We start from the raw sequence: 56,599 nt of genomic DNA, 5'->3' as shown, positions 1-56,599 counted from the left end.
CTTTGCTAAAAGTTTAGAAAAAGAAAATAAGACGGTCATCAAACAACTGATGAAAGATCCTGAATATCAAGGAATGCTTCAAGATGTTTTAAAGGATCCGGCTATGGAAAAAGAAGTACTGACTGTTTTAAAGAGTAAAGAATATCGCACTTATTTACAAAAGATTATGACCGAAACGTTTGATAGCCCTCTTTATCAATCTAAAATTCAAGACATTCTTTTGAAAGCCGCTGAAGAAACACAAGGTGGACAAAAACAAAGCAGCGACGATGGTGGTTCTTCTTCCTCTGGATCTGATTCAGGCGGAGAACAGCAACAGCAGTGATTAAATACGCATCTCATATGAGGTGCGTATTTAATTATGTCATTTATTTTTATTAAAAAACCTAAATAACTTCTTTATATTTTTTAATACTTAGTATTTTTATTGGAATTGTAAACTTTAATTCTTAGCTTTATGGTAAAATATTAGAAATTAACACAATCGTTTTATAGCAAAAGGAGGGAATTCGATGGAATTTCGCGTTATTAAAACGTTTCAAACCATTGTTCGTTTAGGAAGCTTTCAATTAGCCGCTGAATATTTAAAGTACTCTCAGCCTACCATTACACTGCACATTCAAAAGTTAGAATCCGAACTAGGATTTAAGCTTTTAGAACGAGGAAAAAGCATAAAACTTACTGAAGCAGGTAAAATCTTTTACGAGCGGGCAAATATTTTACTAAAGGAATATGAATATCTAAATAACACCTTAAAGGATTATTCAACAGGCGAAGCTGGCACTATCCGTATAGGTGCTGCAGAGCCTACAGCAAGCAGTCGACTGCCTTCCATTCTCTCATTATTTAAAAAAAGATATCCCAACACAGAAATTAGCTTACTCGTTGCAGACGAAAAGCATCTTCATCAACATATACGCAATCAAGAAATTGATTTCGCGATTGGCACTGTCTCAGAATCGTTCAGAGATATAGAATTTGAGGCATTACTAACGGAAAAACTTGTGCTGCTACTACCATTCAATCATGCTCTAACAAAAAGAAAAACAATCTTTGCAAAAGATTTAATACACGAAACGCTGATTACAGCTGGGCAATCTTCCGTTCAAAAGAAAATTGAGCAGCTAATCTTTGAACGAACGGGCCAACTGCCTGCTAAAGTCCAGTTAGGCACTATTAGCACACTTCAGCATTTTGTAAAAGAAAACTTAGGAGTAGCCGTTGTTCCACAAATAAGCGCAACTCTTCCGCCAGATCAAGTGGTGGTTAAAACGATTCATGACTTGCATGAGGGGCCTGCAATCGGCATTTTAAAGCACCAGTCTCACACCGTAAGTACAGCCGGAAAAACATTTTTAGCTCTCTTAAAACAAAACCTAGCATTTGATTTAAAAAAGGCGCAAATTGAACTCTCTGTATAATAGCAAAAAGCACGCGCTGTTCGAGCGCGTGCTTTTTGTTATTTTCCTGTTGCTGCTTTTTCATTTTCGCAAATAAATGCAATCTTGCTTGCAATCTCTCCATATATTTTACCTAAACGATGCGATTCATCGTAAATGGAAGGTGCAAAATCTTCTTCATTCCAGTCAGGCTGACTTAACGGAAGCTGTCCTAACAGCTCTGTTTGAAGTTCCTCAGCGAGTTTTGGACCTCCGCCTTTACCAAATACATACTCTTTTTCCCCTGTTAGCTGGCTTTCAAAGTAGGCCATATTTTCTACAACTCCGATTACCTCATGATCGGTTTTCAAAGCCATAGCACCCGCTCTAGCTGCAACAAATGCCGCTGTAGGATGTGGTGTTGTAATAATTACTTCTTTACAAGCAGGAAGCATGGAGTGAACGTCTAATGCGACATCACCTGTTCCGGGAGGTAAGTCTAGTAAAAGATAATCTAATTCTCCCCATTCAACTTCTGTAAAAAAGCTCGTCAACATTTTTCCAAGCATAGGTCCTCGCCAGATAACAGGTGAATTATCTTCTACAAAGAAGCCCATGGAAATAACTTTTACTCCGAAACGGTCAACTGGAATAATCTTTTCACCTTCTACTACAGGACGCTGTGTGATTCCCATCATATCTGGGACGCTGAATCCATAAATGTCAGCATCAATTAAACCAACTTTCTTTCCTAAACGAGCTAGAGAAACGGCCAAATTAACAGAGACTGTTGATTTACCAACGCCTCCTTTACCGCTGGCAATAGCAATAAATTCAGGTGCATTCGGACTAGTTAGTAAGTTGCCAGTATTCGGTTGCTCAGCGCGGTACTGCTGAAGTTCTTCAGGCGTAAACTCAACAAATCGCAGTCCAACCGACTGTACACCTGCTTTTTTTAATTCTTCTACAATCGTGCCTTGAAGGCTCAGCTGTTCACTAGTACCTGTTTTTGCAACAGCAATCTTCAGGCTTATATGCTGTTTTTCAGCTTTAATTGTTATTTCTTTAATCGCATCTGTTTCTGATAGTTTTTTATTTAAAAATGGATCTGTAATTTCCCCTACTACTTCTTTTACTTGCTTTTCCGTTAGCATACTCCCACCACCATGTTAAAATCTATTTATTTATACTATCAAGTATATCATACATATTAGATTTTTCTGAATAGAAGGATGCTATGCTTTTTATTTGGGCTTTTCTCCAGTAAAATACCGGCTGACTCCTTCATAAATGGATTCAGCTAACTTTTTTTGATAGCGTTTCGATTGAAGCATTTTACGTTCTGTAGGATTTGATAAGAATCCTACTTCAACCAAAGCACCTGGTGGCTTAGAATGCTTAAGAAGGTAAAGAGTTTGAATAGCTTTTGCTTCACGGGTCGTATTATCCAGATTATTTCTTAGCTCTTGTTGAATGAGTTTAGCCACTTGCTCGTTTTCTTTTAGGGACCCGTAATAGAAAGTTTGAGCCCCTCTCCATGCAGAGGATGGAATAGCATTCAAGTGAATACTTAAGTACAAATCAGCATTGGATTTATTAATCATTGTTAAGCGATTTTTTAAGTCTTCTACTTTTCTGCGACTGTATCCTCTTGTGTCTTTGGCCGCTAGGTCTTCGTCTTTTTCTCTCGTCATTATAACAAGTGCCCCTTGCTCTTGCAGATAGTCCCGAAGCATTAACGAAATTTTAAGAGTTATTTCTTTTTCAAGCACTTCATCCTCTCCTACGGCTCCTCCATCAACACCGCCATGTCCAGGATCTAGTACAATAACTTTCCCGCTAAGAGGAAGTGAAAGCGAACCGGATGATGTTCTATGATCTATCTGATATTGTACAATGACATAAAGAACGAGAAGCGCTATAATTGTGCTCATTATTTTTACTTTAGACATTTTATCCCTTCCCTTCTTGCCTCACCTATTTATTTCTATATGGGACAAGAACGGGAATTATGAGTACTTTTTAATGCAAACGTAACCGACGTCTTTTTTCTGCGGTTCGATAACCTTCTTTCCACCAGTCTTGCACATATCCTTGACACAAATAATACAGACCATCTTGATAAAGATCTGTTACAGACATGCTGACGGCTCCGTACAATGTATCAATTAAAAGAGACTCTTCTTGCTTACCGTGCTTCTGAAAATCTTCGTAGCCTTTACCACGTTTACTCACCCGGGCACCTAATAAAAATGATTCGATGGCAATATCAAGACAGTACTCCTCCACATGTTCGTCTCCTAGCATATTCCACTGAAACATGGGATGAAAATAACGGCGCAGCCTCTCTTGAAGCAAATCAAACGACAGCTCCCTTAGGACTTTGCGTTCATATTTCATTTCTTTTTCATAACGTTTTTCTTTTAAATATGTAACCTCGTTCACGATAACGCCTCCCTTTTTTACATATTGTCTGCACAAGCCTTCGTCTCATACGCAAACAACAAATAAAAAAAGCCTTGGTCCAAAGACCAAGGCTTGAAACGTAATATAAAATTAACGTTTTGAGAATTGTGGTGCACGACGAGCGCCTTTAAGACCGTATTTTTTACGTTCTTTCGCACGAGCGTCACGAGTTAATAGACCAGCACGTTTTAATGTTCCACGGTATTCAGGGTCTGCTTCTAATAAAGCACGAGAGATTCCGTGACGAATAGCGCCAGCTTGACCTGCATAACCTCCACCATTAACGTTTACAAATACGTCATAGTTACCTACAGTTTCAGTTAAAGCAAGTGGTTGTTTTACTACTTCACGTAGTGCAGCAAATGGAATGTATTCTTCGATTTCACGACCGTTGATTGTTACGCGACCGTTACCTGGTACTAAACGTACACGAGCAACAGAGCTTTTACGACGACCAGTTCCGTAATATTGTACCTGTGCCAAGATAATAACCTCCTCTTATTAATTATCCGCGAAGTTCGTAAACTTCTGGTTTTTGTGCTTCATGTGGATGTGTTTCACCAGCATACACATGTAATTTTTTGAACATTTGACGGCCTAGGCTACCTTTTGGAAGCATGCCTTTGATTCCTAATTCAAGCATTTTCTCAGAGTAGTTAGTACGCATTTCTAATGCTGTACGTTGTTTCAAACCACCTGGGTGCATGCTGTGACGGTAATAAATTTTATCAGTTAATTTTTTACCTGTTAGTTCGATTTTTGACGCATTGATAAGGATCACGTGATCACCAGTATCAACATGTGGTGTAAAAGTTGGTTTATGTTTACCGCGTAAGATTGATGCTACTTCACTTGCTAAACGACCTAAAGTTTTACCTTCAGCATCGACAACATACCATTTACGCTCTACTTCGTTTGCTTTCGCCATGAAAGTTGTACGCATGAGTTTCCCTCCTAATTTTCATCATCAATTATAAAATTATTTCAACCTTCTATTTCAACACGATTAATTTCCGGGGCTAACCGTGGGGTTAAAATACATACCATATGATATATTATATCTTTAAGCTACTAATGTCAAGAAAATGTTACACCAGGTTTAGTTGTCATAGAAAACGCGCCATAAATATAGCCCTTGCGAAGGCGCAGTTTTCCCTGCACGAGGACGTGATTTGCTTTCTAGAATATCTTTTATAGCATCTGGTTCAATACGGCCTTGTCCTACTTCTAAAAGCGTTCCAACAAGAATACGAACCATATTATACAGAAAGCCACTTCCAACGAATCTAAACATAAGCTGACTATTCTCTTCATACATATCAATCTTGTAAATCGTACGAATCTTATCTTCCACTTCTGTCCTCGCTGAACAAAAGCTTGTGAAGTCGTGTGTACCGAGTAAATATGTGATGGCTTTTTTCATTTTTGAGTAGTCTAATGGATAAGGGTAATGGTATGCATAAGAACGAGTGAAAGGATTTCGATCTTCGCCGCGCAAAATATGATAGCGGTACTCTTTTGAAGTAACGTCATACCGGGCGTGAAAATGTGCATCAACTTCACATACATTCTTCATTACAATATCATCTGGTAGCATTGAATTCAATGCTTTTTTCCACTTATCACATGGAATATTTAGGTTTGTATCAAAATGAATGACTTGCCCCTGTGCATGAACATTTGTGTCCGTTCGTCCAGAGGCGTAAATCGGCACTTTTTTGTTATGCATTTTCTCTAAAACGGCTTCAATCTCCAGTTGAACAGTTCGCTTATTGGGCTGAACTTGATAACCTGAAAAGTTTGTGCCGTCGTATGCAACTATACATTTTAAACGTTTCATCTTTTCACCAAACAATCTTTACGTTCTAATCAACACTAAAACAACTGCTACTGCCAGCAGAAGTAAAAGCATAATTGTATCTATGCTTCCCCATTTCAATTGACGATACTTTGTACGCCCTTCTCCGCCTTTATAACCCCTTGCCTCCATGGCAATAGCCAGCTCTTCAGCACGCTTAAATGAACCTATAAATAGAGGAACAAGCAAAGGAACCACAGCTTTCAAACGATCCGCAATGGGGCCGCTGCTAAAGTCCACTCCTCGTGCTGTCTGCGCTTTAATAATTTTATCTGTCTCTTCCATCAATGTAGGAATAAAGCGAAGAGAAATGGACATCATTAAAGCTAATTCGTGTACAGGAAGCTTGAGCTTTTTAAATGGATTCAGCAAGCTTTCCATTCCATCTGTTACTTCAATAGGCGTAGTCGTTAAAGTTAGCATCGTCGTAATTAAAATTAAGAACAAGAAGCGCAAGGAAATTAAAACACCTTGAATAAGGCCGCCTTTATAGACAGAAAACCATCCCCATTCAAACAAAAGAGGACCTTCCTTTGTCATAAAAATGTGCAAAAGAAACGTGATGATAATAATAAACATAACGGGCTTTAACCCTCTTAAAATAAACGAAACGGGCACTTTACTCATGGCCACTATCATAAGGGTATACACACCTAAAAAAGCATAGCCGATAGGGTTATTTGCTAAAAACACAATTAATACATACGCAAATACAAGAAGCAGCTTGGCTCGGGGATCCATTCGATGGACAACAGAATGACCCGGCACATACTTACCAATAATGATTGAGTTCATCATAATCGTTCACCTTGCTGCATAAGGTGCTGCACTTTCTCTACCACTTCAGAAAAGGTAATAACCGTATCCGATGCTTCAAGCTGAAATTTCTCTTGCAGCTTCAGCATAAAGCGAAGCGATTCTGGAACATCCAATCCATATTCTTTTAGCTGCGTATGCTGACCAAATACTTCTCTAGGTGACCCTTTCATCGCAATCGTTCCCTTATTCATCACAATTAGCTCATCCGCGTACATAGCTGCATCTTCCATGCTGTGAGTCACGAGAATCGTCGTCAAGCCTTTTTCTTTATGAAGATGATAAATCATATTCATAATTTCTTGACGCCCTCTAGGGTCCAATCCAGCAGTTGGTTCATCTAAAATTAGCACACTAGGATTCATCGCTAGAATACCTGCTATCGCTACACGACGCATTTGTCCACCACTCAAATCAAAAGGAGATCTGGTGAGAATGTCTTCTGGCAACCCTACTAACTTGATAAGCTCTCTTGCTTTTTGCTTTGCTTCTTCTTCCGAAACGCCATAATTCATTGGCCCAAAAGCTATATCTTTTTCCACCGTTTCTTCAAAAAGCTGATGTTCTGGAAATTGAAACACCACGCCTACTTGCTGACGAATAGCTTTTAAATTCTTTTCTTTTCGATTGGCTTTAATGGTGCGCTCACCGATTTGAATTTCACCAGCAGTTGGCTTCAATAAGGCGTTCAGATGCTGTATGATTGTTGATTTCCCAGAACCAGTATGGCCAATAACAGCCAAAAATGTACCTGATTGAATGTTTAAATTTAAGTCATGTAGAGCAATTCGTTCAAATGGTGTATTAACTTGATAACGATGCTCTACTTCTTTGAATATAATGTCCATAGTTCGTCCACCAAGTCCTCATCTGTTAAATGAATTTTTGATAAAGGAATTCCTACGGAAGCAAAACGATGGCTTAGTTTAACGGAAAACGGCAAGTCTAGTCCAATATCCGTTAACTTGGAACCTAATGCAAATACTTCGCGTGGAGTACCTGTTGCATAGATCTTCCCTTTGTTCATCACAACGACTCTGTCAGCCATTGCTACTTCATCTAAATCGTGAGTAATTGAAATAACCGTCAGTTGTTTTTCTTCTTTTAATTTTCTAACAGTTTCAAGTACTTCAGTTCGCCCAATAGGATCTAACATAGATGTTGCTTCATCTAGAATGATGACAGATGGCTGTACGGCAATTATACCCGCAATGGCCACACGCTGTTTTTGTCCACCTGATAGCTGATGAGGCTCTTGATCCAGAAAAGCACTCATATTGACCATGTCGATTGCTTCAGGTATACGTTTTTCCATAATCTCAAATGGAATCCCGTTGTTTTCAAGTCCAAACGCAATATCGTCTTGAACGGTTGAGCCAACAAATTGATTATCTGGATTTTGAAACACCATTCCAATCTGCTTGCGCACATCCCATATTGTTTCTTCAGATAAAAGCGTATCGCCCACTCGAACCGTTCCTTTTTCAGGTAGCAAAAGGCCGTTTAGAATTCGTGCCAGCGTCGACTTACCAGATCCATTATGTCCAGCTATCGCTAACCATTCACCTTTATAAGCAGAGAGAGAAAGGTGATCTAATGTTAGGTCTGCTTCAGGATCGTATCGAAAGCATAAATCTTTTACCTCTAAAGACATTTCTTTCAACGCTATCTTCCTCTCAGCTTTTTCTATTGCAGCATTGCCTACATTGATTTTTTACGCTATTTACCCGGTTTTAGGTATAAAAAAAGGGCAACGACTAGTTACACACTGTCTCGCCCTTTTCTATCTGTATTAAAAATATTAAACTAATTCAATGATAACCATTGGAGCACCGTCACCACGGCGAGGTCCAACTTTTAAGATACGAGTGTAACCGCCTTGGCGATCTTCGTAGCGAGTAGCGATATCGCTGAATAGTTTTTGTAAAGCGCTTTGACCAGCTTCTTCGTTAGCTACTTCATTACGGATGTAAGATGCAGCTTGACGACGAGCGTGTAGATCTCCACGTTTACCTAAAGTAATCATTTTTTCAACAGTTGAACGTAATTCTTTTGCACGAGCTTCAGTTGTCTCAATGCGTTCACTGATGATTAAATCAGTTGTTAAATCACGAAGAAGCGCCTTGCGTTGTGCGCTTGTACGACCTAATTTACGGTAAGACATGTGAGGTCCCCTCCTTTGTTAAGTAGTTAAACAGGTAGATATAATCAGTCGTCCTTACGTAGACCCAAACCTAATTCTTCAAGTTTAGCTTTAACTTCTTCTAAAGATTTACGGCCTAAGTTACGAACTTTCATCATATCTTCTTCTGTTTTATTAGCAAGCTCTTGTACAGTATTGATGCCTGCTCGTTTTAAGCAGTTGTAAGAACGAACAGATAAATCCAGTTCCTCGATCGTCATCTCTAGAACTTTTTCTTTCTGGTCTTCTTCTTTTTCTACCATGATCTCTGCTTTTTGAGCTTCATCTGTTAAGTTAACGAAGATATTTAAGTGTTCAGTTAGAATCTTTGCACCTAAAGCAACAGCTTTTTCTGGCTCGATGCTACCGTCAGTCCAAACATCCAACGTTAACTTATCGTAATTTGTCATTTGACCAACACGAGTATTCTCTACATAATACGATACGCGAGTAACAGGCGTATAGATTGAATCAATTGGAAGTACACCAATTGGTTGGTCTTCACGCTTGTTAGCATCGGCAGGATTATAACCTCGACCTGTGCGAGCAGTAAGTCTCATACGGAAATGAGCATCTGACTCAAGTGTTGCAATATGAAGATCCGGATTTAGAACTTCGATATCGCTGTCTGCTTGAATGTCAGCAGCCGTTACTGTACCAGGACCTTTAACATCGATCTCAAGTGTTTTCTCTTCATCAGAGTAAATCTTTAACGCTAACTTTTTAACGTTTAAAATGATGTTTGTTACATCTTCAACAACTCCAGGAACTGTTGAAAATTCATGTAATACACCTTCAATTTGAATAGATGTTACAGCTGCACCAGGGAGTGAGGATAATAGGATACGACGTAAGGAGTTACCCAAAGTAGTACCATATCCACGCTCAAGTGGTTCGACGACGAATTTACCGTACTTTCTATCATCGCTGATTTCTACCGTTTCGATTTTTGGCTTTTCAATCTCTATCAATATAAACCCTCCTTCAAAACGTCGAAACCTCGGCTAGACGGCTGATTTCTCAAATGCCTAACCGAAATTCCCTATTAGACAGTTCCCGAATGTGCACAACAAATGGAAAACATTTCGTTGCATGAATAAATTCTACACCATCATCATTATAGACAACGAAATAGAATCTATACATATTAATTATACACGACGACGTTTTGGTGGGCGGCATCCGTTGTGAGGTACAGGAGTAACATCTCTAATAGCTGTTACTTCTAAACCTGCAGCTTGAAGAGCACGGATAGCTGCTTCACGACCAGCACCAGGGCCTTTAACTGTAACTTCAAGAGTTTTCATTCCGTTATCCATAGAAACTTTTGCAGCAGCTTCAGCAGCCATTTGCGCAGCAAATGGAGTAGATTTACGAGAACCTCTGAAGCCAAGTGCGCCTGCACTAGACCAAGCAATCGCATTACCGTGAACATCTGTAATTGTTACAATAGTGTTGTTAAACGTTGAGCGAATATGAGCTACACCAGCTTCAATATTCTTTTTCACGCGACGTTTACGTGTATTAGTTTTACGTGCCATCTGTTAATGACCTCCCTTACTAATTATTTCTTCTTGTTCGCTACAGTACGGCGTGGGCCTTTACGTGTACGAGCATTGTTTTTACTGTTTTGACCACGAACTGGTAAACTACGACGGTGGCGGATACCACGGTATGAACCAATCTCAATTAAACGTTTGATGTTTAAAGAAACTTCACGACGAAGATCGCCTTCTACTTTATAGCTATCTAAAATATCACGAATTTTACCTAATTCTTCTTCTGTTAAGTCACGAACGCGAGTATCTTCAGAAACTCCAGCTTCAGCTAGAACTTTTTCAGCAGTTGGACGACCAATACCGAAAATGTATGTTAATGAAATTACTACACGCTTGTCACGAGGAATATCAACACCAGCAATACGTGCCATATGAATAGTGCACCTCCTTATTGATTAACCTTGTTTTTGTTTATGCTTAGGGTTTTCACAAATTACCATTACTTTACCTTTTCTACGGATAACTTTACATTTTTCGCAGATTGGTTTAACTGATGGTCTGACTTTCATGTTTCATACCTCCTTGATAGTACGGAGTGCATAGGTTTTATTTGAAACGGTACGTAATTCTACCGCGAGTTAAATCGTATGGTGACAATTCTACAGTTACTTTATCACCAGGTAAGATTCGAATGAAATGCATGCGAATTTTTCCTGATACGTGAGCAAGTACTGTATGACCATTTTCTAATTCTACCTTGAACATAGCGTTAGGTAAAGTCTCAGCAACTGTACCTTCAACTTCAATTACATCGTCTTTTGCCATTAAAGTGCTCTCCTTTCTTTGAAACAGTAACAAGCTATCATTAAACGACTTAAAAAGAACCTGTTCTGAACATCCGGAGATCGTAATCATTAAATTCAAGATGATTGACGCTAATATACATCTTTACCATTTTAACAGCAATTCAGACGAAAAACGATCATCGTGAATTTAGATAATTACTGTTTACTGTCCAGTGCATCTAGCGAGGAATGGATAGAGATAACATCCTTTAACATTACAATGCTGTCAGAATTTCATATCCCGTCTCAGTAATTGCAATAGTATGTTCGAAGTGCGCACACATTTTACCATCTACTGTGACAACTGTCCAGTTATCAGGTAATGTCTTTACATATCGCATACCAGCATTCACCATTGGCTCAACTGCCAATACCATGCCTGGACGTAGACGCGGTCCTTTATTCGGTGGACCATAATGAGGTACTTGCGGATCTTCATGTAAGTCTTTGCCGACCCCATGGCCAACATATTCTCTTACAATCGAAAAGTTACGTGATTCTGCGTACTGTTGAATAGCATGTGAAATATTCGACAAACGCTCGCCCGGCTTAGCTTCTGCTAATCCCTTGTAGAGAGATTGCTCAGTCACATCAAGCAGCTCTTGATTTTCTAATGAAATCTTTCCTACTCCATATGTCCAAGCTGAATCACCGTGATAGCCACCGAATTTAGCTCCGATGTCTAAACTGATGATATCCCCTTCATTAAGCTTGCGTTCACCCGGAATACCATGAACTAATTCTTCATTCACAGAAGCACATACACTGCCGCGAAAACCATTATACCCTTTAAAAGACGGAATTGCATCATGTTGACGAATAAAATTTTCAGCAATTGCATCCAATTCTATAGTCGTAATACCTGGAGCGATATGCTTTTTTAACTCTTGATGAGTTAAAGCCACGATTCGTCCAGCTTCACGCATGACCTCAATTTCCTCTGGTGTCTTGCAAATGATCATTGCTTAACCCCAGCAAGTAATTGACGAACATCCTCAAACACAATGTTAATATCTTGATTACCATTAATATTGCGTAGATAACCTTTTTCTTGATAGAAATCAAGGAGAGGTTGAGATTGTTTAACATTAACTGAAAGTCTAGTTGAAACCGTCTCAGCATTGTCATCTGCACGTTGATAAAGCTCTCCGCCACATTTGTCACAAACTCCTTCTTTCGCAGGAGGATTGAATACTAAGTGGTAAGTAGCTCCGCAATCTTTACAAATGCGGCGTCCAGTAAGACGCTCCATTAAAATGCTTTGATCTACATCAATATTAATCACATAATCAATTTGCTTGTTTAGTTCTTTTGTAATTGTTTCAAGAGCTTCTGCTTGGGCTACTGTTCTCGGGAAGCCATCAAGTAAAAAGCCGTTTTCACAATCTTGTTTGTTTAAACGCTCGCGCACAATTCCAATTGTTACTTCATCAGGAACAAGGTTACCTTGGTCCATAAATGATTTAGCTTTTAAACCTAGTTGCGTTCCTTCTTTAATTGCAGCTCGGAACATATCTCCTGTTGAGATATGAGGGATATCGTAATGCTCAACGATTTTTTCTGCTTGAGTACCTTTCCCAGCACCAGGAAGGCCCATTAACACTAAATTCATTTCTTGCTTCCCCCTCAGTATCTTATCCGTTTAATGGGAAAGCAGCTTGCTTCCCACTAAACAGCTTTACTTAATAAATCCCTTATAATGGCGTTTCACTAATTGACTCTCAAGCTGTTTCATTGTCTCAAGAGCTACACCGACAACAATTAACAAACTAGTACCGCCGATCTGAGCAGATGATGGTAAGTTTGCAATTTTGATGAACAGAACCGGCAACACAGCAATTAACGCAAGGAATATCGAACCGATTAATGTCAGACGATATAACACTTTCGTTAAATAAGCTTGTGTGCTTTTACCAGGACGGATGCCTGGGATGTAGCCACCTTGCTTTTTCAAGTTCTCTGCTACTTGTTCAGGGTTAACTTGAACAAATGTATAGAAGTAACAAAAAGCAATGATTAACGCTACATACACTATCATACCAATTGGCTTAGTATAGTCAAATGTATTCTGAATCCACGTCGTTACATCATTTGGACCGAAAAATGATGCAATTGTTGGTGGTGTGATAATAAATGAAACTGCAAAGATAACAGGAATAACCCCAGCAGCATTTACTTTTAACGGTAAATGAGTGGATTGACCTCCAACAGGATTACGACCAGCTGAACCCTTTGCATATTGAATAGGAATTTTTCGTAGCGCTTGTTGGAAATAAATAACCCCAACAATAATAGCTAAAACTGCAATCGCAATTAAAACTACCGTTACGATACGAATGAATAATTGATCCCCAACGTCTTCAAATTGCTGTGCATAAATTTGATTTAATGTTGTCGGAATACCAGCTGCAATCCCAGCAAAGATAATGATAGAAATACCATTACCTACGCCTTTTGCAGTAATCTGCTCTCCTAACCACATTAAGAAGGCAGTACCTGCCGTTAACACTGTAGCAATTAGAAGATACGTAGAAATTCCTGGATTAGCGATCAATTGTCCGCCCGAAATATTGTTGAATCCTATAGACATACCTAAAGCCTGGATAAATCCAAGCACAATTGTTCCATAACGAGTTACTTGAGCTAATTTACGGCGCCCAACATCTCCCTGCTTTGACCATTCTGTAAACTTAGGTACAACATCCATCTGCAATAATTGGACGATGATGGATGCTGTAATATAAGGCATAATGCCCATAGCAAGAATGGAGAAGTTTTTTAACGCGCCGCCGCCAAATGTATTCAGAACTCCGAATACATTTAACCCATCTTGCAATTTCAGTACATCCGTATTAACACTAGGTACAGGAATAAATGTACCAATTCGGAAGACAATTAACATTAACAAAGTGAAAAAGATTTTTTGTCTTATTTCACGCACGCGCATTAAATTGGAGATTGTTTGAAACATTAGATCACCTCAACTGTACCGCCAGCAGCTTCGATAGCTTCTTTAGCAGTTGAAGAGAATTTAGCAGCTTTAACAGTTAGCTTAGAGTTTAATGTACCGTTTCCTAGTACTTTAACGCCAGCTTTTGCTTTGCTTACTAAACCAGTTTCGATTAATAATTCTGGTGTTACTTCAGTTCCATCTTCAAAACGGTTAAGAGCTTCTAAATTAACGATCGCGTATTCTTTGCGATTGATATTAGTGAACCCACGTTTTGGAAGACGACGGAATAAAGGAGTTTGACCACCTTCGAAGCCAGGTCTTACGCCACCGCCAGAGCGAGCGTTTTGCCCTTTGTGACCTTTACCTGAAGTCTTTCCGTTACCTGAACCAGTACCACGACCTACACGGTTACGTACTTTACGTGAACCTTCAGCTGGTTTCAATTCATGAAGTTTCATTCCGGAGCACCTCCTTAGAGTGACAATTTATACTTATTGCTCTTTTACTGTAACAAGGTGAGCTACTTTGTTAATCATTCCGCGAATTGCAGGATTATCGTCTTGAACGACAGTTTGATTTAACTTACGTAGGCCAAGTGTACGAACAGTTACACGTTGATCTTCTGGACGACCAATTACGCTACGAGTAAGGGTAATTGCTAGTTTGTTTGCCATTCCATATCCCTCCCTTATCCTAACAGTTCTTCTACAGTCTTGCCACGTAGTTTTGCAACATCTTCAGCACGTTTTAGGTTAGCTAAACCGTTAAGAGTTGCACGTACCATGTTGATTGGAGTGTTTGAACCTAAAGATTTAGATAGAATATCACTTACTCCACCCAATTCTAGTACCGCACGAACTGGGCCACCAGCGATAACTCCTGTACCTTCAGAAGCAGGTTTTAAGAAAATTTGACCTGCACCAAATTGTCCAAGGATTTCGTGTGGAATAGTTGTACCAACCATAGGTACAGTAATTAAGTTTTTCTTCGCATCTTCAATTGCTTTACGGATTGCATCTGGTACCTCTTGTGCTTTACCAGTACCGAATCCAACGTGACCGTTTTTGTCACCAACTACAACTAATGCAGCGAAGCGGAAACGACGTCCACCTTTCACAACTTTAGCTACGCGGTTAACGGTAACAACACGTTCTTCAAGCTCTAATTTATTTGGATCAATACGACGCATGATTTTCCCTCCTTTTACAATTAGAATTGTAATCCAGCTTCACGAGCAGCGTCAGCTAATGCTTTAACACGGCCATGATATAAATAACCGCCACGGTCGAATACTACTTCGTTTACACCTTTTTCTACTGCGCGTTTAGCGACTAATTCGCCAACTTTGATAGCAGCTTCAGTGTTACCAGTGCTTTCTAAAGTCAGGTCTTTATCTAACGTTGAAGCACTTGCGATTGTTACTGAATTTAAATCGTCGATAACTTGTGCGTAAATATGTTGATTAGAACGGAACACGTTTAAACGCGGACGAGTTGCAGTTCCAGATAACTTCGCACGAACACGAGCATGTCTTTTTTTACGAACTTTGTTTTTATCAAGCTTCGTGATCATTTCGGGCACTCCTTTCTTTTACCTAACCGGCATTACTTCTTAGCAGTTTTACCTTCTTTACGACGTACATATTCGCCTTCGTAACGAATACCTTTACCTTTGTAAGGCTCTGGTGGACGAACGTCACGAATATTTGCAGCTAATGCACCTACGCGTTCTTTATCAATACCTTTAATAACGATCTTAGTTTGAGAAGGAACTTCGATTTCGATTCCTGTTTCAGGAGTAATCTCAACTGGGTGAGAGTATCCAACGCTCAATACTAATTTGCTACCAGATTTTTGTGCACGGTAACCTACACCGACTAATTCTAAACCACGTTCGAATCCTTTAGTAACACCTTCAACCATGTTACCTAAAAGGCTACGAGTAGTTCCGTGAAGAGCGCGGTGCTCTTTATTGTCACTAGGACGATTAACAACTAATACGTTGTCTTCAACTTTAATTTCGATTTCAGGGTGGAATGTACGAGTTAATTCACCCTTTGGTCCTTTTACAGTTACAGTGTTGCTCTCGTTCGTAACTGTAACACCTGCTGGAAGTTCTAAAGGCTTTTTACCAACACGTGACATAGTTACACCTCCATTCACATTTAAAACTTATTACCAAACGTACGCTAATACTTCTCCACCAGCTTGCTTTTGACGAGCTTCTTTGTCAGTTAAAACACCTTGAGAAGTAGAAACGATTGCGATACCTAAACCGTTAAGTACACGTGGTACTTCGTTATTTTTTGCATAAACACGTAGACCAGGTTTACTGATACGTTTTAAGCCTGTAATTACACGTTCGTTATTTGAACCGTATTTTAAGAAGATACGGATAATACCTTGTTTGTTGTCTTCGATGTATTCTACATCACGTACGAAACCCTCACGCTTAAGGATTTCTGCAATTTGCTTCTTAATGTTAGAAGCAGGAACTTCAATTTTCTCATGACGAACCATGTTCGCATTGCGGATACGAGTTAGTAAATCTGCAATAGGATCAGTCATTACCATATTAATTTACCTCCTTCCCAAACTTGGGTTTTACCAACTAGCTTTTTTAACACCAGGAATTTGACCTTTATAAGCAAGCTCACGGAAACAAATACGGCAAAGCTTGAATTTACGTAGTACTGAGTGTGGACGTCCACAACGTTCGCAACGTGTATACTCTTGTACTTGGAATTTTTGCTGGCGTTTTTGCTTCGCAATCATTGATTTTTTAGCCACATTTTCGCCTCCTCTGCTTAACGTTGGCAGTTATTACTTCTGGAATGGCATACCGAACTGAGTTAAAAGCTCACGAGCTTCTTCATCAGTGTTTGCTGTTGTAACAATAACGATATCCATACCACGAACTTTAGTTACTTTATCATAATCGATCTCTGGGAAGATCAATTGTTCTTTAACACCTAACGTGTAGTTTCCACGACCATCAAATGCTTTTTTAGATACACCACGGAAATCACGCACACGTGGAAGTGATACTGATACTAGTTTATCGAAGAATTCGTACATACGCTCGCCGCGTAAAGTAACTTTCGCACCGATTGGCATACCTTCACGAAGACGGAAACCAGCGATAGATTTTTTCGCACGAGTTACAACAGGTTTTTGACCAGTGATTTCAGCTAGTTCTTCAACAGCATTATCTAAAGCTTTTGAGTTAGAAACAGCATCACCGATACCCATGTTGATTACGATCTTGTCGATTTTTGGCACTTGCATTACAGATTCATAATTAAACTTGCTAACTAGAGCAGGAGTAATCTCTTTTGTAAATTTCTCTTTAAGACGGTTCATGTGAACTAAACCTCCCTTCACATTTCATTAATTATTTATCTAAAGTTTCACCAGATTTTTTTGCTACACGTACCTTTTTGCCATCGATAACTTGGTACCCAACACGAGTTGGCTCACCAGATTTAGGATCCAACGGCATTACGTTTGATACGTGGATAGGTGCCTCTTGGCTAACGATTCCACCTTGTGGATTTACTTGAGAAGGTTTAGAGTGTTTTTTCACAACGTTCACACCTTCAACAAGTACACGGTCTTTCTTTGGGAAAGCTGCAAGTACTTCACCTTGCTTACCTTTGTCTTTACCAGAGATAACCACTACTTTGTCGCCCTTTTTAACATGCATCCTATTCGCACCTCCTTAAAAGGCATTTTGTATTTGTTCTATATATCAATTAGATAACTTCTGGAGCTAATGATACGATCTTCATGAAGTTATTATCACGTAATTCACGAGCAACTGGTCCGAAGATACGAGTACCACGTGGTCCTTTGTCGTCACGGATGATTACGCAAGCATTTTCGTCGAAACGGATGTAAGAACCGTCAGTACGGCGAACACCACTTTTTGTACGTACAACAACAGCTTTAACAACGTCACCTTTTTTAACAACGCCTCCTGGTGTTGCTTGTTTCACCGTACAAACGATAACATCACCAATGTTTGCTGTCTTGCGACCTGAACCACCAAGTACTTTAATAGTAAGTACCTCACGTGCACCAGAGTTGTCTGCAACTTTTAAACGAGATTCTTGTTGAATCATGTACGAAACCTCCCTTCGGATGAATCATTCTTATCCGATCTATCTTAACTATTAGATGATAACAGCTTTTTCTACAACTTCTACTAGACGGAAACGTTTAGTAGCTGATAACGGACGAGTTTCCATGATCTTCACGATATCGCCTAGTTGAGCTGTATTGTTTTCATCGTGAGCTTTGAATTTCTTTGAGTATTTTACACGCTTGCCATAAAGCGAATGCTTTTTGTAAGTTTCAACAAGAACAGTAACAGTCTTATCCATTTTGTCAGAAACTACGCGGCCAGTGTAAACTTTACGTTGGTTGCGTTCACTCATTCTGAAAGCCTCCTCTCAGACTTAATTATTTATTAGCAGCAATCTCTCTTTCACGAACTACAGTTTTCATACGAGCGATCGATTTGCGCACTTCGCGAATACGAGTAGTATTCTCTAATTGTCCAGTCGCTAATTGGAAACGAAGGTTAAACAACTCTTCTTTTAAAGCCTTAACTTTTTGTTCAATTTCAGCAGTGGTAAGGTCACGAATTTCATTAGCTTTCATTAGAATCACCACCAATTTCTTCACGTTTTACAAACTTACATTTTATAGGTAGCTTGTGTGCAGCTAAACGTAAAGCTTCACGTGCAACCTCTTCAGATACACCTGAAATTTCAAACATTACTTTTCCAGGTTTAACAACTGCTACCCAACCTTCAGGAGCACCTTTACCAGAACCCATTCGGACTTCTAGAGGCTTAGCAGTATAAGGTTTAGAAGGGAAAATTTTAATCCATACTTTACCGCCACGTTTCATGTAACGAGTCATTGCGATACGAGCAGCTTCGATTTGACGGTTTGTAATCCAAGAAGCTTCAGTAGCTTGTAAACCGAATTCACCGAAATGTACTTCCGTACCACCTTTAGCGCGTCCACGCATTTTTCCGCGGTGTTCGCGACGATATTTAACGCGTTTTGGTAATAACATAATTATTTTCCTCCTTCCTCAGTTTTCTTTTTAGTAGGAAGAACCTCTCCACGATAGATCCATACTTTCACACCAAGTTTACCATAAGTAGTATCTGCTTCAGCGTGAGCATAGTCAATATCAGCGCGAAGTGTATGAAGTGGAACTGTACCTTCACTGTAATATTCAGAACGAGCAATATCAGCGCCGCCTAAACGACCAGATACCATTGTTTTGATACCTTGTGCGCCAGCACGCATGCTACGTTGGATAGCTTGCTTTTGAGCACGACGGAATGATACACGGTTCTCAAGTTGGCGAGCGATGTTTTCAGCTACTAGTTTAGCATCTAAATCTGCTCGTTTAATTTCAAGGATGTTAATGTGTACACGCTTGCCTGTTAATTGGTTAAGAGCTTTACGAAGTGATTCTACTTCAGTACCACCTTTACCAATTACCATACCAGGTTTTGCAGTGTGGATCGTTACGTTTAAGCGGTTAGCAGCGCGTTCGATTTCAACTTTAGAAACAGCTGCATCGTTTAAACGTTTAGCGATATATTCACGTACTTTTAAGTCTTCATGTAATAAGTCAGCGTAGTCTTTGCCAGCGAACCATCTTGATTCCCAATCACGGATGACACCGACGCGAAGACCGACCGGATTTACCTTTTGACCCATGAATTATCCCTCCTTCTTTTCTGATACCACGATTGTGATGTGGCTTGTGCGCTTGTTAATTTGGCTTGCACGTCCCATAGCGCGTGGACGGAAACGTTTTAAAGTTGGACCTTCGTTAACAAAAGCGTCAGTAATAACTAAATTGTTAGCGTCCATTTCATAATTGTGTTCTGCATTGGCAATAGCAGATTTTAATACTTTCTCAACGACTGGAGAAGCAGCCTTTGGCGTGTGAAGTAGCACTGCTAGCGCTTCACCCACTTGCTTACCTCGAATTAAATCTACAACTAAACGAACTTTACGAGGAGCAATACGTACTGTTCTCGCGACAGCTTTAGCTTGCATTTAAAAGCCTCCTCTCATATTAGCGTCTTGTTTTCTTATCATCACTTGCGTGACCTTTGTAAGTACGAGATGGTGCGAATTCACCAAGTTTGTGACCTACCATGTCTTCAGTAACATAAACTGGTACATGTTTACGACCGTCATATACAGCAATTGTATGACCAATGAACTGAGGGAAGATAGTTGAACGACGAGACCAAGTTTTTACTACTTGCTTGCTGTCAGTTTCGTTTAACTTCTCAATTTTGTTGATTAAATGGTCATCTACAAAAGGTCCTTTCTTTAAGCTGCGACCCATAAATGAACCTCCCTTCGTGATTGTCCTACGGTTCGTTTGAACCGTAGCTCAATCCCGTTATTTTTTACGACGACGAACGATAAATTTATCGGATTTGTTTTTCTTCTTACGAGTTTTGTAACCAAGTGTTGGTTTACCCCATGGACTCATTGGAGACTTACGTCCGATTGGAGCACGTCCTTCACCACCACCGTGTGGGTGATCGTTAGGGTTCATTACAGAACCACGTACAGTTGGACGGATACCTAACCAACGAGAACGACCGGCTTTACCGATGTTGATTAACTCGTGTTGTTCGTTACCAACTTGACCTACAGTTGCACGACAAGTTGCAAGAATCATGCGTACTTCACCAGAAGTTAAACGTACTAATACGTATTTACCTTCTTTACCAAGTACTTGAGCAGATGTACCTGCAGAACGAACTAATTGTCCACCTTTACCAGGTTTCAATTCGATGTTGTGTACTACTGTACCAACAGGAATGTTAGCTAAAGGAAGCGCGTTACCTACTTTAATGTCAGCTTCAGGACCTGACATAACTTCTAAACCTACTTTTAGGTTTTTAGGAGCAAGGATGTAACGTTTTTCACCATCAGCATAATGAATTAATGCGATGTTAGCTGAACGGTTTGGATCATATTCGATTGTAGCAACGCGTCCAGGTATTCCATCTTTATCGCGTTTAAAATCGATGATACGGTATTGACGCTTGTGCCCACCACCTTGGTGACGAACAGTCAATTTACCTTGGTTGTTACGACCACCTTTTCTCTTGACAGGTGCAAGTAACGATTTTTCTGGTTTGTCAGTAGTAATTTCAGCGAAATCAGAAACTGACATGCCACGACGACCATTTGAGGTTGGTTTATACTTTTTAATCGCCATCTCAATTTCCCTCCTTCTCTAGTAATCTTAAGCTTCGAAGAATTCGATTTCGTTGCTCTCTTGAGTTAGTGTTACTACCGCTTTACGACGACGGTTAGTAAGACCACTGTAGCGACCTACACGCTTGAATTTACCTTTGTAGTTCATGATGTTTACTTTTTCAACTTTTACGTCAAAGATTTTTTCGATAGCATCTTTAACCTCAGTTTTATTAGCTCTTACATCAACATCAAACGTATATTTTTTCTCAGCCATTAAGTCTGTTGAACGTTCTGTAATTACGGGGCGCTTAATAATATCACGAGGATCTTTCATTATGCAAGCACCTCCTCTACTTTTTCAACTGCGTCTTTAGTGATTACAAGCTTATCATGGTTCATAACGTCTAATACGCTTAAACCATTAGCTGCAACAACTGTTACACCAGGAATATTACGTGCTGAAAGTGCAACGTTTTCGTTAAGATCAGCAGTTACTACTAATGCTTTGCGTTCTACTGTTAGGTTTTTAAGAACTGCTACCATTTCTTTTGTTTTTGGAGCATCAAAAGAAAGAGCTTCAAGAACAACGATGCTGTTATCTTGAACTTTAGTTGATAATGCAGACTTAATTGCTAAACGACGAACTTTTTTAGGTAATTTGTAGCTATAGCTTCTTGGAACTGGACCAAATACTACGCCACCACCACGCCATTGTGGAGAACGGATAGATCCTTGACGAGCACGACCAGTACCTTTTTGACGCCATGGCTTACGGCCACCGCCTCTTACTTCAGAACGATTTTTAACTTTAGAAGTACCTTGACGTTGAGATGCGCGTTGCATTACGATCGCGTCGAAAAGTACTTTGTTGTTTGGTTCGATACCGAAAACGGCATCTTGAAGTTCGATTTCTCCAACGTTTTCACCGTTTTGGTTAAACAATGCTACTTTTGGCATTGGTTATTCCTCCTTTCTCGAAGAATTATTATTTAGATTTAACTGCAGATTTAACAGTAACTAGAGATTTTCTAGCTCCTGGCACGTTACCTTTTACTAATAAAAGATTGCGTTCTGCGTCAACTTTAACGATTGATAAGTTTTGCACAGTGATGCGCTCTCCACCCATGCGTCCTGGTAATAATTTACCTTTGAATACGCGGTTTGGAGCTACAGGACCCATTGAACCTGGGCGACGGTGGTAGCGAGAACCATGAGACATAGGTCCGCGAGATTGTCCGTGGCGTTTAATAGCACCTTGGAAACCTTTACCTTTTGAGATTCCTGTTACATCAATTACATCGCCTTCTGCGAAAATATCAACCTTGACTTCTTGACCAACTTCATATGCTGAAGCGTCCACACCGCGTAACTCACGGATGAAGCGCTTAGGAGCAGTATTAGCTTTAGTAGCATGTCCTTTTGCAGGTTTGTTAGATAGTTTTTCACGGATATCTTCGAAACCTAATTGGATTGCTTCGTAACCGTCTGTCTCAGCGTTTTTAACTTGAAGAACTACGTTAGCAGAAGCTTCAATTACTGTTACTGGGATCAAGTCACCATTTTCAGCAAATACTTGAGTCATACCGATCTTTCTTCCTAAGATTCCTTTGGCCATTAGTCACACCTCCTAAGTATCTTTTCATTCTTTATTTTAAATTAAAGTTTAATTTCGATATCTACACCAGATGGTAAGTCTAAACGCATTAATGAATCAACAGTTTGTGGTGTTGGATTCACGATATCAATTAAGCGTTTATGCGTGCGCATTTCGAACTGCTCACGAGAATCTTTATATTTGTGTACTGCACGTAGAATTGTATAAATTGATTTTTCAGTCGGTAATGGAATCGGACCAGATACAGCCGCACCAGAACGTTTTGCAGTTTCTACGATTTTCTCAGCAGATTGATCAAGAATTCTGTGATCATATGCTTTTAAACGAATGCGAATTTTTTCTTTTGCCATTATTTTCCCTCCTTTTTCGCCTATTTTACAATAGACATTCTCCGCGGAAATTTCCCCACACTCGCCATGGCAAAGCGGCCGGGTGTGTCGGCAACCTTCCGCATCATCGCAGTCAAAGACCAACATTTTTATTATACTAAAAATGGGTTCATATTGCAACAATAAAGTTAAAAAACTTTTTTTATGTGTCGCACACTTTTTTCATTATATATAAAAGGAGATCATTTTGCAAGTGTAATAGTAAAAACTATCTTTACCTTTTATCACCAAATAAAAAAAGGAGTAGGTTACCCTACTCCCTTTACTGAAACGAGAAATTACTCGCTGATTTTAGCTACAACGCCAGCGCCTACTGTACGTCCACCTTCACGGATTGAGAATTTAGTACCTTCTTCAATCGCGATTGGAGCGATAAGTTCAACAGTCATTTCGATGTTGTCGCCAGGCATTACCATTTCTACGCCTTCAGGTAAGTTACAAATACCAGTTACATCAGTTGTACGGAAGTAGAACTGTGGACGGTAGTTTGTGAAGAATGGAGTGTGACGTCCACCTTCGTCTTTAGAAAGAACGTATACTTCAGCAGTAAATTTAGTGTGTGGAGTGATTGAGCCTGGTTTAGCTAATACTTGTCCACGTTGGATTTCTTCACGTGCTACACCACGAAGTAAAGCACCGATGTTGTCGCCAGCTTCAGCATAGTCAAGAAGCTTACGGAACATTTCTACACCTGTTACAGTAGTAGATTTTGGCTCTTCAGTTAAACCGATGATGTCGATAACGTCACCAACTTTAACTTGTCCACGCTCTACACGACCTGTAGCAACTGTACCACGACCAGTGATTGAGAATACGTCCTCAACTGGCATCATGAATGGTTTTTCAGTGTCACGTTCTGGAGTTGGGATGTACTCATCAACAGCGTCCATAAGCTCGATGATTTTAGCTTCCCAATCAGCTTCGCCTTCAAGAGCTTTAAGAGCAGAACCTTTGATTACTGGTACATCGTCACCAGGGAAGTCGTATTCAGAAAGAAGGTCACGTACTTCCATTTCTACTAATTCAAGTAGCTCTTCGTCGTCTACCATGTCACATTTGTTTAAGAATACAACTAGGTAAGGTACACCTACTTGACGAGAAAGAAGGATGTGCTCACGAGTTTGTGGCATTGGACCATCAGCAGCAGATACTACTAAGATACCGCCATCCATTTGAGCAGCACCAGTGATCATGTTTTTAACATAGTCAGCATGTCCTGGGCAGTCAACGTGTGCATAGTGACGAGTGTCAGTTTCGTACTCAACGTGTGCAGTTGAGATTGTGATTCCACGCTCGCGCTCTTCTGGAGCAGCGTCGATCATGTCGTAAGCCATTGCTGCACCTTTACCACTTTTCTTAGCAAGAACAGTAGTGATAGCAGCTGTTAAAGTTGTTTTACCATGGTCAACGTGACCAATTGTACCGATATTGGCATGTGTTTTTGAACGGTCGAATTTTTCCTTAGCCATTCGAAAATCCTCCTTAAAATTCATGTAGTTTATGTTTTATGAGGCCGTGAAAGGGAATGAGCTCCACTTTCACAGCGTACATAAGTAGTTATACTTCAATAAAGAGTGAAAATCAATTATTCACCTTTATTTTTTTTAATAATTTCTTCTGAAATTGATTTAGGAACTTCTTCGTAGTGATCGAAGTGCATAGAATATGTTCCGCGACCTTGAGTGTTTGAACGTAATGCAGTTGCATAACCAAACATTTCAGAAAGTGGAACGAATGCACGTACAACTTGAGCGTTACCGCGTGCTTCCATACCTTCTACACGTCCACGACGAGACGTAATGTCACCCATGATATCTCCTAAGTATTCGTCAGGGATAACAACTTCAACCTTCATCATTGGTTCAAGGATAGCTGGGCTACATTTTGATACTGCGTTTTTAAGAGCCATAGAAGCGGCAATTTTAAACGCCATCTCACTTGAGTCAACGTCATGGTAAGATCCATCAACTAAAGCAGCTTTGATATCGATTAATGGATAACCAGCAACAACACCGTTTTGTAATGCATCTTCAAGACCAGCTTGAACTGCAGGGATGTATTCACGTGGAACTACACCACCAACGATTTTGTTCTCAAATTCAAAGCCTTTTCCTTCTTCGTTAGGTTCGAACTCAATCCAAACGTGACCGAATTGTCCACGACCACCAGATTGACGAGCGAATTTACCTTCAACTTTCGCACCAGCGCGGAAAGTTTCACGGTAAGCTACTTGAGGAGCACCAACGTTTGCTTCTACTTTGAATTCGCGACGCATACGGTCAACGATGATATCAAGGTGAAGCTCACCCATACCAGAGATGATGATTTGACCAGTCTCTGTATTAGTTTCCGCACGGAAAGTTGGATCTTCTTCTTGTAACTTTTGAAGAGCTGTAGTCATTTTATCTTGGTCAGCTTTTGATTTTGGCTCAACAGATAAAGAGATAACTGGCTCTGGGAATTCCATAGACTCAAGAATTACAAGACTCTTTTCGTCACATAGAGTATCACCAGTAGAAGTATCTTTTAATCCTACAGCTGCCGCGATATCTCCAGCGTATACTTCAGAAATCTCTTCACGAGAGTTAGCATGCATTTGTAGGATACGACCTACACGCTCACGCTTACCTTTTGTAGAGTTTTTGATGTATGAACCAGAGCTTAGTACACCAGAGTACACACGGAAGAATGTTAATTTACCAACATAAGGGTCCGTCATAACTTTGAACGCTAATGCTGAGAAAGGAGCGTTGTCGCTAGACTCACGCGTAACTTCTTCTTCTGTGTCAGGTACGATACCTTGGATTGCTGGTACATCTACTGGAGATGGTAGGTAGTCAATTACTGCATCTAGCATTAATTGTACACCTTTGTTTTTGAATGCTGAACCACAGATAACTGGGTAGAATTCAACGTCACAAGTACCTTTACGGATACCAGCTTTTAGTTCTTCAACTGTAAGCTCGCCTTCGTCTAAGTACTTCATCATTAATTCTTCGTCAAGTTCTGCAACAGCTTCTACTAAGCTTGCACGGTATTCTTCAGCTTGCTCTTTGTATTCCTCAGGAATTTCACGAGACTCTGAACGAGTACCTAAGTCATCTTCGTAGAAGTATGCTTTCATTTCCACTAGGTCAATGATTGCTTCGAACTCATCTTCAGCACCAATTGGCAACTGAATTGGGTGAGCATTTGCACCTAAACGATCGTGGATCGTTTTTACAGAGTACAAGAAGTCAGCACCAATTTTGTCCATTTTGTTAACGAATACGACACGGGGAACACCGTACGTAGTCGCTTGACGCCATACTGTTTCTGTTTGAGGCTCAACACCAGATTGAGCATCAAGAACTGCCACAGCGCCATCAAGTACACGTAATGAACGCTCAACTTCAACAGTGAAGTCTACGTGTCCAGGAGTATCAATGATGTTAACGCGGTGACCTTTCCAAGAAGCAGTTGTCGCAGCAGACGTGATAGTGATACCACGTTCTTGCTCTTGCTCCATCCAGTCCATTTGTGAAGCTCCTTCATGAGTTTCACCAATTTTATGGATACGGCCAGTATAATAAAGAACACGCTCAGTTGTTGTTGTTTTACCAGCATCAATGTGAGCCATGATCCCAATATTACGAGTGTTTTCTAAGGAGAACTCTCTTGCCATCTTAGGTATTTCTCCTTCCATATTATAATTTGTTTTTTAAAAAGTTTCGTTAAAAGATTACCAACGGTAATGAGCAAATGCTTTGTTAGCTTCTGCCATTTTGTGAGTATCTTCACGTTTCTTAACTGCAGCACCAGTGTTGTTAGCTGCATCAAGGATTTCGTTAGCTAAACGCTCTTCCATCGTTTTTTCTCCACGAAGACGAGCATAGTTTACTAACCAACGAAGACCTAAAGTAGTACGACGCTCTGGACGTACTTCTACAGGAACTTGGTAGTTAGAACCCCCTACACGGCGTGCTCTAACTTCTAGTACAGGCATGATGTTTTTAAGAGCTTGGTCGAATACTTCCATAGCTTCTTTACCACTGCGCTCTTGTACTAAATCGAATGCTCTATAAAGAATAGCTTGTGACTTACCGCGCTTTCCATCAAGCATCATTTTGTTGATTAAGCGAGATACAAGCTTAGAATTGTAAATCGGATCTGGTAATACGTCTCTTTTTGCAACAGGTCCCTTACGTGGCATTCTACTTCCTCCTTTCACTTTTAAAAGTTTATCTATTAATTGTTAAGCTATTATTTTTTAGCTGCTTTTGGTCGCTTAGTACCATATTTAGAACGACCTTGCATACGGCCATCCACACCAGCAGTATCAAGTGCACCACGTACGATATGGTAACGTACCCCTGGTAAATCTTTTACACGTCCACCGCGGATAAGTACCACGCTGTGTTCTTGTAAGTTGTGACCAATACCTGGGATATAAGCTGTTACCTCGATACCGTTTGTTAAACGTACACGAGCATATTTACGAAGAGCCGAGTTCGGTTTCTTCGGTGTCATAGTACCCACACGTGTACATACACCACGTTTTTGTGGAGAAGATTGGTTAGTTTGAGCTTTTTTGAAGCTGTTGTAACCTCTGTTTAAAGCAGGTGAGTCAGATTTTTTACCTTTACTCACACGACCATTACGGATTAATTGGTTAATAGTAGGCATTTAAATTTTCCTCCTTTCGCCTTTTGTAAGACCACACATCCAGGTGGTTCATTTTTTAGCAAAAAACAAAGTCTTTGAAACTAAAAGTTCAAAAACGTGTTAACTAATAATTGCAACAGTTGCAGCGTTAACTTCTATCCTACAAGCTTGACCAAGCTTTCGCATAGAAGGGACATACGTATACGGAACGTTTTCTTGCTGTGCCGTTTTTGCCACAATGGATGTGACATAAAAATCAGCGTCTTCAGCAATGATGACTTCCTTTACTGTACCTTTTTTTAATGCTTTCACCGTCTGCTTTGTTCCTACAATAATATGATCAGCCTGTAATACTTTTTCATAAGACATTATCATATCCTCCAAAGTAACAGGTAGTTTATAGGAGCACCTTTGATATAGTATCATTCCCTAGAATGGATGTCAACTAACGTTTTGTAGTTTTTTAAAAAAACATCCATTCTAGAGTAATGATTTTATAATTAGTCGATTGTTACCGTTTCTTCAGCTTGGTTTTTGATCGGTTCAGCATTACGATATCTCGTCATACCTGTACCAGCCGGAACTAGCTTACCAATGATAACATTCTCTTTAAGTCCAAGCAACTCATCACGTTTTCCTTTGATTGCAGCATCCGTAAGAACACGCGTTGTTTCTTGGAATGATGCAGCAGATAAGAAGGAATCAGTTTCAAGAGATGCTTTTGTAATACCAAGTAATACAGGACGACCCGTCGCTGGACGATTGCCTTCAAGTAATACTTTTTCATTTGCATCAGTGAATTGGTGAATATCAAGTAATGAACCTGGTAATACATCTGTATCTCCTGAATCCATTACGCGCACTTTACGAAGCATTTGGCGAACCATTACCTCTACGTGTTTATCTCCAATTTCTACCCCTTGCATACGGTATACTTTTTGCACCTCACGAAGCAAGTACTCTTGTACAGCCGTGATGTCTTTTACTTTTAGTAATTCTTTAGGATCAATTGAACCTTCTGTTAATTCTTGACCACGTGCAATGCGCTGTCCTTCAATAACTTTCAGACGTGCACTGTACGGAGCTGTGTAAGAACGAGTTTCAATCTCTCCTTGAACAGTAATTTCATGTTGACGATCGCGTCCTTCAGAAATGCCGGCAATTGTACCTTCAATTTCAGAAATAACGGCTTGACCTTTAGGGTTACGCGCTTCGAAGATCTCTTGGATACGCGGTAAACCTTGAGTGATATCGTCTCCAGCAACCCCACCTGTATGGAATGTACGCATCGTTAACTGTGTACCTGGCTCACCGATAGATTGAGCAGCGATGATACCAACTGCTTCACCCACTTCAACTTCTGAACCAGTTGCAAGGTTACGACCATAACATTTTTTACATACACCGTGGCGAGTGTTACAAGTGAATGCAGAACGAATCCATACTTCTTCAACACCAGCATCCACAATTGTTTCAGCTAGGTCTTCTGTAATCAGTTCGTTTTCTTTCACTAACACTTCGTTTGTTCCTGGGTGAAGTAGTGTTTTTCTTGCATAACGTCCAATTAGACGCTCATCAAGTTTCTCAATTTCTTCTGTTCCTTCTTTGATTGCAACAGCCAGAATACCGCGGTCTGTACCACAGTCGTCATCACGTACGATAACGTCTTGTGCCACGTCAACCAGACGACGAGTAAGGTAACCTGAGTCAGCTGTTTTAAGAGCCGTATCGGCAAGACCTTTACGTGCACCATGGGTAGAGATAAAGTACTCTAATACCGTTAAACCTTCACGGAAACTAGATTTGATTGGTAACTCAATGATACGACCAGACGGGTTGGCCATTAGTCCACGCATACCTGCAAGCTGAGTGAAGTTAGATGCGTTACCACGGGCACCAGAGTCACTCATCATGAAGATTGGGTTGCGTTTGTCTAATGACGCCATTAATTTACCTTGGATAACGTCTTTCGCGCTACTCCATACAGAGATAACACGCTCATAACGCTCATCTTCAGTAATTAAACCACGACGGAATTGTTTTAGTACGTTATCTACTTTAGCTTGCGCTTCTGTTAAGATAACTTCTTTTTCTCCTAAAACCACGATATCAGCTACACCAACTGTAATACCAGCTTTAGTAGAATATTTGAAACCTAGGTCTTTCATACGGTCAAGCATTTTAGAAGTCTCAGTAATTTTGAAACGTTTAAATACTTCAGCGATAATATTACCTAAGATTTTTTTCTTAAACGGTGCGATAGCCGGTTGATTCTTGATGAATTCCTTCACATCTGCACCTTTTTCAACAAAGTACTTCTCAGGAGTTTTCACTTCTAAGTTTTCTCTTGTTGGTTCGTTAATGTATGGGAACGATTTTGGTAAAATTTCGTTGAAAACTAATTTACCAACCGTTGTAACAAGCAACTGTTGATTTTGTGCTTCTGTAAACGTTTCGTTGTTTAAAGAACCTGCATACACACCTACACGTGTATGAAGATGCACATAACCGTTTTGGTACGCTAATAGTGCTTCATTTGTATCCTTGAACACCATACCTTCTCCAACTGCCTCTTCACGCTCAAGCGTTAAGTAGTAGTTACCTAATACCATATCCTGTGAAGGTGTAACAACTGGTTTACCATCTTTAGGGTTCAAGATATTTTGAGCAGCAAGCATTAAGATACGTGCTTCTGCTTGTGCTTCTGCAGATAATGGAACGTGAACCGCCATTTGGTCACCGTCAAAGTCAGCGTTATATGCTGTACATACAAGCGGGTGAAGACGGATAGCGCGACCTTCTACAAGCGTAGGTTCAAATGCTTGAATACCTAGTCTGTGTAGCGTTGGTGCACGGTTTAAAAGAACTGGATGCTCTTTAATAACCGATTCTAATACGTCCCATACTTCAGGTTGCACGCGTTCAATTTTACGTTTTGCACTCTTGATGTTATGAGCTAAACCGCGCTCAACAAGCTCTTTCATTACGAAAGGTTTGAAAAGCTCTAACGCCATTTCTTTTGGAAGACCACATTGATACATCTTTAAGTTCGGACCTACAACGATTACCGAACGGCCAGAGTAGTCAACACGTTTACCTAATAAGTTTTGACGGAAGCGACCTTGCTTACCTTTTAACATGTGAGAAAGAGATTTTAATGGACGGTTACCTGGTCCTGTTACCGGACGGCCGCGACGACCATTATCGATTAATGCATCTACAGCTTCTTGAAGCATACGCTTTTCGTTTTGAACGATAATGCTAGGAGCTCCAAGGTCTAATAAACGCTTTAAGCGGTTGTTACGGTTGATTACACGGCGATATAAATCGTTTAAGTCAGACGTAGCAAAGCGTCCACCATCTAATTGAACCATTGGACGAAGTTCTGGCGGAATAACCGGTAGAACGTCTAAAATCATCCAAGAAGGTTCGTTACCAGAATGACGGAAAGCCTCTAGTACTTCTAAACGTTTAATAGCACGTGTACGACGTTGACCTTGAGCAGTTTTCAATTCTTCTTTCAAAGCATCTACTTCTTTATCAAGATCGATGTCATGCAATAATTTTTTAACAGCTTCAGCACCCATTGCTGCATGGAAAGTTTGTCCGTACTTCTCACGATACGCACGGTATTCTTTCTCTGATAAAAGCTGTTTCTTTTCAAGTGGTGTATCACCAGCATCTGTTACTACATAAGAAGCAAAATAAATGATTTCCTCTAGCGCACGAGGGGACATGTCTAAGACAAGTCCCATGCGGCTAGGAATACCTTTAAAGTACCAAATATGAGAAACAGGTGCAGCTAGCTCGATGTGACCCATGCGTTCACGACGAACTTTTGCGCGCGTAACTTCTACGCCGCAACGATCACATACAACACCTTTATAACGAACGCGCTTATATTTTCCGCAGTGACATTCCCAGTCCTTTTGTGGACCAAAAATACGCTCACAGAATAAGCCGTCTTTTTCAGGTTTTAACGTACGATAGTTGATCGTTTCAGGTTTTTTTACCTCACCGTACGACCAAGAACGAATTTTATCTGGCGAAGCTAGACCGATTTTCATATACTCAAAGTTATTTACATCTAGCAAGGAGCCTACCTCCCTTTTAATCTACAGGTTTTTTCCCTTAACGTTTATATGAAAGTAATTCCTTACTCTTTTGTGACAGGATCTTTTTGTCCTTCAGAAAGGCTTTCTTCGTTATCTGCAATAATTGATTCTGTTGGTTGCTCATGGTCCTCTTCTGAGTCCATGATATCAATTTCTTGCTCGTCAGCAGAAAGCATCTTCACATCCATACCTAAACTTTGTAGTTCTTTAATTAATACTTTGAACGATTCAGGTATGCCAGGTTCTGGAATGTTTTCACCTTTAACAATTGCTTCGTATGTTTTCACACGACCTACTACGTCATCTGATTTCACTGTTAAGATCTCTTGTAATGTGTAAGCAGCACCGTATGCTTCAAGTGCCCATACCTCCATCTCACCAAAACGCTGTCCACCGAACTGCGCTTTACCACCAAGTGGTTGTTGTGTAACAAGTGAGTATGGTCCAGTAGAACGAGCGTGAAGTTTATCGTCTACCATGTGAGCAAGTTTGATCATGTACATGATCCCTACTGATACACGGTTATCGAATGGTTCACCTGTTCGACCATCATATAGAACTGTTTTAGCATCACGAGACATGCCAGCTTCTTCGATTGTTGCCCAAACATCTTCCTCACGCGCACCATCAAATACTGGAGACGCAACGTGAATGCCAAGCTTACGAGCAGCCATACCTAAATGAAGCTCTAGCACCTGACCGATGTTCATACGAGATGGTACCCCTAATGGGTTTAACATGATGTCAATTGGCGTACCGTCTGGTAGGTAAGGCATATCTTCTTCAGGTAAAATACGTGAAATTACACCTTTGTTACCGTGACGACCGGCCATTTTGTCACCTTCAGAAATTTTACGCTTCTGAACAATATATACACGGACTAATTGGTTTACACCTGGTGGTAATTCGTCGCCATCTTCGCGGTTGAAGACTTTAACATCAAGAATGATTCCACCGCCGCCGTGTGGTACACGAAGAGAAGTATCACGAACTTCACGCGCTTTTTCACCGAAAATAGCGTGTAGAAGACGTTCTTCAGCCGTTAGTTCTGTTACACCTTTTGGCGTTACTTTACCAACTAAAAGATCTCCGTCTTTTACTTCTGCACCAATGCGGATGATTCCACGCTCATCTAAGTTGCGAAGCGCATCTTCACCTACGTTTGGAATGTCACGCGTAATTTCTTCAGGTCCAAGCTTCGTATCACGAGACTCAGATTCATATTCTTCAATATGAACAGACGTATATACATCGTCTTTCACAAGGCGTTCACTCATGATGATGGCATCCTCATAGTTGTAACCATCCCATGTCATGAAACCAACCATTACGTTTCGCCCTAAAGCAAGCTCACCTTTTTCCATTGAAGGACCGTCGGCTAAGATCTCACCTTTTACTACTTCGTCGCCAACTGAAACAATTGGACGCTGGTTGTAACAAGTACCTTGGTTAGAACGAACAAATTTTAATAGTTTGTATTGATCTAAGTTACCTTTAACTTTTTGTCCGTCTACTTCTTCATAGCGGCGAACAAAAATTTGTTTGGCTTCTACGCGCTCTACAACGCCAGGATATTTACAAATCACGGCTGCACCAGAGTCTTTACCAGATACGTATTCCATACCTGTACCTACGATTGGTGCTTCAGGATTTAATAAAGGTACTGCTTGACGTTGCATGTTCGCACCCATTAATGCACGGTTAGAGTCATCGTTCTCTAAGAATGGGATACATGCTGTAGCGGCAGATACAACTTGTTTTGGTGATACATCCATATAGTCTAAACGATCGCGACGGATAACCGTGTTTTCTCCACGGAAACGTGCAACGACATTTTCATCTAAGAATGAACCATCATCACCTAGACGAGCGTTCGCTTGAGCTACAACATAGTTATCTTCTTCATCAGCTGTTAAGTAGTCAATTCGCTCTGTCACTTTACCTGTTTCAGGATCGATACGACGGTAAGGTGTTTCGATGAAACCGAATTTGTTTACTTTTGCATAAGAAGATAGTGAGTTGATTAACCCGATATTCGGACCCTCTGGCGTTTCAATCGGACACATACGGCCATAGTGGGAGTAGTGAACGTCACGTACTTCGAAACCAGCGCGCTCACGCGTTAAACCACCAGGTCCTAGAGCTGAAAGACGACGTTTGTGCGTCAATTCGCCTAATGGATTCGTTTGATCCATGAACTGTGATAATTGAGAACTTCCAAAGAACTCTTTAATCGCCGCAATAACTGGGCGAATATTAATTAATTGTTGAGGTGTGATTGTATTCGTGTCTTGAATTGACATTCTTTCACGAACAACACGTTCCATACGAGATAAACCGATACGGAATTGATTTTGTAACAATTCACCTACAGAACGCAGACGACGGTTACCTAAGTGGTCGATATCATCTGTGTCTCCTACTTGATGAAGCAAGTTAAAGAAGTAACTGATCGATGCTAAAATATCAGCAGGTGTGATATTTTTAACTTCTTCTGTTACATACGCGTTACCTGATACAGTGATGATTTTTTCACCTTCTGGATCATTTGGCGCATAAATCTTAATAGATTGTAATGTAACATCGTCTTCTACTACTCCACCAACCGGGCTGTAAGTTTTGAAGTTTACTCCACCTTCAAGCATCGGAATCAAGCGATCTAGCAGACGGCGGTCAATCATTGCGCCTTTTTCTGCAATAATTTCACCTGTTTCAGGATCAACTAATGTTTCAGCTAGCTTTTGATTAAATAAGCGATGTTTGATATGAAGCTTTTTATTAATTTTATAGCGACCTACGTTCGCTAAGTCATATCGTTTTGGATCAAAGAAGCGAGATACTAATAGAGACTTCGCATTCTCAACTGTCGGTGGTTCACCCGGACGTAAACGCTCATAGATTTCTAATAGCGCTTTTTCCGTTGTTTCCGTATTATCTTTTTCAAGCGTATTACGGATGTATTCATTATCACCGATTAAATCGATAATCTCTTGGTCAGAACCGAAACCTAGCGCGCGTAACAGCACTGTTACTGGCAGTTTACGAGTACGATCAATACGCACGTATACTACATCTTTTGCATCAGTTTCATATTCTAGCCATGCACCACGGTTAGGGATAACAGTTGCTGTATATCCTTTTTTACCGTTTTTATCAAGCTTTCCACTATAGTAAACACTTGGTGAACGAACCAACTGTGATACGATAACACGCTCAGCACCATTAATTACAAAGGTACCTGTTTCGGTCATCAATGGGAAATCTCCCATGAACACATCTTGGTCTTTTACTTCACCTGTTTCTTTATTAATTAACCGCACCTTAACACGAAGAGGTGCTGCATAAGTTACATCACGTTCTTTGGACTCTCCTACTGAATACTTTGGCTCACCTAAGCTGTAATCAATAAATTCTAGTGATAAGTTACCTGTAAAATCATCAATTGGAGAAATATCTTGGAACATTTCTCGTAAACCTTCATCTAAAAACCATTGGTATGAAGCCGTTTGAATCTCGATTAAGTTCGGTAACTCTAAAACTTCACTAATACGAGCATAACTTCTGCGTTGGCGGTGGCGTCCATACTGAACTAGTTGACCTGTCAACTGATTCACCCCTCAAATCAAGCGTTATTATTCAAAATATATAATAAACCATATGTTTATTATTGAACAAAAGAAAAATGGTCTCTTTAAATAGAAAACCACAATTTCATAAAAACGTACTATTGATTTTATTAGTTTTTCCCATATAATTCAAAATTATACCTTTTATTTTATGTATAACCCGAGCTTATATGGAATATTTATATATTGGCATTTTATAATGCTAACATACTAAAAAATATTAGTCAACATTTTTTAGCACATATGATATAATACCCTTTTTTCTTGTCTACTACTTCTACTTCATTAAATAGAGATTCTAATTTCGCAAGAGCAGATGGCGCTCCTTGCTTTTTCTGAATCACAATCCAAAGTTCTCCTTGGTCAGCAAGGTGATCTAATGATTTTTCTAGAATTTCATGAACAACTTTTTTACCCGCACGGATCGGCGGATTACTAAGAATAGCTGCAAAATTCGTTTCCTTCACATTTTCATAGCAAGAGCTTTGATAGATTGAAACATTGGATACTGAATTAACTTCAGCATTTTTTTGAGCTAGTGCTAATGCACGTTCATTAACATCAACCATATGAACGTTTCTTTGGCTGTCCTCTTTTGCAAGTGCCAACCCAATTGGGCCATATCCGCACCCAACATCCAGAAGCGGGCCGGGACTCTCGGGCATTTGAAACGTTTCAATTAACAGGCGCGATCCAAAATCGATCTCTTTTTTTGAAAAAACACCGCGGTCACTCGTAAATGAAAAAGAGGTTCCTCTCAATTCAAATGAAAAGCGCTCTTCATTACTTGCAGACAATGGTGTATTGGAAAAATAATGTTCTGTCAAAATAGAACCTCCTAATCAATATGTTCTTCTTTACTATAAATGAAAAGGATGACAGAAGCAAAAAAGCTCGCTTGTACAAGCGAGCTTTTTTATATCAGTTGTTAAGCAATAATTACTTAACTTCTACAGAAGCGCCAACTTCTTCAAGTTTAGCTTTTGCTTCTTCAGCTTCTTCTTTAGAAATACCTTCTTTAAGAGCTTTTGGAGCGTTATCAACGATTTCTTTAGCTTCTTTTAAGCCAAGACCAGTGATTTCACGTACTACTTTGATAACTTTGATTTTTTGTCCGCCAGCACTTTCAAGTACTAGGTCAAATTCAGTTTTCTCAGCAGCAGCTTCACCAGCAGCACCGCCAGCTACAGCTACAGGAGCAGCAGCAGTTACGCCAAATTCTTCTTCGATTGCTTTTACTAAATCGTTAAGTTCTAAAACAGTCATATTTTTAACTGCTTCAATGATTTGTTCTTGAGTCATTGTTAATTTCCTCCTTGTGATTGTGTTATATATAACAGACTAGATTATGCACCTTGTTCTTCTTTTTGATCTGCCACAGCTTTTGTAGCAAGAGCAAGGTTGCGAATTGGAGCTTGAAGCACGCTAAGCAACATAGAAAGTAAGCCTTCGCGAGATGGTAGTTCTGCAAGTGCTTTAATTTCTTCAACAGATGCAACATTACCTTCAATTACACCAGCTTTGATTTCTAACGCTTCGTGTTCTTTCGCGAAGTTGTTTAGAATTTTAGCTGGAGCAACAACATCTTCTCCACCAAATGCGATTGCATTTGGACCTACTAACGCATCATTAAGATCTGTTAGTTCAAGTTTTTCTACAGCACGGCGAGTTAAAGTGTTTTTGTAAACTTTGAACTCAATGCCTGCTTCACGTAATTGCTTACGAAGTTCAGTAACTTCAGCAACATTCAAACCACGGTAGTCAACGACAACTATTGAGTTACTCGCTTGAAGTTTTTCAGCAATTTCGTCTACGACTTGTTTCTTTTGTTCAATTACGTTGCTCATCTTTACACCTCCTGTAGATTTCCTTCCGTACACTCAGACAAGGTGCAATAAAAAACCTCCATGACAATAAAGACATGGAGGTGTAGTAAGCGAACCATAACGTTTCACTAATTTATCTCACACACCTCGGTAGGGAATTAAGCTTTGCAGCACCTACTGTCTACGGTACAAATGTTATTCTTTTTAACAACATTATCTATTATAATCAGGGACTTTCAAAAAGTCAACACCGATTTATTTCCAAATTTATTAAGCAGAGAATGAAGCAGTATCAACTTTGATACCAGGGCCCATTGTTGAAGTAACAGCTACGTTCTTCATGTATGTGCCTTTTGCTGCTGCCGGCTTAGCTTTTACCATAGTTTCGAAGATTGTAGTGAAGTTTTCAACTAACTTGCTCTCTTCGAAAGATACTTTACCGATTGGTACGTGGATGTTACCAGCTTTATCAACGCGGTATTCTACTTTACCAGCTTTGATTTCGTTAACTGCTTTTTGAACATCAAATGTTACTGTACCAGTTTTAGGGTTTGGCATTAAACCTTTAGGTCCTAATACACGACCAAGTTTACCAACTTCACCCATCATGTCTGGAGTAGCTACGATTACATCGAACTCGAACCAACCTTGTTGGATTTTGTTGATGTAGTCAGCATCGCCAACGTAGTCAGCGCCTGCAGCTTCAGCTTCTTTAGCTTTTTCGCCTTTAGCGAATACTAATACACGTTGAGTTTTACCTGTACCGTTTGGTAGTACTACTGCACCACGAATTTGTTGGTCAGCTTTCTTAGGGTCAACTCCTAAACGGAATGCTACTTCTACAGTTGCATCAAATTTAGTTGTGTTTGTTTTCTTTACTAATTCAATCGCTTCTTGTACTGAATAAGTTTGTGTACGATCTACAAGCTTAGCAGCTTCAACGTACTTTTTACCTTTTTTAGCCATTTTTGTTTCCTCCTTATGTGGTTTTAACGGAATAACCTCCCACTAATAAAGGTTGCGAGCATAGGAAAACTTCCATTTCTCGCAACCTTCTAACACCCAATCAAATGGAATTAGTCTTCAACTACGATTCCCATACTGCGCGCTGTACCTTCTACCATGCGCATTGCAGATTCAACGCTAGCAGCGTTTAAGTCAGGCATTTTAGTTTCAGCAATCTCACGCACTTTGTCACGCTTGACTGTTGCAACTTTATTACGGTTTGGTTCACCAGAACCAGACTCAATACCAGCCGCTTTCTTAAGTAGTACAGCAGCAGGTGGAGTTTTCGTAATAAATGTAAATGAACGGTCTTCAAATACCGTGATTTCAACAGGAATGATAAGACCAGCTTGATCAGCTGTGCGAGCGTTAAACTCCTTACAGAAACCCATGATGTTAACACCGGCTTGACCTAATGCAGGACCAACTGGTGGCGCTGGATTTGCTTTACCTGCAGGAATTTGTAACTTAACAAGTTTAATTACTTTTTTAGCCACGAGACACACCTCCTTAAGTCCGTGATGTGGTAATAGGGCGATGCCCTCCCACTCAATGTTCTTTATATATAAAATAAAGAAATAGTTGTTTTAGTCTCTAGTTTTGAGACATACTGACTTATGAAATATTAACATTAAACTTCATGAATTGCAAGGTCTTACAGATTATATTTTTTCAATTTGTGTAAAGTCTAGCTCTACTGGCGTTTGTCTTCCGAACATATCCACATGAACCTTAACTTTACGTTTATCTGTATCGATTTCTTCAATGGTACCTTCAAAGTTTGCAAACGGACCTTCTTGAACCAATACTGTTTCTTTTAGTTCAAAGTCAAAGTCAGCATGCTTCTCGTCCATGCCCATTTGTTTTAAGATCATTTCTACTTCTTCTGGTAGAAGAGCAGTTGGCTTTGATCCAGAACCTGCTGAACCTACAAAGCCCGTAACGCCAGGTGTATTACGAACTACATACCATGAATCATCCGTCATGATGATTTCAACTAACACGTACCCTGGAAATACTTTTTTCTTTGTAATCTTTTCTTTGTTGTTCTTAATTTCTCTTTCTTCTTCTTCAGGAACAACAACGCGGAAAATTTTATCTTGCATACCCATTGTTTCTACGCGCTTTTCTAAATTTGTTTTTACTTTATTTTCATATCCAGAATAAGTATGGACTACATACCAATTTTTCTCCATTTCTGAGGACTATACGTCCTTCCCTCCCAGCTCACTATAAAATAAGATGTCCTAATCTATTGCACAGACAACGCACTAGGAAAATAGTTGACTCCTAGCACAATCATTCTTAAAGCAAATTAAAAAACCCGTCTCCGGGCTTTTCTGAAAAAAACATAATTTAGCTTTATTATACCATGATTTAAGTCAATTTATTCAAGGGATTAAACGAATAAGTGACGAAATTCCGTAATCAACTACTACAAAAAAGAGTGTCATAAATACAACTGTAGAAATAACAGTAATTGTATAACGAGTTAGCTCATTTTTTTTAGGCCAACTTACCTTCTTCATCTCACGCCCAACATCACGCAAGAAATTTCCTACACGGTTCATGTTTGTAACCTCCAATAAATTAAAAGGGGTATTAGTCTGTGCAGATTATTGATCTACTTTGTTTCACGATGAATCGTATGTGCGTTACACGTTTTGCAAAACTTCTTCATTTCTAAACGCTCTTCGTTTTGCTGTGTGTTTTTCATAGTCGTATAGTTACGACTAGCGCATTGCACACACGCAAGTACAACTTTTTTACGCATAATGTCAACCACCTATAGAGTGATAATGTCTATAAAAAAGTATCACAGACTTTCTTAGCATGTCAATATGAGGATAGAAGGCTACATTGTGATTTCACGAATCTCGAGGTAGCGCTCTAATTTCCTCTTCACACGCTGAAGTGCATTATCGATGGATTTGACGTGGCGGTTTAACTCTTCTGAAATCTCTTGATAAGATTGACCATCTAAATAAAGAACGAGAACTTTTCGCTCAAGATCACTTAACAGTTCAGCCATCTTTAATTCAATATCATCAAACTTCTCTCGATTAATGAGCAACTCTTCTGGATTTGCTACTTTTGTCCCCGAAATAACATCCATTAAGGTTCGGTCGGACTCTTCATCATATATTGGCTTGTCCAATGATACATAAGAGTTTAATGGAATATGTTTTTGCCTTGTTGCGGTTTTAATAGCGGTAATAATTTGCCTGGTAATGCAAAGTTCAGCAAAAGCTTTAAACGAAGTTAGCTTATCTTCTCTAAAATCTCTAATTGCCTTATATAACCCTATCATACCTTCTTGTACAATATCTTCACGGTCTGCCCCAATTAAAAAATATGACCGCGCCTTTGCTCGCACAAAGTTTTTGTATTTATGAATCAAATACTCTAATGCGTCAATATCGCCTTTATGCACAAGATCGACAACTGTTTCATCCTCTTGTTGTTCGAAATGAGCATGCAGTTTTCTCCCATAATTATCGCCCATATCGATCCCCCCGACCGCACAGTAGATAGAAATATTATACAGTAGCTAATTCCGTACCGTCAATAACCTCACCGCTGTCCCCGACGCCATTTTTCGAAAATTTCGGCTACTTGATTGGAAAGTTGAATGCGTGCCGCTGGCTTTTGATTTTGAATAGACTTCACATCAAGATTAATATGTTTCTCAATCTGCTCAATTTCGTTGTACAATTCTCGAGCAGAAATTCTAAGCGCACCTTGTCCAAAGATTGCCCACTGCTCCGTGAAATCAGATGTAGCAACATGAATCTGTGTCTTTACATTGTTTAGCTCTTGAGCCAGCTTTTCAATGTACTCATCCGCTGTTTCATTTTCTCTTGTAAATACAACGTCAACCTTATGATTTTTTGCCTTCTTTTCAATTCCTTCGACCATATGAGCATCGAAGACAATAATGACACGATAACCCATATATGCTTGATACTCTGCCATCTTTTCGATTAACAGGTCTCGAGCACCGGCTAAATCATTATCTCTAAGCTTTCTTAGGTCGGGCCACGCACCTATCATGTTATAACCATCCACCAGTAGAATATCCATTCTTATTCACCTAGAGGATGGCGTTTTCGGTAAACCTCATACATGAGAAGACTAGCTGCTACAGATGCATTTAACGATGTAACATGCCCAACCATTGGAAGCTGTACAAGGAAGTCGCATTTTTCACGAATCAAACGACTCATGCCTTTTCCTTCGCTTCCAATCACTAACGTAAGCGGCATACCTCCATCTAAGTTGCGGTAATCATCGCTTTCTTTCGCATCTGTTCCAACAATCCATACGCCTCGATCTTTTAATTCATCAATCGTCCTTGATAGGTTTGTTACCCTTGCTACGGGAACATGTTCAATCGCTCCTGTAGAGGCCTTAGCTACAGTGGCCGTTAATCCAACTGAACGGCGCTTTGGAATAATAATACCGTGTGCGCCAATGGCATCAGCTGTTCGCATAATAGAGCCTAAATTATGGGGATCTTCAAGCTCATCTAGCAGAAGAAAAAACGGACTTTCATTACGTTTTTCCGCTAAGTTAAATAAATCATCTAACTCTGCATACTGATAAGCAGCCACTTGTGCAGCTACTCCTTGATGAATACCGTCTACCATTTGCTCAATTTTCTTTTTCGGTACAAACTGCACCAATACACCATTACGTTTTGCTAACTGCGTGATTTGCCCCATAGAACCGCCTTGCGATCCTTCGGCAATCCATAGTTTGTTAATGTCGCGCCCAGACTTTAGGGCTTCTAGGACCGGATTACGTCCAATGATAAATTCATGTTCCATGATTCATTCCTCCCTCTCCTTCATCGACGAAAGAGATAGCTTTAGTAATAAGTTCCATCATTCGTTCTTCTTCACCTAAAAGATACAAATAGCCTACGACCGCTTCAAATGCCGTACTGTAGCGATACGTTTGCACATCTGTGTTTTTAGGGACTGTACCGGACTTTGCATTGCGTCCTCGGCGCAGTACACCTTCTTCTTCCTCAGTAAAAAAGTTTTCATTTTTAAAATAATATACGATTTGCGCTTGTGCTTTTGCTGATACGTATTTTTTAGCTTTATTATGAAGCTGGTTAGGGCGCACTGTCCCTAACACCAGCAGGTGGCGGCGAACATGTAAATCAAACACCGCATCACCCATATAAGCAAGAGCTAAGCTATTTAGCTGTTTTACATCTAATTTACTGCTGCTCATAACACTATTATCCTCTTTTCCATCTTGTTCCTTGCGCCGTATCTTCTAAAATAATATTTTTAGCCTTTAATTCATCTCGAATTTGATCTGCTAATTGGAAATTACGATCTTTACGAGCCTGAATACGATCTTGGATCAATTGATCAATTTCTTCGTCTAGAAGTTCAGCTTCTCCAAACGTAATGCCTATTGCAGCACCTAATTCTTTAAACTCTTTAATAAAGGCTTCAATTACATCTGTAGACGTTGTTTGTTCTAACAAATACAAGTTAGCTTGCTTTGCTAGCTCGAACAGAACAGAAATAGCATTTGCCGTATTAAAATCATCATCCATCTCTTCAACAAACGTTTCGCGAAGCTCTTTTAGCTTTTCGAACCATTCTGAAGCATCTTCTTGAAGATTTGTTGCTGCCTCTAGACGGTGAGTTAAGTTGCCGTAAGCTGTTTGCAGACGCTCAAGCGCTTTGCGCGTATTCTCTAAAATTTCTTCGTTATAGTTAATTGGGTGACGATAGTGAACAGATAAAATAAAGAATCGAAGTAGGGAAGGATCATGCTTTTTAATAATGTCATGAACTAACACGAAGTTCCCTAGTGATTTAGACATCTTTTCATTATCAATATTGATATACCCGTTATGAAGCCAGTATTTCGCAAACGATTTCCCAGTGAGCGCTTCTGATTGGGCAATTTCATTTTCGTGATGAGGAAAAGCTAAATCCTGACCGCCTGCGTGGATATCAATTGTATCACCTAAATACTTGCGTGCCATCGCCGAGCACTCGATATGCCAGCCCGGTCTTCCTTGACCCCAAGGGCTATCCCATGCGATCTCTCCATCTTTGGTTGCTTTCCAAAGAGTAAAGTCTAATGGATCTTCTTTCTTTTCGCCAACTTCGATACGAGCACCGGATTGCAATTCATCAATAGACTGATGTGATAATTTTCCGTATCCTTCAAACTTACGTGTACGATAGTATACATCACCCTCTGACTCATACGCATAACCTTTTTTCACAAGTTCATCAATGAACTCAATAATGATATCCATATTTTCAGTTACGCGCGGATGCACATCGGCATGCTTGCATCCAAGAGCTGACGTATCTTCAAAGTAAGCATCGATAAAGCGGTTTGCGATCGTTGGAACATCTTCTCCTAACTCTTTTGCTGCCTTAATTAATTTATCATCTACATCTGTGAAGTTTGAGACATACTCTACATCGTAGCCTCTAAATTCTAAATAGCGGCGCACCGTATCAAATACAATCGCAGGACGCGCGTTTCCAATATGAATATAGTTATATACCGTCGGTCCGCACACGTACATTTTGACTTTGTTTTCTTCCAGCGGTACAAACGTCTCTTTTTGACGTGTTAACGTGTTATATAGCTTAATTGCCATGGTGAATCTTCCCTTCTTTTAATTCCTTTAATTGATTTTGCAGGTGTAAAATTTCTTTCTCTAGCTGTTTGAAACGCTCTGCATCTGGATCTGGCAAATCTTGATGATTCAAATCTTTTGGAATCCGGACGCCATTTTGAATGACGACTCGGCCAGGGATACCAACAACCGTTGAGTTTTCTGGGACGTCATTTAACACAACTGAACCTGCTCCAATTTTGGAGTGTGCATGAATCGTAATCGACCCTAGCACTTTAGCACCTGTTGCAATTAAGACATTGTCTTCGATCGTCGGGTGACGCTTTCCTTTTTCTTTCCCTGTTCCTCCGAGTGTTACTCCTTGATATACTGTTACATTATCTCCAATTTCGCACGTTTCCCCAATCACAATTCCCATTCCGTGGTCAATAAAAAAGCGGCGGCCAATTTTCGCACCCGGATGGATTTCAATCCCTGTGAAGAATCGGCTAATTTGTGAGATTACACGTGCCAGAAAAAACCACTTTCTTTTAAAAAGCCCGTGAGCGAATCTATGTGCCCAAATAGCATGCAACCCCGAATAGGTTAATATCACTTCAATATAACTTCTTGCTGCAGGATCTTGTTCAAATATGGCTTCAATGTCTTCCTTTAACAACTTTAGCATCATCTCACCCCAATTCCGCTATTGCTCTATCTACTCATTGATTGTATAAAAAAACGCCCCTATGTCAAATGACACAGAGACGTATATACGCGGTTCCACTCTGTTTGGATCAACAAACGATCCCAACTCTTCTCTCATAACGTGAAAGTACCCGCTTTTGCCTACTTACTTTAGCAGCATTCAACAAAAGACTCAAAGGCGCACTTCAACAAGTTTTGTCATAGGTTACTTTCAGCCGGTGATAACCCTCTCTGATATGCAATGAACTTGCCTACTCTTCCTTCTCAACGATATCCATATTTGATTATTTTATCATATGGGCAAAATAGAAATTTGTTAACTATAAATGCTTTCTAGACGAGCTAAAACTGTTTCTTTCCCTAAAAGAGAAATAGCTTTTGGAAGCTCAGGACCGTGTGTTTCGCCTGTTGTTGCTACACGAATTGGCATAAATAGTTTTTTACCTTTTTGACCTGTTGCTTTTTGTACAGCCTTTGTTGCTGCCTTAATTTCATCAGCGCTGAATTCTTCTAAGGAAGAAATCTCTTCAGCAAATGCTTTTAACACTTCCGGTACTTGCTCTTCAGCAAGCACTGCTTTTGCTTCTTCACTGTAATCAATTTCTTTCTTAAAGAACATTTCAGTAAGTTCAACAATCTCCGCGCCAAAGCTCATTTGTTCTTGGTATAGAGCGACTAAGTCACGTACCCATTGTTCTGTTTCTGCATCGCGCGTTTCTTCAACTTTTCCAGCTTTCACCAAGTGAGGAACTGATAAAGCTACTACCTCGTCTAAACCCAATTGTTTCATGTATTGGTTGTTCATCCAACGTAATTTGCTTGTATCAAATAGTGCTGGAGATTTTGATAAACGAGCTGGGTCAAAAATTTCAATGAACTGTTCTTTAGAGAAGATTTCTTCTTCTCCCACAGGTGACCAGCCAAGCATTGTAATAAAATTAAACAGTGCTTCCGGCAAGTAGCCTAATTCTTTATATTGCTCAATAAACTGAATGATTGACTCATCACGTTTACTTAGCTTACGGCGATTTTCATTTACGATTAATGTCATATGACCAAATACAGGAGGCGTCCACCCTAAAGCTTCATACACAAGAATTTGCTTCGGTGTATTAGAAATATGGTCATCTCCGCGTAGAACATGTGTCATCTTCATTAGATAATCATCAATGGCTACAGCGTAGTTATATGTTGGTGTACCGTCTTTTTTCACAATAACGAAGTCACCAATGCCTTCAGACTCAAATGATACTTCATCTTTGACAATATCATTCCACTTAATTTCTGTGTTGCTAGGAACACGGAAGCGAATGCTTGGCTCACGGCCTTCTGCTTCTAGTTCAGCACGCTGTTCAGCTGTTAAGTTACGGCACTTACCTGAATAGCGCGGCATTTGACTGTTCGCCTGCTGTTCTTCACGCTCTTTTTCAAGCTCTTCCGACGTACAGTAACAGTGATAAGCTAATCCTTTTTCAAGAAGTTCTTCCGTATATTTTTGATAGATTTCCGTACGTTCAGACTGGCGATAAGGACCGTACTCGCCGCCTACGTCGATACTCTCATCCCATTCAATACCTAACCATTTTAAATAGCGCAGCTGACTTTCTTCTCCGCCTTCGATATTACGCTTTTGATCTGTATCTTCAATACGGATAATAAATTTACCGTTTTGATTTCGTGCAAATAAATAATTAAATAGTGCTGTTCTTGCATTCCCTATATGAAGATGTCCAGTTGGACTCGGGGCATAACGAACTCTTACTTCGCTTGACATAACTAAGATGACCTCCAATTTAATATTACTTATAGTATGTATTTATATGTTTTAGACATGTTCTAATTTTATCACCAAATAGGTATCTGTCAAAGTCAACTGTTTTTATTTTTGATAAACTAAAACGGCTGCTTGGGCGGCAATTCCTTCTTCGCGTCCCGTAAAGCCTAACTTTTCTGTTGTTGTTGCCTTGACGTTAATTTGAGAAATGCTTGCTTCTAACAGCTCCGCAATACGCTCTCTCATTGGTTCAATGTAAGGAGCCATTTTAGGTTTTTGCGCGATAATGGTGCAATCTACATTGCTTAATTCATAACCTTCATCTTTTAGCAGTTTCCATACGTGTTGAAGAAGCTTTGCTGAATCAGCATCTTTAAATTCAGGGTCTGTATCTGGAAAATGCTTTCCGATATCTCCTTTAGCCGCCGCTCCTAATAAGGCATCTGCGATTGTATGTAACAGCACATCTGCATCTGAGTGGCCTAATAATCCTTTTTCATACGGAATTTCTAAACCGCCGATGATTAAAGGTCTTCCTTCTGCAAATTCATGTACGTCGAAACCTTGTCCTACTCGAATGTTCATTTTTCCACTCCTTCAGTCCTGTTTAGCTTTGTTAATATAGCTTCTGCATATAACAAATCTTCTGGTGTTGTTAGTTTTATATTATCGTAATTTCCCTCTACAATCGATACTTTTTGCCCCGCTTTTTCTACTAAGCTTGCATCATCGGTGCCTAAGTATTCATTTATTTTTGCTTTTTCGTGTGCATCCATTACTACATCAAAAAGAAAAGCCTGCGGCGTTTGAATAGCCCACAAGCTAGAGCGCTCAACTGTTTCAATGACAGTACCCTGTTTCACACGCTTAATTGTGTCTTTTACTGGAACAGCGAGCACAGCAGCCTTATCACTAGCAGCTTTTTCTACTAACTCATGGATTGTGTTTTGTTGAACAAATGGACGAGCGCCATCATGAATTAATACCATCTGAGCCTGCTTTAAACTTTTAAGACCGTTATAAACGCTATGTTGACGTTCATCGCCTCCAACTGTCAAAGATTGAACCTTTTGAATTGGATATTTGATTAATAACTCTTCAAAAATCTGCACTTCTTTTTCGTTTACGACTAGTACAATTCCACTGCACCAAGGATCTTGTTCGAATTTTTGCAGCGTATGAATGATAAGCGGAACGTTTTGAATAGTTAAAAATTGTTTGTTCCGCCCCGCTTTCATTCGCTTCCCCTGACCTGCAGCTAACACGATAATTTCATACTTCATAGGTATACTCCCTTTACCTGTTACGTCACAGTGCTTTTTCTAATAACTTGGGTTTCGCAAAAATCATACGGCCTGCTGAGGTTTGGAGTACGCTCGTCACCAGTACATCAATTTGCTTTCCAATATAATTTCTTCCTTCTTCTACCACAATCATTGTACCGTCATCAAGATAGGCAATACCTTGATTATGCTCTTTACCGTCTTTTATAACCAATACGTTCATTTCTTCTCCTGGAAGTACAATTGGCTTGACGGCATTTGCTAAGTCATTGATATTTAAAACGCCAACATTTTGAAGTTCACATACTTTATTTAAATTAAAATCGTTTGTCACGACCAAACCCGAAGTCAGCTTTGCCAATTTAACCAGCTTGCTGTCTACTTCTTGAATGTCTTCGAAATCGCCTTCATAAATTTCTACCTTCATTGCCAGTTCTTTTTGAATACGGTTTAGAATATCTAGACCTCGTCTACCTCTGTTTCGTTTTAGAACATCCGAAGAATCAGCAATATGCTGAAGTTCCTCAAGCACAAAGCGCGGAATAACAATCGTTCCGTCTAAAAATCCTGTTTGACAAATATCTGCGATACGGCCGTCAATAATAACGCTTGTATCTAAAATCTTAAGAGACTTTAATGATTCTTCGTTATCTGTTTCTTCTTCTTGGCCTTTTTTCTTCCCAATTCGAGCCGGCATCGAAAACACGCTTACAAGCTCATCACGTTTTTTAAACCCGACTTGAAACCCTAAGTAACCTAAAAGAATACTTAGAAAGATTGGTAAAATGGTACTTACTACTTGAAGTTGAATTCTGCCTAAAAAAGCTCCGACCAAGTAGGCCACAATAAGCCCTAAAATCAATCCTAAGCTCCCAAAAAGCACATCCGTTACAGGCGCCTTCAGTAACGCCTCTTCCACTCGGCGAATTAATTCAACTATATAATCAACAATCCAAAACGTGACAAGGAAAAACAAAATGGCTCCCAGTATTGCATCGACGTAAGGCTTTTCTAGAAATGCTACATCTTGCAGATTTAATAATTGAATAAGTTCAGGTATAAAAAAGACGCCCAATGTACCACCTGTAATAATAAAAAATAACTGTACAAAACGTTTTAACACGCCTTCACCTCCCTTTATCATTATAAACAGTTTACAATGATTGAAACCTGTTATTTAACCAAAAAACAGAATTTGTAAACAAACTGTCACTTTTTTTGTATTTTCACAATATCTTAATGAATCAAACATTTAATGTCAATTAATATCCTATAGCTGACGGTTTGTAAGATGCTGCTCTTTTAGTCTTTTCAGTCCTTCTCTGATTTTCCTTGCTCGAATTTCACCGATGCCTTCTACCTCATCCAATTCTTCTACCGACGCATCTGCTATCGTTTTTAAATCCCCTAATTCATCAATGAGATTTTCAATAATAATCGATGGAAGTCTTGGAATTTTATGAAGCATTCGATACCCTCTAGGAATAACGCTGTCTTCAAAGCTTGTATACATGGGATATCCCATTAAGCGAAGGAGCGTTTGGTCATCGAGAAGAACATTATTTGACGGCTGCTGCATGCGTTCAATTACTCGGTAAGGGTCAAAGCTGAGGTCATACATATAATCTTTGATTAATAAAGTTGCTTCTTCCTCTAAGTGGGAAAGTAATTCATTCATTTGGAGACGGATTAGTCTTCCTTCTGTTCCTAACTCGCTAATATAGCTCAAAATTTCATTTTTAATACGCAGAACCATTTCTGTACGATGAAGCGACTGCAGCACATCTGTATGAGTTACTTGCTCTTCAAACTCTAATGCACTGAGACTTGTAATCGATTCGTCTAATACCGCCTTGTACTTTTCAAGTGTCCCAAGCGCTTGATTCGCTTTTGCTAAAATAACACTAATGTCTTTCAATACATACTGCAGAGACCCTTTGTAAAGCGTAATCACATTTCGTCTTTGTGAAATAGCTATCACCAATACACCTGACTGCTTAGCTACGCGTTCTGCTGTACGGTGACGCATTCCTGTCTGTGAAGAAGGAGTAGAGGGATCTGGCATGAGCTGAGCATTAGCAAATAATATCTTGCTTCCGCTGTCGTTTAAAATAAGCGCTCCATCCATTTTGGCTAACTCGTATAAGTGCGCAGGTGTAAATGCACAATTAATCGAAAATCCCCCATCCACCATCTTTTTGACTTGTTCATTGTAGCCCATAACAATTAAGCCGCCCGTCTTTGCCCGCAAGACGTTATCGATACCGTCACGAATAGGGGTTCCTGGTGCTACAAACTGCAGAATTTCTGATATTTGTTTTTGACTAACTGTTGTTTTTTCTCCTTCCACTGCTTATCCTCCTAATGTATATTGCAGAGCCTCCGCTACTGTTGATACCCCAATCACATCAATACCATCTGGGACTTTCCATCCCCCTAAATTCTTCTCGGGGATAATAATTCGTTGGAACCCTAATTTTACCGCTTCTTGAACGCGTTGTTCAATTCTAGACACTCGGCGTACTTCACCTGTTAATCCTACCTCTCCTACAATAACATCTGTAGCGCTAGAAGCAGCATCTCTGAAGCTTGAAGCAATGCTAACGGCTACAGCTAAATCGATTGCTGGTTCATCTAATTTCACTCCACCTGCTACTTTTAAATACGCATCTTGATTCTGCAGCAGCATTCCTACACGCTTTTCTAAGACAGCCATGATAAGCGAAACGCGATTATGATCTACTCCCGTAGCCATTCTTCTAGGGTTTCCAAAGCTCGTTGGACTGATTAGCGCCTGCAGCTCTACTAATACGGGTCTTGTCCCTTCCATTGAAGCGACAACAACTGATCCTGCTGCTCCCTGAGACCGTTCTTCTAGAAAGATTTCAGATGGATTCAATACTTCTTCTAGCCCACTTTCTTTCATTTCAAAAATGCCCATTTCATTTGTAGATCCAAATCGGTTCTTAACCGCTCTTAATATACGATACGTATGATGGCGCTCTCCTTCAAAATAAAGAACCGTATCCACCATATGTTCAAGAAGTCTTGGTCCTGCAATGGCCCCTTCTTTCGTTACATGACCCACAATAAAGATGGCAATTCCATTCGTTTTAGCAACACGCATTAGTTCAGCCGTACACTCTCGCACCTGTGAGACGCTTCCTGGCGCTGATGTCACATCAGCATGGTAAATGGTTTGAATTGAATCAATCACCACAAAATCAGGCTGCATGCTTGAGATGGCCTCTAGTATTAATTCTAAGTTTGTTTCTGCATGAACATAAAGCTCTTCAGCTTTTACACCTAGCCTGTCCGCTCTTAACTTCGTTTGTTTGGTTGATTCCTCTCCCGAAATATATAGTACTTTATTTTGTTTCATTGCTAACTGCGCGGAGGTTTGCAAAAGTAAAGTAGACTTTCCGATACCCGGATCTCCCCCTATTAAAACGAGTGAGCCTCTGACAATACCTCCACCTAATACACGATTTAACTCTGCAGAAGGTGTAAAAATTCGTGGTTCTGTTGTAGATTCAATCGCTGTAATTGACTGAGGTTTTTGAACTTTAGAAGCAGTAGCTCCGGAAAAAGCTCCTCGGCGTGATGATTTCGTTTCTTCCATTTCTTCTACCATAGAATTCCAGCTTCCGCATCCGGGACATTTCCCCATCCATTTTGCTGATTCATATCCGCAATGCTGACATGCAAATTTTGTTTTTCGTTTCGCCATTATGTTATCAATCTCTCCGTTCATTCAATCGATTTCTATCTCTATTGTACACTATTTCCTAAGCTAAAATAAAAAGGGAGGCATACGTGTTTTTTCGTATGCCTCGTCTTGGTTTGAGTAAATTTAGCTGATGCTGCTTGGAGCGGAGGATTTAACAACAAATTCTCCTTTGTCTACATCTAGCGTCACTTTCTGACCTTTTTGAACAACTCCTTTTAGCAGCTCTTCAGATAAACGGTCTTCAATATGTTTTTGAATTGCTCTACGAAGTGGACGAGCACCGTATTCTGGATCAAAACCTTCCTCTGCAATCTTATCAATTGCCTCTTTTGTTAATTCAAGATCAATTTCTTGTTCTTTTAAGCGTTTTGTTAACTGATCCGCCATTAATTTAACGATTTCAGCTAAGTGAGGTTTCTCTAATGAATGGAAGACGATAATTTCATCGATACGGTTTAGGAACTCCGGACGGAACGCGCGCTTCATTTCCGCCATTACTTTTCCTTTCATATCTTTGTAGTCTTGCCCTTCTGCTTCTACTGTGAACCCTAAGTGCTTGCTTCGTTTTAATGTATCAGCACCTACGTTTGATGTCATAATTAAAATCGTATTACGGAAATCAACTGTACGGCCTTTTGAATCTGTTAAGCGTCCATCTTCTAACACTTGTAATAAAATGTTAAATACATCCGGATGCGCTTTTTCAATTTCGTCTAAAAGAACAACTGAGTAAGGTTTTCTTCTTACTTTTTCCGTTAACTGGCCGCCTTCTTCGTATCCAACATATCCTGGAGGTGAACCTACTAATCGGGAAGTAGAATGTTTCTCCATGTACTCAGACATATCGATACGAATCATTGCATCTTCATCACCGAAGATTGACTCCGCTAATGCACGTGCAAGCTCTGTTTTACCAACCCCTGTTGGTCCTAAGAAAATGAATGAACCAATTGGACGTTTTGGATCTTTCAAGCCTGCTCTAGCACGGCGCACAGCTTTTGCAACTGCTTTTACCGCTTCTTCTTGCCCAATTACACGAGAGTGAAGAATCTCTTCCATGTTCAGCAGTCTTTCTGTCTCTTCCTGTGCCAGTTTAGAGACCGGTACACCCGTCCAGCTAGATACAACCATCGCAATATCTTCTACGGTTACAGCTGAGTTTTCTTTACCTTGCTGCTCTTTCCAAATTTTCTTTGTGTCTTCTAATTCTTCGCGTAGGCGTTGCTCTGTATCGCGTAAAGATGCTGCTTTTTCGAATTCTTGACTTTGAACAGACGCATCTTTTTCATTGCGTACTGATTCTAATTTTTGCTCTAATTCCTTTAAATTTGGCGGCGTTGTAAATGAACGTAAACGCACTTTTGAACCAGCTTCATCAATTAAATCGATTGCTTTATCCGGTAAGAAACGATCTGAAATGTAGCGATCTGATAGTTTCACCGCTTGCTCGATTGCCTCATCAGAAATAGATACTCGGTGATGCGCTTCATAACGGTCACGAAGCCCTTTTAAGATTTGAATAGACTCTTCCAACGTTGGTTCATCCACTTGAATTGGCTGGAAGCGACGCTCTAACGCTGCATCTTTTTCAATGTATTTTCTGTATTCATCTAAAGTCGTAGCACCGATACACTGAAGTTCTCCACGAGCAAGAGACGGTTTTAAAATATTAGAAGCATCGATAGCACCTTCTGCGCCACCAGCGCCAATTAATGTGTGTAACTCATCGATAAAGAGAATGATATTACCTGCTTGACGAATTTCATCCATTACTTTCTTCAGGCGATCTTCAAACTCTCCGCGGTATTTTGTACCAGCAACGACCGTTCCCATATCCAAAGTCATAACGCGTTTATCGCGTAAAATTTCTGGAACTTCATTGTTGACGATTTGCTGAGCCAAACCTTCAGCGATTGCCGTTTTACCGACACCTGGCTCCCCAATTAATACAGGATTGTTTTTTGTACGTCGGCTTAACACTTCAATAACACGCTGAATTTCTTTCCCACGTCCGATAACAGGGTCTAAGCTTCCTTCGCGCGCTACAACTGTTAAATCGCGTGCTAAGCTGTCTAGCGTAGGTGTATTAGCGTTTGAAGAGCCTCCGCCTTGATGACTTGAAGCAGCTTCATTGCTACCTAATAAATGAAGCACTTGCTGACGAGCTTTATTTAGGCTGACACCTAAATTATTTAAAACGCGTGCTGCAACGCCTTCACCTTCACGAATTAAGCCTAGTAAGATATGTTCTGTTCCTACATAAGAATGACCAAGTTTTCGGGCTTCATCCATTGAAAGTTCAATGACTTTTTTCGCTCGAGGTGTATAATGAATGGTCTGCGTTAATTCTTGGCCTCTGCCAATTAATGCTTCCACTTCTTTTTGAATTTTTTCAGTGCTTAGGCCTAGAGCAGAAAGAGCTTTTGCTGCAATTCCTTCACCTTCGCGAACGATACCTAATAAAATATGCTCCGTTCCAATGTTGTTGTGACCTAGGCGTAGTGCTTCTTCCTGTGCTAAAGCTAATACTTTTTGTGCGCGCTCTGTAAATCTACCAAACATCATATAATCGTCACCCTCCACGTTTAATTTGTGTTTTTATTTATAGTGAGACGTTCTCGAATTAAGGTGGCTCTTTTAATGTCACGTTCTTGAGGCTTTAGGGGACCTCCCGAATACTTTTGTAAAAAGCCTGGCTGCGTCATAATGATAAGTTCATTCAATATATTTTGACTCAGTCCTTTTATATACCCTAAATCGATTCCTAATCGAACATCTGATAAACATTGTGAAGCTTCTTTTGACTCAATAATACGGCTATTGGCCAATACTCCATATGAACGATACACTCGATCTTCTAACTCTACATGAGATGTTTTAAACAGCGCGTCTCGTGCAGAGTGCTCTTGTGTAATCAACTGCTGTACGACACTATTTAAATCTGCCACAATATCTTCTTCAGATTTCCCTAAGGTTATCTGATTAGAAATTTGAAAGATATTCCCTAAAGCTTCGCTACCTTCTCCATAAATTCCTCTCACCACTAAGCCAAGCTGGTTAATAGCGGGAATAATACGATGAATTTGACGGGTCATCACTAAAGCCGGCAGATGCATCATCACGGATGCACGTAGCCCAGTACCCACATTTGTGGGACAGCTGGTTAAATACCCTCTATTTTCATCAAACGCATAATCTACGTATTTCTCAATCCAATTATCTACTTTATTCGCTGTGCTTAAAGCTTCAGATAATTGAAGGCCTGGAAATAAACATTGTATGCGTAAATGATCTTCTTCATTAACCATAATACTCAAATCTTCTTTTTCTGATAAAAAACAAGCTCCGTTGTTATCTCCTTCAGCCAAGTTAGGACTGATAAGATGCTTTTCAACCAACACTTGCTTTTGAAGAGGCTGTAATTCGTTCATCTTTAGTAAATGCAAATTCCACTGATTGGTGTTCTCACTTTTTTGAAAAACTTGCTCGAATACTCGAACCACTTCAACTGCTTGTTCTTTAGAAAAGAGAGTTGGAAAAAGATAATGAGTTAAATTTCGAGCCAGCCTGATTCGACTACTTAGAACAATATCTGAATTCGAAGCTTCTTGACGCATCCAAGAGCTAACAGGCTGGGAAAAGAACAAATCCTGGGACATGAATTACGCTTCCTCCTCTCTCGATTCGTTCATCTTCTTTTCTAGTAATCGAATGTGATCTCGGAGTTCGGCTGCTTTCTCAAACTCCTCTTTTTCGATATACTCTTTTAAGTTCAATCTTAATGCCTGTAATTCCTTTTTTAAATGAAGATTACTTGCAATTCTTGCTGGTATTTTTCCGTGATGTAGATAATTACCTCCATGCAACCTCTTCAAGAAAGGAATAAGAGGTCGCTCAAATGTTTTGTAGCAATCTGCACATCCAAACCTGCCGATTTTAGCAAATTTTTGATATGTCATGCCACAAGTAGGACAAGAAAGAACCTCCTGACTTTGTTGCTTATAATTTTCAGTTACTGCTGGATCTAGGTTAAGTAGGCCAGCTAGTAAGTTATTGATTGAAAAACCTTGCTGATTTGAAAAAGAAAATGCATCTCCATTTTCTGAAGCGCATTGTTCACATACATGCATCTCCGTCTTTTCACCATTAATGATTTTTGTGAAGTGAAGAGTTGCAGGTCTCGTTTCACATTGCTGACAAATCATCCTGTCATCACTCCCTGTTCTAAATAAAATAGATCATGAGCTTATCGGTAGCGTAATGAATTAAGCATTGCTTTTAAAAGATTGGCCCTTAGCTCATCACGATAAGGAAGTTCAATATTAATAACTGAACGATTGATAACACTCAACATGATTTTTGCTTCTCGTTCTGTGATGACTTTTTCTTCAACTAACCTAATAATGACGTTTTCAGCACTTACTTGTGAAATTTCATTTTGAATCATCTCAATTACTTGCTGAAACAAATCCGCTGCATCATGCATTTTTACTTTTGCAATACGAATAAAGCCGCCGCCGCCTCGCTTACTTTCTACAAGATAACCTCTTTCAACTGTAAAACGGGTATTGATAACGTAATTAATTTGCGACGGAACGCATTGAAATTTATCAGCAATCTCACTGCGCCTTATTTCAACAATTTCTCTTTCACTTAATTCAAGTACTTGTTTTAAATACTGTTCGATAATGTCAGAGATATTTGGCACGCTGCCCCCTCCTTCTGACTTTGACTATATTTGACCTTAATTTAAATATAAAAGGAAACGAAAAAATTTTCAACTATGTACTATTAAAGTTTATTCTTTACTTTTATCGTTGCCACTAAAATTTATTTCAAAACCTGCAAATCGTGAATTTTATTGTTCTTACTATACTTTTTCATAAAACAAATAAATTGTAAACAAAAAAGGACTAGCTAAAATAGCTAGTCCTTTTTCAGGTGCCTGGCAACGTCCTACTCTCACAGGGACAAAGTCCCAACTACCATTGGCGCTAAAGAGCTTAACTTCCGTGTTCG

Annotated in this window: 72 protein-coding genes, 1 rRNA gene and 2 other annotated features (1 of these 75 cut by a window edge); of the genes, 2 read left to right on the top strand and 71 right to left on the bottom strand. The window is 39.8% G+C overall.

Annotated elements, in window-relative coordinates; all coding sequences use genetic code 11:
- Nucleotides 1-325 carry the 3' portion of a spore germination lipoprotein GerD gene (gene gerD, locus ACFX4E_RS25770; RefSeq protein ID WP_013054964.1) on the top strand. Its footprint begins 305 nt before the window's first position, so the window shows 325 of its 630 coding nt (coding positions 306-630); its start codon lies beyond the left edge, outside the window; its stop codon occupies nt 323-325.
- Between the two features lie 187 nt (nt 326-512).
- Nucleotides 513-1,421: a LysR family transcriptional regulator gene (locus tag ACFX4E_RS25765; protein ID WP_013081385.1), complete on the top strand. Its 909-nt coding sequence runs from the start codon at nt 513-515 to the stop codon at nt 1,419-1,421.
- A 38-nt stretch (nt 1,422-1,459) separates the two neighbouring features.
- Here ACFX4E_RS25765 and ACFX4E_RS25760 read toward each other — a convergent pair whose 3' ends face one another.
- The 71 genes from ACFX4E_RS25760 to rrf form a co-directional block, all read right to left on the bottom strand.
- On the bottom strand, nt 1,460-2,533 hold the full coding sequence (locus ACFX4E_RS25760; RefSeq protein WP_013054962.1) for an Mrp/NBP35 family ATP-binding protein: 1,074 nt from the start codon (nt 2,531-2,533) through the stop codon (nt 1,460-1,462).
- 90 nt (nt 2,534-2,623) lie between these two features.
- Nucleotides 2,624-3,331 (bottom strand): N-acetylmuramoyl-L-alanine amidase CwlD, encoded by a 708-nt coding sequence (gene cwlD / locus ACFX4E_RS25755; RefSeq protein ID WP_098250164.1) that lies wholly within the window; start codon nt 3,329-3,331, stop codon nt 2,624-2,626.
- Nucleotides 3,332-3,401: 70 nt separating this feature from the next.
- Nucleotides 3,402-3,824: a DUF2521 family protein gene (locus tag ACFX4E_RS25750; protein WP_114897106.1), complete on the bottom strand. Its 423-nt coding sequence runs from the start codon at nt 3,822-3,824 to the stop codon at nt 3,402-3,404.
- Between the two features lie 111 nt (nt 3,825-3,935).
- Nucleotides 3,936-4,328, bottom strand: a complete 393-nt coding sequence (gene rpsI / locus ACFX4E_RS25745; RefSeq protein ID WP_013054959.1) for a 30S ribosomal protein S9 — start codon at nt 4,326-4,328, stop codon at nt 3,936-3,938.
- Nucleotides 4,329-4,350: 22 nt separating this feature from the next.
- Nucleotides 4,351-4,788: a 50S ribosomal protein L13 gene (gene rplM / locus ACFX4E_RS25740; RefSeq protein ID WP_013054958.1), complete on the bottom strand. Its 438-nt coding sequence runs from the start codon at nt 4,786-4,788 to the stop codon at nt 4,351-4,353.
- Nucleotides 4,789-4,944: 156 nt separating this feature from the next.
- Nucleotides 4,945-5,685, bottom strand: a complete 741-nt coding sequence (truA, locus tag ACFX4E_RS25735; protein ID WP_098250162.1) for a tRNA pseudouridine(38-40) synthase TruA — start codon at nt 5,683-5,685, stop codon at nt 4,945-4,947.
- An 18-nt stretch (nt 5,686-5,703) separates the two neighbouring features.
- Nucleotides 5,704-6,501, bottom strand: coding sequence for an energy-coupling factor transporter transmembrane component T family protein (locus ACFX4E_RS25730; protein ID WP_098250161.1), 798 nt, complete (start codon nt 6,499-6,501; stop codon nt 5,704-5,706).
- Entirely contained in the window at nt 6,498-7,367 is an 870-nt protein-coding gene (locus tag ACFX4E_RS25725) for an energy-coupling factor ABC transporter ATP-binding protein (protein WP_098332917.1), read from the bottom strand. The genes ACFX4E_RS25730 and ACFX4E_RS25725 overlap by 4 nt, the downstream gene beginning before the upstream one ends.
- Nucleotides 7,343-8,182, bottom strand: coding sequence for an energy-coupling factor ABC transporter ATP-binding protein (locus tag ACFX4E_RS25720; RefSeq protein ID WP_028410399.1), 840 nt, complete (start codon nt 8,180-8,182; stop codon nt 7,343-7,345). The genes ACFX4E_RS25725 and ACFX4E_RS25720 overlap by 25 nt, the downstream gene beginning before the upstream one ends.
- Nucleotides 8,183-8,320: 138 nt before the next feature.
- Nucleotides 8,321-8,683, bottom strand: coding sequence for a 50S ribosomal protein L17 (gene rplQ / locus ACFX4E_RS25715; protein ID WP_013054953.1), 363 nt, complete (start codon nt 8,681-8,683; stop codon nt 8,321-8,323).
- A gap of 44 nt (nt 8,684-8,727) precedes the next feature.
- Nucleotides 8,728-9,672: a DNA-directed RNA polymerase subunit alpha gene (locus ACFX4E_RS25710; RefSeq protein ID WP_013054952.1), complete on the bottom strand. Its 945-nt coding sequence runs from the start codon at nt 9,670-9,672 to the stop codon at nt 8,728-8,730.
- A 180-nt stretch (nt 9,673-9,852) separates the two neighbouring features.
- Nucleotides 9,853-10,242 (bottom strand): 30S ribosomal protein S11, encoded by a 390-nt coding sequence (gene rpsK, locus ACFX4E_RS25705; protein ID WP_028412666.1) that lies wholly within the window; start codon nt 10,240-10,242, stop codon nt 9,853-9,855.
- A gap of 23 nt (nt 10,243-10,265) precedes the next feature.
- Nucleotides 10,266-10,631 carry a 30S ribosomal protein S13 gene (gene rpsM, locus ACFX4E_RS25700; RefSeq protein ID WP_013054950.1) on the bottom strand — a complete coding sequence of 122 codons (366 nt, stop codon included), beginning with the start codon at nt 10,629-10,631 and terminating at the stop codon, nt 10,266-10,268.
- A 24-nt stretch (nt 10,632-10,655) separates the two neighbouring features.
- Nucleotides 10,656-10,769: a 50S ribosomal protein L36 gene (gene rpmJ / locus ACFX4E_RS25695; RefSeq protein ID WP_003156543.1), complete on the bottom strand. Its 114-nt coding sequence runs from the start codon at nt 10,767-10,769 to the stop codon at nt 10,656-10,658.
- 37 nt (nt 10,770-10,806) lie between these two features.
- Entirely contained in the window at nt 10,807-11,025 is a 219-nt protein-coding gene (gene infA, locus ACFX4E_RS25690) for a translation initiation factor IF-1 (protein WP_010285101.1), read from the bottom strand.
- A gap of 235 nt (nt 11,026-11,260) precedes the next feature.
- Nucleotides 11,261-12,007: a type I methionyl aminopeptidase gene (map, locus tag ACFX4E_RS25685; protein ID WP_014462024.1), complete on the bottom strand. Its 747-nt coding sequence runs from the start codon at nt 12,005-12,007 to the stop codon at nt 11,261-11,263.
- A complete protein-coding gene (locus ACFX4E_RS25680) occupies nt 12,004-12,657 on the bottom strand; it encodes an adenylate kinase (RefSeq protein WP_013054948.1) in 654 nt (217 codons plus the stop codon). Before ACFX4E_RS25680 ends, map begins: the two co-directional genes overlap by 4 nt.
- A gap of 66 nt (nt 12,658-12,723) precedes the next feature.
- On the bottom strand, nt 12,724-14,016 hold the full coding sequence (gene secY, locus ACFX4E_RS25675; protein WP_013054947.1) for a preprotein translocase subunit SecY: 1,293 nt from the start codon (nt 14,014-14,016) through the stop codon (nt 12,724-12,726).
- On the bottom strand, nt 14,016-14,456 hold the full coding sequence (gene rplO / locus ACFX4E_RS25670; RefSeq protein WP_013054946.1) for a 50S ribosomal protein L15: 441 nt from the start codon (nt 14,454-14,456) through the stop codon (nt 14,016-14,018). Before rplO ends, secY begins: the two co-directional genes overlap by 1 nt.
- A 33-nt stretch (nt 14,457-14,489) precedes the next feature.
- Nucleotides 14,490-14,672 (bottom strand): 50S ribosomal protein L30, encoded by a 183-nt coding sequence (rpmD, locus tag ACFX4E_RS25665; RefSeq protein ID WP_013054945.1) that lies wholly within the window; start codon nt 14,670-14,672, stop codon nt 14,490-14,492.
- 14 nt (nt 14,673-14,686) lie between these two features.
- Nucleotides 14,687-15,187: a 30S ribosomal protein S5 gene (gene rpsE / locus ACFX4E_RS25660; protein ID WP_013054944.1), complete on the bottom strand. Its 501-nt coding sequence runs from the start codon at nt 15,185-15,187 to the stop codon at nt 14,687-14,689.
- 20 nt (nt 15,188-15,207) lie between these two features.
- Complete coding sequence (gene rplR / locus ACFX4E_RS25655) at nt 15,208-15,570, bottom strand: 50S ribosomal protein L18 (protein ID WP_013054943.1); 363 nt, start codon at nt 15,568-15,570, stop codon at nt 15,208-15,210.
- A gap of 32 nt (nt 15,571-15,602) precedes the next feature.
- On the bottom strand, nt 15,603-16,142 hold the full coding sequence (rplF, locus tag ACFX4E_RS25650) for a 50S ribosomal protein L6 (protein WP_013054942.1): 540 nt from the start codon (nt 16,140-16,142) through the stop codon (nt 15,603-15,605).
- 30 nt (nt 16,143-16,172) lie between these two features.
- Entirely contained in the window at nt 16,173-16,571 is a 399-nt protein-coding gene (rpsH, locus tag ACFX4E_RS25645) for a 30S ribosomal protein S8 (RefSeq protein WP_028410368.1), read from the bottom strand.
- Between the two features lie 30 nt (nt 16,572-16,601).
- The gene (locus ACFX4E_RS25640) at nt 16,602-16,787 is read right to left on the bottom strand and encodes a type Z 30S ribosomal protein S14 (RefSeq protein WP_013054940.1); all 186 of its coding nucleotides are present in this window, start codon (nt 16,785-16,787) and stop codon (nt 16,602-16,604) included.
- Between the two features lie 33 nt (nt 16,788-16,820).
- On the bottom strand, nt 16,821-17,360 hold the full coding sequence (rplE, locus tag ACFX4E_RS25635) for a 50S ribosomal protein L5 (RefSeq protein WP_013054939.1): 540 nt from the start codon (nt 17,358-17,360) through the stop codon (nt 16,821-16,823).
- 31 nt (nt 17,361-17,391) lie between these two features.
- A complete protein-coding gene (gene rplX / locus ACFX4E_RS25630; protein ID WP_013054938.1) occupies nt 17,392-17,703 on the bottom strand; it encodes a 50S ribosomal protein L24 in 312 nt (103 codons plus the stop codon).
- Nucleotides 17,704-17,752: 49 nt separating this feature from the next.
- A complete protein-coding gene (rplN, locus tag ACFX4E_RS25625) occupies nt 17,753-18,121 on the bottom strand; it encodes a 50S ribosomal protein L14 (RefSeq protein WP_013054937.1) in 369 nt (122 codons plus the stop codon).
- A gap of 51 nt (nt 18,122-18,172) precedes the next feature.
- Nucleotides 18,173-18,436, bottom strand: coding sequence for a 30S ribosomal protein S17 (rpsQ, locus tag ACFX4E_RS25620; RefSeq protein WP_013054936.1), 264 nt, complete (start codon nt 18,434-18,436; stop codon nt 18,173-18,175).
- A 25-nt stretch (nt 18,437-18,461) separates the two neighbouring features.
- Entirely contained in the window at nt 18,462-18,662 is a 201-nt protein-coding gene (rpmC, locus tag ACFX4E_RS25615) for a 50S ribosomal protein L29 (protein ID WP_013054935.1), read from the bottom strand.
- Entirely contained in the window at nt 18,652-19,086 is a 435-nt protein-coding gene (gene rplP, locus ACFX4E_RS25610; protein WP_060747341.1) for a 50S ribosomal protein L16, read from the bottom strand. Before rplP ends, rpmC begins: the two co-directional genes overlap by 11 nt.
- A gap of 2 nt (nt 19,087-19,088) precedes the next feature.
- A complete protein-coding gene (gene rpsC / locus ACFX4E_RS25605) occupies nt 19,089-19,745 on the bottom strand; it encodes a 30S ribosomal protein S3 (protein WP_013054933.1) in 657 nt (218 codons plus the stop codon).
- Nucleotides 19,746-19,748: 3 nt separating this feature from the next.
- Entirely contained in the window at nt 19,749-20,090 is a 342-nt protein-coding gene (rplV, locus tag ACFX4E_RS25600; protein ID WP_013054932.1) for a 50S ribosomal protein L22, read from the bottom strand.
- Nucleotides 20,091-20,109: 19 nt separating this feature from the next.
- Nucleotides 20,110-20,388, bottom strand: coding sequence for a 30S ribosomal protein S19 (gene rpsS, locus ACFX4E_RS25595; protein ID WP_013054931.1), 279 nt, complete (start codon nt 20,386-20,388; stop codon nt 20,110-20,112).
- Nucleotides 20,389-20,445: 57 nt separating this feature from the next.
- Nucleotides 20,446-21,276: a 50S ribosomal protein L2 gene (gene rplB / locus ACFX4E_RS25590; RefSeq protein WP_013054930.1), complete on the bottom strand. Its 831-nt coding sequence runs from the start codon at nt 21,274-21,276 to the stop codon at nt 20,446-20,448.
- 27 nt (nt 21,277-21,303) lie between these two features.
- Entirely contained in the window at nt 21,304-21,591 is a 288-nt protein-coding gene (rplW, locus tag ACFX4E_RS25585; RefSeq protein ID WP_013054929.1) for a 50S ribosomal protein L23, read from the bottom strand.
- Entirely contained in the window at nt 21,591-22,214 is a 624-nt protein-coding gene (rplD, locus tag ACFX4E_RS25580; protein ID WP_013054928.1) for a 50S ribosomal protein L4, read from the bottom strand. The genes rplW and rplD overlap by 1 nt, the downstream gene beginning before the upstream one ends.
- A gap of 28 nt (nt 22,215-22,242) precedes the next feature.
- Nucleotides 22,243-22,872, bottom strand: a complete 630-nt coding sequence (gene rplC / locus ACFX4E_RS25575) for a 50S ribosomal protein L3 (protein ID WP_013054927.1) — start codon at nt 22,870-22,872, stop codon at nt 22,243-22,245.
- A 41-nt stretch (nt 22,873-22,913) separates the two neighbouring features.
- Nucleotides 22,914-23,222 (bottom strand): 30S ribosomal protein S10, encoded by a 309-nt coding sequence (rpsJ, locus tag ACFX4E_RS25570; protein WP_013054926.1) that lies wholly within the window; start codon nt 23,220-23,222, stop codon nt 22,914-22,916.
- Nucleotides 23,223-23,539: 317 nt separating this feature from the next.
- Entirely contained in the window at nt 23,540-24,730 is a 1,191-nt protein-coding gene (gene tuf / locus ACFX4E_RS25565) for an elongation factor Tu (RefSeq protein WP_013081371.1), read from the bottom strand.
- A 116-nt stretch (nt 24,731-24,846) separates the two neighbouring features.
- On the bottom strand, nt 24,847-26,925 hold the full coding sequence (gene fusA, locus ACFX4E_RS25560; protein WP_028410367.1) for an elongation factor G: 2,079 nt from the start codon (nt 26,923-26,925) through the stop codon (nt 24,847-24,849).
- 57 nt (nt 26,926-26,982) lie between these two features.
- A complete protein-coding gene (rpsG, locus tag ACFX4E_RS25555; RefSeq protein WP_013054923.1) occupies nt 26,983-27,453 on the bottom strand; it encodes a 30S ribosomal protein S7 in 471 nt (156 codons plus the stop codon).
- Between the two features lie 50 nt (nt 27,454-27,503).
- The gene (gene rpsL / locus ACFX4E_RS25550; protein WP_013054922.1) at nt 27,504-27,926 is read right to left on the bottom strand and encodes a 30S ribosomal protein S12; all 423 of its coding nucleotides are present in this window, start codon (nt 27,924-27,926) and stop codon (nt 27,504-27,506) included.
- Between the two features lie 99 nt (nt 27,927-28,025).
- Nucleotides 28,026-28,274, bottom strand: a complete 249-nt coding sequence (locus ACFX4E_RS25545; protein ID WP_013054921.1) for a 50S ribosomal protein L7ae-like protein — start codon at nt 28,272-28,274, stop codon at nt 28,026-28,028.
- Between the two features lie 131 nt (nt 28,275-28,405).
- Nucleotides 28,406-31,999 (bottom strand): DNA-directed RNA polymerase subunit beta', encoded by a 3,594-nt coding sequence (rpoC, locus tag ACFX4E_RS25540; protein WP_013081369.1) that lies wholly within the window; start codon nt 31,997-31,999, stop codon nt 28,406-28,408.
- A gap of 62 nt (nt 32,000-32,061) precedes the next feature.
- Nucleotides 32,062-35,625, bottom strand: coding sequence for a DNA-directed RNA polymerase subunit beta (gene rpoB, locus ACFX4E_RS25535; protein ID WP_013081368.1), 3,564 nt, complete (start codon nt 35,623-35,625; stop codon nt 32,062-32,064).
- A gap of 245 nt (nt 35,626-35,870) precedes the next feature.
- Complete coding sequence (locus ACFX4E_RS25530; RefSeq protein WP_028410366.1) at nt 35,871-36,473, bottom strand: class I SAM-dependent methyltransferase; 603 nt, start codon at nt 36,471-36,473, stop codon at nt 35,871-35,873.
- A 112-nt stretch (nt 36,474-36,585) separates the two neighbouring features.
- On the bottom strand, nt 36,586-36,948 hold the full coding sequence (rplL, locus tag ACFX4E_RS25525) for a 50S ribosomal protein L7/L12 (protein WP_013054917.1): 363 nt from the start codon (nt 36,946-36,948) through the stop codon (nt 36,586-36,588).
- Between the two features lie 44 nt (nt 36,949-36,992).
- Nucleotides 36,993-37,493, bottom strand: coding sequence for a 50S ribosomal protein L10 (rplJ, locus tag ACFX4E_RS25520; RefSeq protein WP_013054916.1), 501 nt, complete (start codon nt 37,491-37,493; stop codon nt 36,993-36,995).
- A gap of 40 nt (nt 37,494-37,533) precedes the next feature.
- Nucleotides 37,534-37,677 (bottom strand) — a sequence feature (ribosomal protein L10 leader region).
- 65 nt (nt 37,678-37,742) lie between these two features.
- Entirely contained in the window at nt 37,743-38,438 is a 696-nt protein-coding gene (gene rplA / locus ACFX4E_RS25515; protein WP_013054915.1) for a 50S ribosomal protein L1, read from the bottom strand.
- Between the two features lie 110 nt (nt 38,439-38,548).
- Complete coding sequence (rplK, locus tag ACFX4E_RS25510) at nt 38,549-38,974, bottom strand: 50S ribosomal protein L11 (protein ID WP_013054914.1); 426 nt, start codon at nt 38,972-38,974, stop codon at nt 38,549-38,551.
- 165 nt (nt 38,975-39,139) lie between these two features.
- Nucleotides 39,140-39,673: a transcription termination/antitermination protein NusG gene (gene nusG, locus ACFX4E_RS25505; protein WP_013054913.1), complete on the bottom strand. Its 534-nt coding sequence runs from the start codon at nt 39,671-39,673 to the stop codon at nt 39,140-39,142.
- A gap of 195 nt (nt 39,674-39,868) precedes the next feature.
- A complete protein-coding gene (gene secE, locus ACFX4E_RS25500) occupies nt 39,869-40,048 on the bottom strand; it encodes a preprotein translocase subunit SecE (RefSeq protein ID WP_013054912.1) in 180 nt (59 codons plus the stop codon).
- A 53-nt stretch (nt 40,049-40,101) separates the two neighbouring features.
- The gene (gene rpmG, locus ACFX4E_RS25495) at nt 40,102-40,251 is read right to left on the bottom strand and encodes a 50S ribosomal protein L33 (RefSeq protein WP_013081365.1); all 150 of its coding nucleotides are present in this window, start codon (nt 40,249-40,251) and stop codon (nt 40,102-40,104) included.
- Between the two features lie 81 nt (nt 40,252-40,332).
- Nucleotides 40,333-40,983, bottom strand: coding sequence for an RNA polymerase sporulation sigma factor SigH (sigH, locus tag ACFX4E_RS25490; protein ID WP_013054910.1), 651 nt, complete (start codon nt 40,981-40,983; stop codon nt 40,333-40,335).
- 68 nt (nt 40,984-41,051) lie between these two features.
- Nucleotides 41,052-41,561 carry an NYN domain-containing protein gene (locus tag ACFX4E_RS25485; protein WP_013081364.1) on the bottom strand — a complete coding sequence of 170 codons (510 nt, stop codon included), beginning with the start codon at nt 41,559-41,561 and terminating at the stop codon, nt 41,052-41,054.
- A gap of 2 nt (nt 41,562-41,563) precedes the next feature.
- Entirely contained in the window at nt 41,564-42,307 is a 744-nt protein-coding gene (rlmB, locus tag ACFX4E_RS25480) for a 23S rRNA (guanosine(2251)-2'-O)-methyltransferase RlmB (RefSeq protein WP_028410364.1), read from the bottom strand.
- Nucleotides 42,297-42,722: a Mini-ribonuclease 3 gene (locus ACFX4E_RS25475; RefSeq protein WP_013054907.1), complete on the bottom strand. Its 426-nt coding sequence runs from the start codon at nt 42,720-42,722 to the stop codon at nt 42,297-42,299. Before ACFX4E_RS25475 ends, rlmB begins: the two co-directional genes overlap by 11 nt.
- A 7-nt stretch (nt 42,723-42,729) precedes the next feature.
- The gene (cysS, locus tag ACFX4E_RS25470; RefSeq protein WP_028410362.1) at nt 42,730-44,127 is read right to left on the bottom strand and encodes a cysteine--tRNA ligase; all 1,398 of its coding nucleotides are present in this window, start codon (nt 44,125-44,127) and stop codon (nt 42,730-42,732) included.
- On the bottom strand, nt 44,117-44,773 hold the full coding sequence (cysE, locus tag ACFX4E_RS25465) for a serine O-acetyltransferase (RefSeq protein WP_025753192.1): 657 nt from the start codon (nt 44,771-44,773) through the stop codon (nt 44,117-44,119). The genes cysS and cysE overlap by 11 nt, the downstream gene beginning before the upstream one ends.
- Nucleotides 44,774-44,845: 72 nt before the next feature.
- Nucleotides 44,846-45,070, bottom strand: a binding site (T-box leader).
- A 39-nt stretch (nt 45,071-45,109) separates the two neighbouring features.
- Nucleotides 45,110-46,567, bottom strand: a complete 1,458-nt coding sequence (gene gltX, locus ACFX4E_RS25460) for a glutamate--tRNA ligase (RefSeq protein WP_098334515.1) — start codon at nt 46,565-46,567, stop codon at nt 45,110-45,112.
- A gap of 105 nt (nt 46,568-46,672) precedes the next feature.
- Nucleotides 46,673-47,152: a 2-C-methyl-D-erythritol 2,4-cyclodiphosphate synthase gene (gene ispF / locus ACFX4E_RS25455; RefSeq protein ID WP_060747338.1), complete on the bottom strand. Its 480-nt coding sequence runs from the start codon at nt 47,150-47,152 to the stop codon at nt 46,673-46,675.
- Complete coding sequence (gene ispD, locus ACFX4E_RS25450) at nt 47,149-47,850, bottom strand: 2-C-methyl-D-erythritol 4-phosphate cytidylyltransferase (RefSeq protein WP_028410360.1); 702 nt, start codon at nt 47,848-47,850, stop codon at nt 47,149-47,151. The genes ispF and ispD overlap by 4 nt, the downstream gene beginning before the upstream one ends.
- 25 nt (nt 47,851-47,875) lie before the next feature.
- Nucleotides 47,876-48,973 carry a PIN/TRAM domain-containing protein gene (locus ACFX4E_RS25445; protein ID WP_013054901.1) on the bottom strand — a complete coding sequence of 366 codons (1,098 nt, stop codon included), beginning with the start codon at nt 48,971-48,973 and terminating at the stop codon, nt 47,876-47,878.
- 147 nt (nt 48,974-49,120) lie between these two features.
- Nucleotides 49,121-50,200, bottom strand: a complete 1,080-nt coding sequence (gene disA / locus ACFX4E_RS25440) for a DNA integrity scanning diadenylate cyclase DisA (RefSeq protein WP_013054900.1) — start codon at nt 50,198-50,200, stop codon at nt 49,121-49,123.
- A gap of 3 nt (nt 50,201-50,203) precedes the next feature.
- Nucleotides 50,204-51,580: a DNA repair protein RadA gene (gene radA, locus ACFX4E_RS25435; protein ID WP_013054899.1), complete on the bottom strand. Its 1,377-nt coding sequence runs from the start codon at nt 51,578-51,580 to the stop codon at nt 50,204-50,206.
- Nucleotides 51,581-51,703: 123 nt separating this feature from the next.
- Nucleotides 51,704-54,145, bottom strand: coding sequence for an ATP-dependent protease ATP-binding subunit ClpC (gene clpC / locus ACFX4E_RS25430; RefSeq protein WP_014462041.1), 2,442 nt, complete (start codon nt 54,143-54,145; stop codon nt 51,704-51,706).
- 20 nt (nt 54,146-54,165) lie between these two features.
- Nucleotides 54,166-55,239, bottom strand: a complete 1,074-nt coding sequence (gene mcsB / locus ACFX4E_RS25425) for a protein-arginine kinase McsB (protein WP_013054897.1) — start codon at nt 55,237-55,239, stop codon at nt 54,166-54,168.
- 3 nt (nt 55,240-55,242) lie between these two features.
- Nucleotides 55,243-55,785, bottom strand: coding sequence for a protein-arginine kinase activator protein McsA (gene mcsA, locus ACFX4E_RS25420; RefSeq protein WP_025753183.1), 543 nt, complete (start codon nt 55,783-55,785; stop codon nt 55,243-55,245).
- 41 nt (nt 55,786-55,826) lie between these two features.
- Entirely contained in the window at nt 55,827-56,288 is a 462-nt protein-coding gene (locus ACFX4E_RS25415) for a CtsR family transcriptional regulator (protein WP_013054895.1), read from the bottom strand.
- 235 nt (nt 56,289-56,523) lie between these two features.
- A 5S ribosomal RNA gene (rrf, locus tag ACFX4E_RS28265) occupies nt 56,524-56,599 on the bottom strand; the annotation flags it as partial.

Source organism: Priestia sp. YIM B13491 (assembly GCF_042787605.1).
In the GTDB taxonomy this organism is placed as follows: Bacteria; Bacillota; Bacilli; order Bacillales; family Bacillaceae_H; genus Priestia; species Priestia megaterium_E.
Note: the sequence above shows the minus strand (reverse complement) of the source record. Positions and strands in the feature narration are given on the sequence as shown.

Coding starts and splice junctions, on each gene's coding strand:
- rplA (WP_013054915.1), bottom strand. CDS start 38,438: ATGGCTAAAAAAGGTAAAAAGTACGTTGAAGCTGCTAAGCTTGTAGAT.
- rplJ (WP_013054916.1), bottom strand. CDS start 37,493: ATGAGCAACGTAATTGAACAAAAGAAACAAGTCGTAGACGAAATTGCT.
- rpsM (WP_013054950.1), bottom strand. CDS start 10,631: ATGGCACGTATTGCTGGTGTTGATATTCCTCGTGACAAGCGTGTAGTA.
- cysE (WP_025753192.1), bottom strand. CDS start 44,773: ATGCTAAAGTTGTTAAAGGAAGACATTGAAGCCATATTTGAACAAGAT.
- rplP (WP_060747341.1), bottom strand. CDS start 19,086: ATGTTATTACCAAAACGCGTTAAATATCGTCGCGAACACCGCGGAAAA.
- rpsE (WP_013054944.1), bottom strand. CDS start 15,187: ATGCGTCGTATTGATCCAAATAAATTAGAGCTTGAAGAACGTGTTGTT.
- ispF (WP_060747338.1), bottom strand. CDS start 47,152: ATGAACATTCGAGTAGGACAAGGTTTCGACGTACATGAATTTGCAGAA.
- mcsB (WP_013054897.1), bottom strand. CDS start 55,239: ATGTCCCAGGATTTGTTCTTTTCCCAGCCTGTTAGCTCTTGGATGCGT.
- rplD (WP_013054928.1), bottom strand. CDS start 22,214: ATGCCAAAAGTAGCATTGTTTAACCAAAACGGTGAAAACGTTGGAGAA.
- fusA (WP_028410367.1), bottom strand. CDS start 26,925: ATGGCAAGAGAGTTCTCCTTAGAAAACACTCGTAATATTGGGATCATG.
- rplE (WP_013054939.1), bottom strand. CDS start 17,360: ATGAACCGTCTTAAAGAGAAATTTACAAAAGAGATTACTCCTGCTCTA.
- rplV (WP_013054932.1), bottom strand. CDS start 20,090: ATGCAAGCTAAAGCTGTCGCGAGAACAGTACGTATTGCTCCTCGTAAA.
- ACFX4E_RS25485 (WP_013081364.1), bottom strand. CDS start 41,561: ATGGATATTCTACTGGTGGATGGTTATAACATGATAGGTGCGTGGCCC.
- rpsC (WP_013054933.1), bottom strand. CDS start 19,745: ATGGGTCAAAAGGTAAATCCGGTCGGTCTTCGCGTCGGTGTCATCCGT.
- rplW (WP_013054929.1), bottom strand. CDS start 21,591: ATGAAAGATCCTCGTGATATTATTAAGCGCCCCGTAATTACAGAACGT.
- rplQ (WP_013054953.1), bottom strand. CDS start 8,683: ATGTCTTACCGTAAATTAGGTCGTACAAGCGCACAACGCAAGGCGCTT.
- secE (WP_013054912.1), bottom strand. CDS start 40,048: ATGAACCGTGTAGGAAATTTCTTGCGTGATGTTGGGCGTGAGATGAAG.
- ACFX4E_RS25730 (WP_098250161.1), bottom strand. CDS start 6,501: ATGATGAACTCAATCATTATTGGTAAGTATGTGCCGGGTCATTCTGTT.
- nusG (WP_013054913.1), bottom strand. CDS start 39,673: ATGGAGAAAAATTGGTATGTAGTCCATACTTATTCTGGATATGAAAAT.
- mcsA (WP_025753183.1), bottom strand. CDS start 55,785: ATGATTTGTCAGCAATGTGAAACGAGACCTGCAACTCTTCACTTCACA.
- rpsJ (WP_013054926.1), bottom strand. CDS start 23,222: ATGGCAAAAGAAAAAATTCGCATTCGTTTAAAAGCATATGATCACAGA.
- rpmG (WP_013081365.1), bottom strand. CDS start 40,251: ATGCGTAAAAAAGTTGTACTTGCGTGTGTGCAATGCGCTAGTCGTAAC.
- ACFX4E_RS25545 (WP_013054921.1), bottom strand. CDS start 28,274: ATGTCTTATGAAAAAGTATTACAGGCTGATCATATTATTGTAGGAACA.
- ACFX4E_RS25725 (WP_098332917.1), bottom strand. CDS start 7,367: ATGGACATTATATTCAAAGAAGTAGAGCATCGTTATCAAGTTAATACA.
- tuf (WP_013081371.1), bottom strand. CDS start 24,730: ATGGCTAAGGAAAAATTCGACCGTTCAAAAACACATGCCAATATCGGT.
- rplR (WP_013054943.1), bottom strand. CDS start 15,570: ATGATCACGAAGCTTGATAAAAACAAAGTTCGTAAAAAAAGACATGCT.
- rpsL (WP_013054922.1), bottom strand. CDS start 27,926: ATGCCTACTATTAACCAATTAATCCGTAATGGTCGTGTGAGTAAAGGT.
- map (WP_014462024.1), bottom strand. CDS start 12,007: ATGATCATTTGCAAGACACCAGAGGAAATTGAGGTCATGCGTGAAGCT.
- rplF (WP_013054942.1), bottom strand. CDS start 16,142: ATGTCACGTGTTGGTAAAAAGCCTTTAGAACTTCCAGCAGGTGTTACA.
- cysS (WP_028410362.1), bottom strand. CDS start 44,127: ATGGCAATTAAGCTATATAACACGTTAACACGTCAAAAAGAGACGTTT.
- cwlD (WP_098250164.1), bottom strand. CDS start 3,331: ATGTCTAAAGTAAAAATAATGAGCACAATTATAGCGCTTCTCGTTCTT.
- rpsH (WP_028410368.1), bottom strand. CDS start 16,571: ATGGTAATGACTGATCCTATTGCAGATTTACTAACTCGTATCCGCAAT.
- sigH (WP_013054910.1), bottom strand. CDS start 40,983: ATGGGCGATAATTATGGGAGAAAACTGCATGCTCATTTCGAACAACAA.
- ACFX4E_RS25475 (WP_013054907.1), bottom strand. CDS start 42,722: ATGAGCAGCAGTAAATTAGATGTAAAACAGCTAAATAGCTTAGCTCTT.
- rplN (WP_013054937.1), bottom strand. CDS start 18,121: ATGATTCAACAAGAATCTCGTTTAAAAGTTGCAGACAACTCTGGTGCA.
- rpmJ (WP_003156543.1), bottom strand. CDS start 10,769: ATGAAAGTCAGACCATCAGTTAAACCAATCTGCGAAAAATGTAAAGTT.
- rplC (WP_013054927.1), bottom strand. CDS start 22,872: ATGGCCAAAGGAATCTTAGGAAGAAAGATCGGTATGACTCAAGTATTT.
- ACFX4E_RS25765 (WP_013081385.1), top strand. CDS start 513: ATGGAATTTCGCGTTATTAAAACGTTTCAAACCATTGTTCGTTTAGGA.
- rpsK (WP_028412666.1), bottom strand. CDS start 10,242: ATGGCACGTAAAACTAATACACGTAAACGTCGCGTGAAAAAGAATATT.
- rpsS (WP_013054931.1), bottom strand. CDS start 20,388: ATGGGTCGCAGCTTAAAGAAAGGACCTTTTGTAGATGACCATTTAATC.
- rplB (WP_013054930.1), bottom strand. CDS start 21,276: ATGGCGATTAAAAAGTATAAACCAACCTCAAATGGTCGTCGTGGCATG.
- rpsG (WP_013054923.1), bottom strand. CDS start 27,453: ATGCCACGTAAGGGACCTGTTGCAAAAAGAGACGTATTACCAGATCCG.
- rplL (WP_013054917.1), bottom strand. CDS start 36,948: ATGACTCAAGAACAAATCATTGAAGCAGTTAAAAATATGACTGTTTTA.
- secY (WP_013054947.1), bottom strand. CDS start 14,016: ATGTTTCAAACAATCTCCAATTTAATGCGCGTGCGTGAAATAAGACAA.
- rpmD (WP_013054945.1), bottom strand. CDS start 14,672: ATGGCAAACAAACTAGCAATTACCCTTACTCGTAGCGTAATTGGTCGT.
- clpC (WP_014462041.1), bottom strand. CDS start 54,145: ATGATGTTTGGTAGATTTACAGAGCGCGCACAAAAAGTATTAGCTTTA.
- rplM (WP_013054958.1), bottom strand. CDS start 4,788: ATGCGTACAACTTTCATGGCGAAAGCAAACGAAGTAGAGCGTAAATGG.
- gltX (WP_098334515.1), bottom strand. CDS start 46,567: ATGTCAAGCGAAGTAAGAGTTCGTTATGCCCCGAGTCCAACTGGACAT.
- rlmB (WP_028410364.1), bottom strand. CDS start 42,307: ATGGAACATGAATTTATCATTGGACGTAATCCGGTCCTAGAAGCCCTA.
- rpsQ (WP_013054936.1), bottom strand. CDS start 18,436: ATGAGTGAACGCAACCAACGTAAAGTTTACACTGGCCGCGTAGTTTCT.
- ACFX4E_RS25760 (WP_013054962.1), bottom strand. CDS start 2,533: ATGCTAACGGAAAAGCAAGTAAAAGAAGTAGTAGGGGAAATTACAGAT.
- infA (WP_010285101.1), bottom strand. CDS start 11,025: ATGGCAAAAGACGATGTAATTGAAGTTGAAGGTACAGTTGCTGAGACT.
- rpmC (WP_013054935.1), bottom strand. CDS start 18,662: ATGAAAGCTAATGAAATTCGTGACCTTACCACTGCTGAAATTGAACAA.
- radA (WP_013054899.1), bottom strand. CDS start 51,580: ATGGCGAAACGAAAAACAAAATTTGCATGTCAGCATTGCGGATATGAA.
- rplO (WP_013054946.1), bottom strand. CDS start 14,456: ATGAAACTTCATGAATTGAAACCAGCTGAAGGTTCACGTAAAGTACGT.
- rplX (WP_013054938.1), bottom strand. CDS start 17,703: ATGCATGTTAAAAAGGGCGACAAAGTAGTGGTTATCTCTGGTAAAGAC.
- truA (WP_098250162.1), bottom strand. CDS start 5,685: ATGAAACGTTTAAAATGTATAGTTGCATACGACGGCACAAACTTTTCA.
- ispD (WP_028410360.1), bottom strand. CDS start 47,850: ATGAAGTATGAAATTATCGTGTTAGCTGCAGGTCAGGGGAAGCGAATG.
- ACFX4E_RS25680 (WP_013054948.1), bottom strand. CDS start 12,657: ATGAATTTAGTGTTAATGGGCCTTCCTGGTGCTGGGAAAGGTACTCAA.